Origin of the sequence: Frigoribacterium sp. UYMn621 (assembly GCF_040549525.1) — a bacterium.
In the GTDB taxonomy this organism is placed as follows: domain Bacteria; phylum Actinomycetota; class Actinomycetes; order Actinomycetales; family Microbacteriaceae; genus Lacisediminihabitans.
Genome location: NZ_JBEPTM010000001.1, coordinates 165,679 through 221,769 on the forward strand (window position 1 = coordinate 165,679; position 56,091 = coordinate 221,769).

Consider the following 56,091-nt stretch of genomic DNA (forward strand, 5'->3'; position numbering starts at 1 on the left):
TCGATGAGTCCGACATCCTTGGACACCACCTGGTTGATGAAGAGACTGCGGCAGTTCTTCGCGGTGTCGGAGTCGAAGGTGATGATCTTCGCCCCGCCGGCCTTGGCCTGGTTGAGTGCCGAGCAGACGGCGTTCGGGTCGTTGGCGGCGATGGCGATCACGTTGATCTTCTTCTGGGTGAGGGTGTTGATGTAGCTCACCTGGGAGGAGGCACTCGCGGTGTTCGGGCCGACGACCGAGTAGTCGACCCCACTGAGCGCGGCGGCGGCCTTTTTGCCCCCGCCGAGTTCGACGTCGGTGTACGGGTTGTTGAGCTGCTTTGGAACGAAGGCGATGCTGAATCCCTTGGAGCTTCCGCCGGACGAGGCCGGGGTGCCGCCGGCAGCACAGCCTGCGAGCGCCATGACAGCGGCCGTGGTGAGAGCGGAGACTGCCAGGACCCGGCGAGCCGTCACTGATCGGCCCCTCTTCAGATGAAATAACTTCATTGTTTTCCCTTTCCTATGGAATCGTCGCCGGGTGCTCGGCGGACGAATTTTCTATGCCGCTGACGTCTCCGTAAGGAGCGCGCGGCTGCGGCGTCTTTCGCCGGAGAGTTTCAGTCGGGCGCTCACGCTCGGCGCGATCACCGAGAGCACGAGTAGCGACCCGGTGACGATGGTGAGCACCGTGTCGGGCAGGCCAGCGAGCTGCAGCGAGTAGTTGACGGTGCGGATGATGAGCACGCCGGCGACCACCCCGACGATGCCTCCCGATCCGCCGAAGATGGATACCCCGCCGAGCAGTACTGCCGCTACGACGCTCAGCTCCAGGCCCGTGACGCTGTCGCTCTGTGCGCTCGAGTAGCGGAGCACCCAGAAGATGCCGGCGAAGGCTGAGATGCCACCGCTCGCGACGTAGAGCCAGAACTTGGAGCGGTTCACGCGGATGCCCACGAACCGTGCGGCCTCCTTGCTGAAGCCGAGGGCGAAGAGGGCCCGGCCGAACGGGGTGAAGTGCAGCAGCACGGCGAACACGATCACCACGATCGCAACGAAGATCATGAAGGTCGGGATGCCGGTGCCGCCGATCGTCGATGTGGCGAAGGCCGTGAGGTCCACCGGGAAGTCTGCGACCGCGTTATCGCCGATCACCACGAGCGCGAGGCCGCGGAAGAGGGCGAGCGTTCCGATCGTCACGGCAAGGGACGGCAGCCCGATCGCCGTGATCAGGATGCCGTTGAACGCACCGCACAGCAGTCCCACGATGATGCAGGCAACGAACACCCACCAGATGTTCCAGTGGGCGTCGTGGAAGAGCACGCCCATCATGGCGGCAGACAGGCCGGCCGTGCTCGCGACGGAGAGGTCGATCTCACCGGTGATGATGATCAGGGCCATCGGCATGGCCATGAGCAGGATCGGCACGGCGTCGATGAGCAGGAAGCTCACCGTGGCCACCCCGGCGAAGTAGGGCACGAAGATACTCGCGATGACCACGATCAGCAGCAGGGCGTAGACGGTGTTGGCATTGCGGCCGAGGAACAGCCTGCGTGTGGCGCCCCGGGCTTTCACCGGCCGGTCCACGGTGGTCCTTTGTCGCGCGTCAGACATTTCGGGCCTCACTCACTCGCAGCTTGCGGGCGGTTCGAACGGACAGGATGCGGTCGAGCAGGATCGCGGCGATGATCAGCACGCCGACGATCGCCTGTTGCCAGAACTTGCTCACATTGAGGGCGGCAAGGGCACCGGTCATCGTGGTGAGGAGCACGGCCCCGATGGCGGCTCCGGTGACGGTGCCACTGCCTCCGAAGATCGCGACGCCACCGACGACGACCGCGGCGACGATTTGCAACTCGAATCCGGTGCCCGTGTCGGCCCCGACCGAGTTGAAGCGGGAGGCGTAGAGCACTCCGGCCAGCCCGGTGAGGGCGCCGCTGGCGACGAATGCTCCGACGACGCGCCCCGTGACGTTGATGCCGAACAGGCGGGCGGCCTCGGTGTCGGATCCGATCGCGTAGAGGTCTCGTCCGGCTCGCGTGCCGAACATGAAGATCGCGGCGAGGATCACAACGATGAGCGCCGCGATGGCGAACAGAGGGATGCCCCAGAGGGTCTGAACCGACAGGTTGCCGAAGGCCTTCGGTTCATTGCCGATGAAGTACTGGGTGCTTCCGGCCCAGGCGTTGTTGATGCCTCGGAAGATATAGAGGGTGCCGAGGGTGATGACCAGCGATGGCACTCCGGCTATCGTCACCACCAACCCGTTGATCGCCCCGAGCAGCGCTCCGAGCACGATGCCGATCACGAAGACGAGCGGTATGGGGATGCTGGGGAAGGCATGAAACAGCGAGCCGGTGCCGAAGGCCGAGAGGCCGAGAATCGACCCGATCGATAGGTCGACGTTGTTGGTGATCACGACGACGGCGAGACCGACGGCCATGATCACGAAGATGGTCGAGTTGAGCAGCAGGTCCTTGACCCCCTGAGCAGCAAGGAACCGGGGATTGACGACCGCCGTGACGATGATGAGCACCGCGAGGGCGGCGAACACCGAGAACTCCCGGGAGACGAAGATGCGGCCGAGAGCGCGCCCAGCGGCAGGCCTCTCGATCGCAGGGGACAGGATCTGGCTCATGCGGCACTCTCCGGTGATGCGCTTGCGGCGTGCAGGACTGCTTCGGCGGTGGCTTCGTCGCGGGAGAGGCGGGCCGAGATGCGCCCTTCGTGCATGACGAGGATGGTGTCGGCCATTCCGAGCACCTCCGGCAGTTCCGACGAGATCATCAGCACGGCGATGCCCTGCACGGCGAGTTCGGAGATCAGGCGGTGGACCTCTGCCTTGGTGCCGACGTCGATCCCGCGGGTGGGTTCGTCCACGATGAGGAGGCGGGGAGCGGTGGCAAGCCACTTCGCGATCACGACCTTCTGCTGGTTGCCACCCGAGAGGGTGGCGACCGAGAGATCCTGGGATCCGGTCTTCACCTGCAGACGTGCGCTCCACTCCTCGGCGACCCGACGCTCATCCTTCGCGTTGATCAGACCGAACCGGGCGAGCGTCCTCCGCAGCGTGAGGGTGGCGTTTCGCGCGACGGACAGGTCCATGACGAGGCCCTGCTTGCGACGATCCTCTGGAACGAAACCCATGCCCGCGTCGATGGCGGACTGCGGAGAGTGGGCGCGGATGGGCTTTCCCGACAGCAGAACCGTGCCGGTGTCGTAGCGGTCGATGCCGAATACGGCCCTGGCGACCTCCGTACGTCCCGCGCCGACGAGGCCGGCAAGGGCGACGATCTCGCCGGCGCGAACGTCGAAGCTGATGTCCCTGAAGACACCCGCCCGGGTCAGGTTCGTGACCGAGAGAACGGCCTCGCCGATGAGGGCATCCTGCTTGGGGAAGAGCGTCGCGATGTCACGCCCCACCATCTCCCGCACGAGGCCGTCGACGGTGATGTCTGGGGTGTCGTGGGTGGCGATGAATGCTCCGTCGCGCATCACGGTGATGCGATCGCAGAGGTCGAAGACCTCGTCGAAGCGGTGTGAAATGAAGAGAATGCCCGTGCCGCGGTCACGCAGGCTCCGGGCGACGGCGAACAGACGCTCCACCTCGACGCCGCTCAGGGCCGCGGTCGGTTCATCCATCACCAGGATGCGAGCGTCGAGGGAGATCGCCTTCGCGATCTCGATGATCTGCTGGTCGGCGATGGAGAGGCCCTCGGCGACCCGGTCGGGGTCTACGGGCACGCCGAGGCGCGCGAAGAGCTCTCTGGCCTGGGAGCGCATGCTCGCCCGGTCGATGAGGCCGAGACGACCGCGCGGCTGGCGGCCGATGAAGATGTTCTCGGCGACGGTGAGGTCGGGGAAGAGCGTCGGCTCCTGGTAGATCACGGAGATGCCGGCCGCCTTGCTGTCCGCGGGGGATTTGAAGCTGACATCCACCCCGTTGACCCGGAAACGCCCGGAGTCGGGTTGGTGCACGCCCGCGAGGATCTTCACCAGGGTGGACTTGCCCGCGCCGTTCTCGCCGACGAGTGCGTGGATCTCTCCGTTGCGGATCTCGATGGTTCCGTCGCTGAGTGCGACCACGGCGCCGAAGGACTTCGTCGCGGAGGCGAGGGAGAGGGCGGGTGCGGCGCTATCGGGGCTCATCGTCATTGACGGCTGATCCTCCACGGTGAGGTTTATTGAATCGTTTTAAGATCGGGACGGAATGCACTCTATGGGCCCCGGTTCCCCCGAGTCAAGCCCGATGGTGAATCGTTCCAAAAACGTACCGACGCGACGCGGAATGCATGGCATCATGCAATGAGCGGTGCACCGGAGCGCCGCACGGGAAAAGCGGAGAATCACATGGCGGCCAGCGTGAAGGATGTCGCGGCGCTCGCCGGCGTCTCGGTGGGCACCGTCTCCAACGTGATGAACCGACCCGAGAAGGTCTCCCCCGCGGTGGCGGTGCGCGTGCAGGCCGCGATCGATCAGCTCGGCTTCGTGCGCAACGATGCCGCCCGGCAGCTGCGCGCCGGGCGAAGCAGCACCATCGGGCTCGTCGTACTCGATGTTCGCAACCCCTTCTTCACCGATCTCGCTCGTGGCGCCGAGGACCGGGCGGCCGCGGACGGATTCTCCGTGATCCTCGGCAACAGCGACGAGAAGGCGGATCGGGAGGCCACCTATCTCGACCTCTTCGAGGTGCAGCGCATGCACGGCGTGCTCATCTCCCCGTTCGGCGACATCACTGGGCGCCTGCGCCAGTTGCGCGATCGGGGCATCCCCGCGGTGCTCGTGGACCGCACGAGCGCGGATGCCTCGTTCAGCTCGGTCTCCGTCGACGACATCGCCGGCGGCTCGCTCGCCGTCACGCACCTGCTCGCCCAGGGCCGCCGCCGCATCGCCTTCATCGGCGGACCCCTCGAGATCCAGCAGGTCACCGACCGGCTCGATGGCGCGCGTACGGCCATCGCCACGCAGCCGGATGCCACTCTCGAGGTCATCCTGATCGATGCGCTCACCGTCATCGCGGGCCGGGCCGCCGGGCGTGAGCTCGTGGCGCGGGATCCCGCGGAGCGACCCGACGCGGTGTTCGCGGCGAACGACCTCGTGGCGATGGGCGTTCTCCAGGCCCTCATGATGCAGGGGGCGGATGTTCGCGTGCCAGAACAGATCGCCCTGGTCGGATACGACGACATCGACTTCGCCAGCGCCGCGGTGGTTCCGCTCTCCTCCATCCGCCAGCCGAGCGCTCTCATCGGCCAGACGGCGGTCGAGATCCTGCTCGAAGAGGCCGCGGACCCCGCGCTGGCGCCCCGTCAGGTGGTATTCCAACCCGAACTGGTGGTGCGAGAGAGTAGTTTGTAGGGATCATGTCGACGAAGATTCCCGCCGATGCTCCCGCACTGATCGTGCCAGAGTTCGGCCGTATTGAACTTGGCCGCCGGCCCGTGCCGCATCCCGGACCCGGGAAGGTGCTCATCCGCACCGACTTCACCGGCGTCAGCGTCGGTACCGAGATGCTGGCCGCCACCGGGGAACGGCCGTCCTGGGGCCCCGTACCCTTCACCCCGGGCTACCAGGGCGTCGGCCACATCGTCGCCTTCGGCGAGGGGGAGGAGCGGCACGGTCTCACGCTCGGCGAAGCGGTCGCGTGCTTCGGCGATGGCACCCACGGTGCATACTTCATCGCCGATCTCGAGCTGACCTATCCGATCGAAGAGACCGATTCGTATCACATGGCCGCGCTGTTCGTGCCGGCAGCGGTCGGTCTCAACGCCATCGACAAGGCCGGGCTGGAGAGCGGTGACACCGTGCTCGTGCTCGGCCAGGGGCTCATCGGCCAGGCCACCGCGATGCTCGCGCGCGACCGCGGCGCCTACGTCGTGGTGTCAGAGGTGTCTCCCGAGCGGCGTGCCATCTCCGATGCCCATTGCGCCGACCGGGTGATCGACGGCTCTGCCGGGTCTCCCTGGTCACAGCTGCAATCCGACTTCCCCGACGGTTTCGACATGGTGATCGAGTCGACCGGTGTCGCCGCTCTCATCGACAGCGCGCTGGAATGCCTGCGCTTCGAGGGCACGATGGTCTTCGAGGGCGTGTATCCCGACCAGGTCTCGTTCACCTATGAGCTCGCGCACGAACGGCAGATCAACGCGGTGTTCCCGTGGTTCATCGGCACCTCGGAGGTGCGCCGCACCGTGTTGCGCCGCATCGTCTCCGGCGAGCTGGACATGGATCCGCTCATCACCAACCAGGTCAACTGGACCGAGGCGGATGCCACCTACCGACGCCTCTTCACCTCGGAGCGCGACCATCTCAACGGAATCGTCATCGACTGGCGGGGAGCGGAATAGACATGCCTCTGAACGGGGAGTACGCACCGAGCACCTCGGACTGGGCGCGCGAGCAGGCCGAGCTGTTCGAGGCAACGGATGGTGCGCAGGGCGCAGACCTCCGCGGAATGCCTGTCATCGTGCTGACGTCGGTGGGAGCCAAGTCCGGAATGCTGCGCAAGACGGCACTCATGCGAGTCGAACACGACGGCGAGTATGCGGTGGTGGCCTCGCTCGGCGGCGCCCCGAAGCATCCGGTCTGGTATTTCAATCTTGTGAAGAATCCGCACGTCGAGCTGCAGGATGGCGCGGAGAAGGCCGACTATGTCGCCCGGGAGATCACCGGCGAGGAGAAGGCTGTCTGGTGGAAACGAGCCGTCGCGGCCTACCCGCCGTACGCCGACTACCAGGAGAAGACCGACCGGCAGATCCCGGTCTTCGTGCTCAGCCGGGTCGATTCCGATGACTGAGCCCGTGGCCGTCACCAAGCGCCCACTGCTCGTCTGGGACATCGTCGTCTCGGCAGCCGTGCTCCTCATCGGCGTGGGATTCCTGGTGGTCTCGGCCGTGATCGACCTGTTCTCCGCGGCGCTCGTTGGCAATTGCCCCGCCCGCACCTGCTCGGCCGGTGCTGCGGTGGCGTCCCTCGGCATCTCGTGGTTCGTGATGTTCCTGTTGCTGGTCATCGGGGCCGTGCTCACCATCGTCACCCTCGCGCGGCGTCGCCAGGCCTGGTGGATCGCGCTCCTCGCGATCGTGCTCGTCGTCGCGGTCTGGATCACCGGGTTCGTGCTCTATTCGCAGGCGGTCAGCCACGAGCGGGTGGTGATCGACGGGGTCGTCGCGCTGGGATCCTCGCTTCTCGGGTAGCGCCCCACCCAAGCGGTCTCCTGCCCGCGAGTTGCACTCTTGTGCGACCTCAGCGAGCGGCCGGGTCGCACAAGAGTGCAACTCGCCGGTTGACCATGAAGCGTCTGAACGCCGAAACGAAGGGTGCGGCGTGCGGAAACAACGCCGCAACATGCGAGGCCTAAGGTAAAGCCATGGATGGCCTGTTCGAGGGATACGGCACCCAGGCGGTGAAGGGTCGCAAGACCGGAGCGACGCCGTGGGATGAGATGTTCGACGAGCCGTCAACGGTGCGCACGGCCTATCGAGAGATCCATTCGGCGCTCGCGCAGATGACCCAGGATGAGTTGCGCGGCCGCACCGACGCCCTCGCCAGCTCCTACCTCGCCCAGGGCGTCACCTTCGACTTCGCCGGGGAGGAACGCCCCTTTCCGCTGGATGCCGTTCCGCGGGTGATCGAGCTCGCCGAGTGGGTCACGGTCGAAGCGGGCATCAAGCAGCGCGTGCTCGCTCTCGAGGCCTTCCTCGCCGACATCTACGGCGCCCAGAACGCCGTGAAAGACGGGGTGATCCCCGCCTCACTGATCAGCTCCTCGAGTCACTTCCACCGCGAGGCCGCGGGCATCCACCCGGCCAACGGCGTGCGGATCCAGGTGTCCGGCATCGATCTCATCCGCGACGAGCAGGGTGGATGGCGCGTGCTCGAGGACAACGTGCGCGTGCCCTCCGGCGTGAGCTACGTGATCTCGAACCGCCGGGTCATGGCTCAGACGCTGCCGGAGCTGTTCGTCTCCATGCGCGTGCGACCCGTCGGGGACTATCCGCACAAGCTGCTGCAGGCTCTGCGCGCGAGCGCGCCCGAGGGCGTGGACGACCCCACCATCGTGGTGCTCACCCCCGGTGTCTACAACTCCGCCTACTTCGAGCACACCCTGCTCGCCCGCCTGATGGGCGTCGAGCTGGTGGAGGGCCGCGACCTGTTCTGCTCGGGCGGTCGCGTGTGGATGCGCACGACATCCGGTCCCACCCGGGTCGATGTGATCTACCGCCGGGTCGACGACGAGTTCCTCGATCCGCTGCAGTTTCGCGCCGACTCGATGCTCGGGAGCCCCGGCCTGCTGCTCGCCGCCCGACTCGGCAACGTGACCATTGCCAACGCCATCGGCAACGGGGTCGCCGACGACAAGCTGGTGTACACCTACCTGCCGGAGCTCATCAGGTACTACCTGAGCGAGGAGGCGATCATCCCCAACGTCGATACCTGGCGCCTCGAGGATCCGGCCTCCCTCGAGGAGGTGCTCGACCGCCTGGACGAGCTCGTCGTCAAGCCGGTGGACGGATCGGGCGGCAAGGGTCTCGTCGTCGGCCCGGCCGCCAGCCCCGCCGAGCTCGAGAAGCTGCGCAAGACGCTGCTCGCCGATCCGCGCGGCTGGATCGCGCAGCCGGTGGTGCAACTCTCCACGATCCCCACGCTCGTCGAGGACGGCATGCGACCGCGGCACGCCGACCTTCGTCCGTTCGCGGTGAACGACGGCAAGGACGTCTGGGTGCTTCCCGGTGGCCTCACCAGGGTCGCGCTTCCCGAGGGCGAGCTCGTCGTGAACTCCTCGCAGGGCGGCGGATCGAAAGACACCTGGGTCGTCGGCGAAGTGCCGCTGCAGGTCTCGCGGCACTCGATCCAGGGCCTCGTCGCCGACCAGGCGACCTCCACGGAGGCGATCCCGATCATCAACTCCGAGGTGCACCACATCGACCAGGCGCCCCGCGACCGCACGCTCGGGCAGGGCCAGCAGGAGCAGCAGCAGCAGACTGCTGGTCGAGTAGCGAGCGCCCGCGAGCGTGTCGAGACACGTCAGAAGGGGGAATCGCAATGCTGAGCCGCATCGCCGAGAGCCTGTTCTGGATCGGGCGCTACATCGAGCGCTCCGACGGCACCGCGCGAATCCTCGACGTGCACCTCCAACTGCTTCTCGAAGACCCGTGGATCGAGGAGGACCTGGCCTGCCGGTCCCTCCTCAGCGTGATGGGGAGTGACGTGCCGGAGGACCGGGTGCTCACCCGGCAGAGCGTGCTCGAGATCCTTGCGGTTGACCGCTCGGAGCCGGCATCCATCGCCTATTCGCTCGGCGCGGCGCGGGAGAACGCCCGCCGCGCCCGCGAGATCGTGTCGAGCGAGCTGTGGGAGTGCCTCAACACGACCCGTGCCCGGATGCCGCGCAAGATCGCCACCGACAAGGTGCACGAGTTCTTCGGTTGGGTCCGAGAGCGTTCGGCGCTCGCCGTCGGCATCATCGAGTCGGCGACGAGCCGCGACGAGGCCTGGCAGTTCTTCACCCTCGGCCGCTCGATCGAGCGCGCCGACATGACCGCCCGACTGCTGGCCACCCGCAGTCTCACCGAGGCGAGCGGACCGTCGTGGACCACCATCCTGCGATCCTGCGGCGCCTACGAGGCCTACCTGCGCACCTACCGCGGGGTTCCGAGCGCGCGCAATGCGGCCGAGTTCCTGCTGCTCGACCGGCTGTTCCCCCGCAGCATCCTCTTCTCGGTGCGCCGAGCGGAGATGTGCATGCGTGACATCGAGCCGCGCAACGACCGAGTGGGAGTCTCCGACCAGGCACAGCGCCTGCTCGGACAGATTCGCAGCGAGCTCGAGTACCGTCCCATCGCCGAGATCCTCGAGGATCTCACCCTGCACATGGACAACGTGCAGGCCGCGACGAGTGCGGCCTCTGAGGCGATCCGCCAGCGCTACTTCCCCACGAACGCCGCGCCGAGCTGGGTCGGTGAGAATACGTGAACCGGCTTCGCATCAAGCACATGACCGGGTTCCACTACGGCGGCGAGGTCACCGCGAGCTACAACGAGGCGCGGATGCTTCCCACCAGTGGCGACGGCCAGTTGGTGCTCTACTCCAACCTCGAGATCCTGCCGCTTTCCTCGCACCACGGCTATGTGGATTACTGGGGCAGCCGGGTCTCGTCGTTCGAGATCCTCACCCCGCACAAGGAGCTTTCGCTGACGGCCACGAGCCTCGTCGAGGTGCGGCCACGCGATCATTCCGAGCATTCGCTCACGTGGGCAGATCTCGCCGAGGCCGCGGAACGCGCCACGGAGTACGTGGAGCAGCGCAAGCAGACCAAGCGCACCGATCCGCCGGCCGATGTGGTCGCCATCGCGAAGGAGATCGCCGACGGCACCGATGATCCGTGTGCCGCGGCCCTCGCGATCTGCGTGAAGATCGGCGAGAGCGTCGAGTACATGCAGGGTGTCACCGGCGTACACACGACTGCCACCGAGGCGTGGGCCCATCGCAAGGGGGTCTGCCAGGACATCGCGCACCTCGCACTCGGCGCGCTCCGGGCGGTCGGCATTCCGGCCCGCTACGTCTCCGGCTACTTGCATCCGAAGCCCAACGCCGCGATCGGCGAGACAGTCGCGGGGGAATCCCATGCCTGGGTCGAGTGGTTCTGCGGTGACGAGTGGCGAGGATTCGACCCCACCAACCAGATCGATATCGGGGACCGTCACGTGACCGTCGGCCGTGGTCGCGACTACAACGACGTGCCCCCGTTGCGCGGCGTCTATGCCGGCCCGTTCAAGTCCGTGCTGTTCGTGAAGGTCGAGATCACCCGCGAGAGCTGATCCGTGCCTCGGCTGTGGCGGCCGGCCGAGACCACTCGGAGGCGGCGTCAGCCCTTCTGAGAGGTGACCTCGGCGGTGACGATCTCTGTCGCTGCGAGATCCTCCGCGACGAGGTCTGCGGCGCGGCGGCGTCCGTCATGGGAGAGGCTCAGGCGCCTGTCCGCGTAGTGCATGCGCAGGTGGCGATACTTCACGAGCCACAACAGGCCGACGAGCGTTGCCGCGATTCCGGATGCCGCACCGACGCCGAGCGCCCAGCGCGGCCCGAATTCGTTCGCGACCCAGCCGACGATCGGGGCGCCGATCGGGGTGCCGCCCATGAAGATCGCCATGTAGATGGCCATGACCCTGCCGCGCAGGCGTTCCGGGGTGGAGAGCTGCACCGCCCCGTTGGCGGTCGTCATCATGGTCTGCGCGGCGAGACCGACGGCGGCGAGGGCGACGGCGAATCCCCAGTAGGTCGGCATCAGGGCGGCGACGGTCGCCGCACCGCCGAACACGGCGGATGCCGCGAACAGGAAGCGCAGCCGTGGCTTGTCCCGGCGCGCCGAGAGCAGCGCGCCGACCACGGATCCGATTGCCATCACCGAGGAGAGCACCCCGAATTCCGCGGCCCCCTTGTGGAAGACGGTCGTCGCCATGGTCGAGATGAAGATGGGGAAGTTGAGCCCGAAGGTGCCGATGAGGAAGACCATCACCAGGATCACCATGATGTCGGGCCGGGACCGCACGTAGCGGAAGCCCTCGAGCAGGTTCCCCTTCTTCGACGACGCCCGGGCCGAGCGCTGAAGTTCGCCGACCCTCAGGAACAACAAAGAGAACAGCACCGCGCCGAAGGACGCGCCGTTGATCAGGAAGACCCAGCCCGCGCCGACTGCCGCGGTGAGCAGTCCAGCGACGGCGGGTCCGATCATCCGCGCCGCACTGAAGGATGCCGAGTTGAGTGCGACGGCGTTCGAGAGGTTGGCTCCGCCGACCAGCTGGGAGACGAAGGTCTGCCGCGCCGGAGCGTCGAATGCCGCGACGATGCCGAGGAGCGCAGCGAAGACGTAGACGTGCCAGAGCTGCACCGCGCCGGTGACGGTGAGGATGCCGAGCCCGAGCCCCAGCACTCCTCCGGCCGCCTGGGTGACCATGAGGATCTTGCGCTGGTCGAAGCGGTCGGCAACGAGTCCGGTGAGCGGCAGCAGCAGCAGCTGGGGTCCGAACTGCAGGGCCATCACGAATCCCACCGCGGCCGCATCGTGATCGGTGAGCTGGGTCAGCACGATCCAGTCCTGGGCCGTGCGCTGCATCCAGGTGCCCACATTGGAGACCAGCGCACCGGCCGCCCAGACGCGGTAATTGAAGCCGCTCAGCGAGCGGAACATCGCGCTCACTTGTCGGCCAGGTCCCGCAGGATCGGGGCGACCTGCCTCAACATTCGCCGCTCTTCGGAGGGCAGGGCATCGAGCCGGGTCGTGAACCAGGCGTCCCGGCGCCGCCGGGTCTCGCTGACGAAGGCCTCCCCGGCCGGCGAGAGGTCCAGGCACACCTTGCGCGCGTCATCCGGTGCCGTTTGCCGCGTCACCAGGCCGAGCTCGACCAGCGCATTGATGGTGCGATTCATGCTCGGGGGCGTGACGCGCTCGTGCTCGCTCAGCGAGCCGAGGCTCTGCGTTCCGGACTTTGCCAGCGCGAACAGCACCGCACGCTGGCCCTCGGTCACCTCGTCGTCGGCCTGCATGGAACGGATGCGGCGGGCGAGTCGCTGGATGGCGAGCCGGAGGTCTTGGTCGTCGCTGGTTTCGTCAGGCATATTTACTTAGCATAGCTTATTAGCCATGCTAAGTAGTGGGCGGCTCGAGGTGGTCGGCGGGCCGGTGCAGCATCCGCGGGTCGGCGAAGAGTCGCCGCACCGCCTCCGGGTCGTTCTCCTGGGTGAGAAAGGTCGTCCAGGTCATGAACCACGCCCACCGGGGCTGGCTGTCCAGGATTTCGGGGGTGGGAAGCACGCCGACCTCGCCGAGGGCTATCGGCCGCCCCGCCGCGAGATCCAGCAACTCGTCGTGATGGGACTGGCGATAGTCGTTCGCGTACACATCGGCGGCGAGGATGTCGACGACATCGTGTCCCGGATAGAACCCCGCGTAGGGCGCCGCATCGCCGCGCGGAGCATTGGTGTTCCACACCCAGACCAGGTTGTCCAGGTGATGCACCGAGACGAAGCGCTCGTAGAGCTGCCGGTACAGCGCCGCGTACCCCCGCGGACCCGGGCGGCCTCCCCACCAGAACCAGTCGCCGTTGAGCTCGTGGTACGGACGCCAGAGCACCGGCACGTTCGCGTCCCGCAACTGGGCGAGGAATTCCGCGATGACGTCCACCTGGCGGACCCAGCGGTCGTGCACCTCTGTGCCCTCCCGCAGCAGATCATCCCAGTCGGACGCGTCGAGCATTCCGTTGCAGATGCTGTCGAGGAACGTGACAGGTTCCTCCTCGGTCGGACGCACCGCGTGCCACATCAGCGTGATGATCGATCCAGAGGCGTGCTGCTTCTTCGCCTCGTCGATCACGGCCTGGCGGAAGTTGACACCGTCCATGTCGCCGTCTTCGGAGAAACCGAAGTCCTGGCCCCAGATGGCCGGATACGAGCCGGTGATCTCGTGCGCCTGGTCGCTGTAGAACGAGAGCTCCCGGGGAGTGTTGTGCTGCCCGCTCAGGATGCGATTGCCGCCGACCGCGGAGATCCGCTCGAGCAACCGCCGGGCGGCCGGCGACGCGTTCGGATTGACCGGAGGGATCGTCATTCCGCGTCCTGCCGATCGAGCACGGCCTCCGACACCGCGGAGAGGCCGCCCCGGGCGGAGCCCCAGCCGACGAGCGCCGCCAAGACATCCGCTCGCCTCTCCGCACCCATCGCGTCGCGGTAGGCGTCTTCGAGGAGCGCATCGAGGAAGACGCGTTCGCCCCGCTGGGCCGAGAGCACCGAGGCCTCCACCATCGCCAGGCTGAGGATGTTGGAATGCACTTCGCCCGACGGCAGCCGACCGGTGCGGATCGAATCGATGAACTCGGCGAGGGATCCGGCGATGGTCTCGAGGCCGCGGCGAGCCTCCGCGAGGTGAGGACTGTCTTCCGAAGTGTCGCCTTCCACGGTCAGACTCGTTTCGCCGTCCCAGGTCGCGGAACCCCGTGACCCGCTCACTCGCCACGAGCCGTTCCACGAGGTTTCGAGTCCCGGGCTGCACCAGCTGCCGACGAAGCTGTACCTCACGCCTCCCTCGAACTCGAAGATCGCGGTCGTCGCGGCATCCCCGGAGTACCAGCTCCAGGCGGGGTTGTAGCTGTCGCAATAGACGGAGACCGGATCGGCATCCAGCAGGTAGCGGGCGACATCGAAGGCATGGATCGACATGTCGACGAGCAGGGGGTGATCCATCGAATCGCGGAATCCGCCGAAATGCGGCGCCCTGAAGAATTCCGTGGTCGCGATGCCCACGTCGCCGAGCGTCGCCAGCGAGTCCTTGAACTCCGCGAGCACGGGATAGTAGCGCCGGGACTGGCTCGTCATCAGCAGTTGACCCGAGACCTCGGATGCCGCGGCGAGGGAGAGCGCCTGGCTCACCGTCGGGGCGATCGGCTTCTCGCACAGCACGGGCAGTCCGGCGAACATCGCCTCGATGTTCACCGGGTGGTGAGCGACCGGCACGGTCACATTGACGACGGCCTGCGCGCGGGTCGACCCGGCGATCTCCGACAGGCTGGCCGCCACCGCGACATCCGGCCGACCGAGCTCGGCTAAGGCACGACGTGCGGCCTCGGTATCGAGGTCGACGAGTCCGACCAGGTCGACATCCGGCGTATCGATCAGCAGCTGCAGCCAGACTCGGCCCATTCCGCCGGCTCCGACCTGGATGATGCGCACCGGCTCGAGTGCATCGGCGAGGGTGGCGAAGGCCCTCACGTCGCCACCGATCCCTTGATCGCGTTGCCGTCGGCACCGTACTCCGGGAAGAACTCACCGCTGTAGACGCGGCTGAGCCGGGGCGGTGTGCGATCCGGCCTGTCGGTGCGCGCCCATTCGACGCCGTTGGCGATCACCCGACGCACGTCCTCGTGGAAGTACACGGGGTATTCCTGGTCACCGGGGCTGAAGAAGAAGATCTTTCCGTGGCCGCGTTTCCACGTGCATCCGCTGCGGAACACCTCGCCGCCGCTGAAGGACGAGATGAAGACCAGTTCGTCGGGAGCGGGGATGTCGAAGAACTCCCCGTACATCTCCTGCTGCTCGATGATGAGCGGGTGCGGCACGCCCTGGGAGATCGGATGCGTCGGGTCGACGGTCCACACCAGCTCCCGGTCGATCTCTCCCCGCCACCGGAGCGAGCACGAGGTGCCCATGAGCTTCTGGAAGATCTTCGAGAAGTGACCGGAGTGCAGCACCACCAGGCCGAGTCCGGCGAGGACGTGCCGATGGACGCGCTCGACGATCTCGTCGGCGACCTCGCCGTGCGCCGCGTGTCCCCACCACACCAACACGTCGGTGGCGGCGAGCCGCTCCTCGGTCAGGCCGTGCTCCGGGTCGTCGAGGGTGACCGTCGTGACGAAAGCGCGCTCGCCGAGGTTCTCTTCGATCCCCTCCCGGATGGCCCCGTGCATGCCGTTCGGATAGCGCAGGGCGACCGAGGGTTCGGTCTGCTCATGACGATTCTCACCCCAGACGAGCACGGAGAGCGGTGCGGCTTCGCGGTAGACGGGCATGCGTGAACGGTCCTTTCGGCGGTGACGGGATGCTGTCAGTCGAGCGGAACGACGAGTTCGCCCGATCCACGCTGGATGAGCCGCGTAGGGATCTCGATCTGCTGAGGCGGACCGATCGGGTCGTCGAGGCGGGCGACGACGAGACGAGCGGCCTGGCGCCCGAGTTCGGCGGGGTCGTAGGCGATGACGCTGATGCCCGCGGCATCCGCGAGCTCGAAGTCGTCGAAGCCGATGAAGGCGACCTTCTCGAACTGGTTACCGAGCGCACGGACCACCCCAGAGCTGGCACGGTTGTTGCCGGCGACGATCGCGGTGGGCGGCTCGGACATCGCGAGCAGGTCACGAACCGAGTCCTCGGCGGTCGGCCCGTCGGCATCCTCCAGCCGTTCCCAGGGGGATGGATCGAGGATTCCCGCTTCGCGAAGCGCCTGCCGGTATCCCCTCAGCCGCTCCTGGTGGGTATAGAGGGATGCGGGGCTGCAGACGAACGCGATGCGCCGGTGGCCGGCGCGGATGAGCCCGCGCACCGCCTCGGCGGTGCCCTCGAAGTTCTCGAGCACCACGGAGTCGGCAATGAGATTGTGGGCCGGCCGGTCGATGCAGACCACGGGGGTGCCGAGCTGCCTCTCCCCTTCGAGGTAGGCCTGGTCGGAGGCGATCGGCACCATGAGCAGAGCCCGCACCCGCTGCTTGAGCAGGGTCTCCACCACGCGCTCTTCGCTGGCCGGATCATCGTCGGTCGCGGCGAGGATCATCATGAGTCCGTGTTGGGCGAGCTCTCGTTCGATGCCGGCGGCGACGAGAAAGTAGAACGGGTTCGTGAGGTCACCGATCACGAATGCGACGGTGTTGGTCACGCTGCCGTGGCGCAGGTTTCTGGCGAGGTGATTCGGCCGGAAGCGCAGGGCGCGTGCCGCCGCCAGCACCTTCTCCCGGGTCTCCTGGGTCACGTTGCTGCTGCCGAGCACCACCCGCGAGACGGTCTTCGGGCTCACGCCCGCGAGCCGGCCGACATCGGCGAGGGTGGCGCGGGACTGGGCCTGCGCTGTCGGGATCGGCCGAGCGGTGGCGTCGGGCACCGCCTCAGCCGCACTGCTCACCAACGGGTCGATCATGCAGCAACAGTAACACCGCCCGGCGGCGGCACCGCAAGATGACAGCGTGGACACTTCTACGAGCCGAACGACTTCCCCCGGCCGATTTGATCCACGCGGGGGCCCGGGAATTCCGTAATTTAGGCCGGAAAGCGCGCCTCGACGCCCCAACACGAGTCGGGACACAATTCATGTCAACGCTGACATTGAGTATTGACGACCGGCGATTACTGGCTTAGCGTCATCGAGGACGGCGTGCACCACAAACCCGCAGCTCAACTTGGCGATGACGCTGTCTCGTCAAGGGCGACATAGATCTGGAGACCAAGAGATGGCAAAGAAGCACATCGTGATCGCGGCAGTGGCGGCATCCGCCCTACTGCTCGCGGGATGCTCGACCGGGGGCGGTGGATCGACCGACGGAACTCCGTCCGGCGAGATCACGGTTCTCACCAACCGCACCGACCTCATCAAAGACAAGACCTACGCCGGTTACACCGCGGCATTCGAGAAGATCTATCCCAAGGTCACCGTCAAGGTGCAGGGCATCACCGACTACGAGGGCCAGGTGACCACGCGCCTCAGCACCAAGAACTACGGCGACGTGCTCGGCATCCCGTCATCGGTCACCCCCAACCAGCTTCCGCAGTTCTTCGAGCCGCTCGGAGACACGGCGAAGCTGAAGGACACGTACCGGTTCCTCAATGACAAGTCGTACAAGGGCAAGCAGTACGGTCTTCCGACCTTCGGCAACGCGAACGGAATCCTCTACAACAAGCGGATCTGGAAAGAGGCCGGCGTCACCAGCCTGCCGAAGACCCCGGACGAGTTCATCGCCGACCTCAAGCTGATCAAGAGCAAGACAGACGCGATTCCGTACTACACCAACTACAAGGACGGCTGGCCGCTGAGCAGCTGGCAGGGCCAGCAGGGCTTCTCTGGCAACGCGAATGTCGTGGCCGACCGCGACAAGGACAAGGCGCCCTGGACTCCCGGCACCGAGCAGTACACCACCGACGCGCTGCTCTACAACGTCGTGCACGATGGGCTGAGCGAAGCCGACCCGACCACGACAGCGTGGGAGGGCTCAAAGGGCTTGCTCGCGACCGGAAAGGCTGCGACCGCCGTTCTCGGCTCCTGGGCGATCGTGCAGTTCCAGCAGGCTGCCAAGGACGCCGGAGCCGACCCGGCCGACATCGGATTCATGCCGATGCCGTTCCAGACCGATGGCAAGTTCCATTCGAACATCGGCGGTGACGTCAACCTCGCGGTGAACGTGAACTCCAAGAACAAGCCGGCCGCCCGGGCCTGGGTCGACTGGTTCACCACCAAGTCAACCTTCGCAGCGGACTCCGGAGCGCTCTCGCCGTTGGTCGGGTCGAAGAACCCCGCCACGCTGCAGGACTTCACCGATGCCGACGTGCAGTACGTCGAGCTCAACGCGGCCAAGAATCCGACCCTCGACTCTGACATCTACAACAAGGCGCAGATCGACCTGTTCGGCATGCTCTACCGCCAGAAGCTGGTCGATATCGCCCGCGGTGCCGCCCCGGGGGATATGAAGTCCTATTTCTCGGACCTCAACAAGCAGTGGGCGGATGCCCTCGCTAGCGTGAAGTCGTAACGACCGACCGCCCGCAGTAAAGAATTCGACCGACCAACAGAGCAGTTGTGGGGGATTCCCCCGGAAGGACAGGCACGATGTCACCAGTGACTGGCACTACCGGGGGAGTCCTCCCCACTGCCGTCGCCCCTCTTGAGGCGGTGGAGAAGAAGACCACTCCACCCCGCAAGGGCGTGCGACAGCGCAGGAGCACCCCCTACCTCTTCCTCCTCGTCCCCCTCGCGTTCCTGCTCGTGTTCACCTACGTCCCTGCGGTGAACCTGTTCTGGTACAGCGTCACGGACTGGGATGGCATCGACCTCACCAAGAACTTCATCGGATTCCAGAACTACATCGACATCTTCACGAAGCCGGAATTCCTCCGGGTCTTCGTCGTCAGCCTCTACTACATCGTGGCGTCCTTCCTGCAGATGGGATTCGCTCTCTACTTCGCGACCGTGCTGAGTTTCAGCACGCGGTTCCGCAACCTGTTCAAGGGCATCCTGTTCTTCCCGACGCTGCTCAACGGCGTAGCCATCGGCCTGATGTTCCTGTACTTCTTCCAGCCGAACGGCACCCTCGACAGCGTGCTCAAGATCGTCGGCCTGCAGCAGCTCACCGTGCAGTGGCTCGGTAATCCCGACGTGGTGAACATCTCGCTCGCATCGACGTCGATCTGGCGGTACACCGGCCTCAGCTTCATCCTGTTCCTCGGGGCGATCCAATCCATCCCGGCGTCGCTCTACGAGGCCGCCGACCTGGACGGTGCGAACAAGGTTCAGCAGTTCCGGTTCATCATCCTTCCCGGCATCAAACGCATCATCAGCCTCTCCTTCATCCTTGCGATCTCGGGCAGCCTCTCAGTGTTCGAGATCCCGTTCATCATCACCGGGGGCACGAACGGCAGCAGTACCTTCGTGATCAAGACCATCCAGCAGGCCTTCACCTACCGCCAGGTGGGACTCGCCTCCGCCATGGCCGTCGTGCTGCTGATCATCGTGCTGATCGTGACCTACATCCAACGAAAACTGGTTCCTGACGACGAGGTGAACCTCACATGACGACAACTACACGCACCGACGCCCGAGGGCGGGCAGAAGCGCCTCCCCGGTCACGGCAGGGGCACGCCGGAATGGTGGGCGGGGCGGTATCGAAATACGTCATCCTCACCGTGGCGAGCGCGATCACCCTGCTCCCCCTTGTCGTGTTGGTGATCACCGCCTTCAAAACCAAGAGGGAATTCGCCACGACCGGCCCCCTGCAGCTGCCGAAGGACTGGTTCAATTTCAGCAACTTCGTCACGGCCTTCACCGACGGCAACATGGCGGTCGGCTTCCGGAACACGACCTTCGTGCTCATCGTCTCCCTGTTCGGCACGATCGTGATCGGGTCCATGACGGCCTACGCCGTGGACCGCTTCGAGTTCCGCTTCAAGAAGGTGGTGATCGGGCTCTTCCTGGTCGCGACTCTCGTTCCGAGCGTCACGACCCAGGTCGCGACGTTCCAGATCGTCAACGGTCTCGGCCTGTACGACAGCCTGTGGTCACTGATCGCGCTGAATCTCGGCACCGACATCATTTCGATCTACATCTTCGTGCAGTTCATGCAGTCGATTCCTAAGGATGTCGATGAGGCGGCCATGCTCGACGGCGCAAACAAGTTCACCATCTACTGGCGCGTCATCCTCCCGCTGCTGAAGCCGGCCATCGCCACCGTGGTGATCATCAAGGGCATCGCCATCTACAACGAGTTCTACCAGGCGTTCCTCTACGCCCCGTCGCAGGAGAACGCGATGATCTCCACGGCGCTGTTCGCCTTCAAGGGGCCGTACGGCTCGCAGTGGCAGATCATCTCGGCCGGGGCCTTGCTCGTGATCATCCCGACGCTCGTCATCTTCCTCGTACTCCAACGTTTCATTTACAACGGGTTCACCCAGGGGGCAACCAAATGAGCAGCACCACCACGAGCGTGGCGACGACCACCGGCACGGGATCGAAGGCCACCCGGCAGCTTCATGACGGCTGGACCGTGCGCGTCGTCGCGGGTCCGGCGCCCGAGCAGATCGCGGGCCAGACCGTCGCGGCATCCGTGCCCGGCAGCATCCACACCGACCTGCTCGCGGCCGGTCTCATCGCCGACCCCTACCTCGACGACCACGAGCGGCTGCAGGCGTGGATCGGAGCCTGCGACTGGGAGTACCGCACCACCTTCGACTGGAGTGACGAGGGTTTCGATCATGCGGAGCTGGTGTTCGAGGGGATCGACACCGTCGCCCGGGTCGAGCTCAACGGTTCGGTCATCGCAGAGACGCGAAACATGCACCGCACCTACCGCGAGGACGTGCGCTCCCTGCTGCGCGAGGGGGAGAACGAGCTCACGGTGACCTTCGCCTCTCCCGTGAGGTATGCCGATCGCGAGAGCCTCGAGCAGGGTTACCGCCCGCACGTCAACCACCACCCGTACAACTCGATCCGCAAGATGGCCTGCAGCTTCGGCTGGGACTGGGGACCGGACACCGCGACGGTCGGTCTCTGGCGTGCGGTCACCCTGCAGAGCTGGTCGTACGCCCGGCTCGACTCGGTGCGCCCCACCGTCTCGATGGACGGAACCGACGGTGTCGCCACAGTTCGACTGGAGATCGCCGGAGCCGCGGCGTCAGCGTGCTCCGCGCGCGTGAGTGTGGGCACCGTGTCCGCCACGGTCCGGTTCGAGCCGGGAGAGAACGTCGTCGAGGCCCGGATCGTGGTGCCGGATGCCGAGCGCTGGTGGCCGATCGGCCATGGTGAGCATCCGCTCTATGACCTCGACGTCGTGCTCGAGCACGACGAGGGGGAACTCGACTCGTGGCACGGCCGCCTCGGATTCCGCACGGTGCGCATCGACACGACCCCCGATGAATCGGGCACCCCCTTCACGATCCTGGTGAACGATCGACCGATCTACATCAAGGGAGCCAACTGGATCCCTGACGATGCCTTCGTGCACCGGGTGGACCGCGCGCGCTACGAGGAGCGCATCCTGCAGGCCGCGAGCGCGAACATCAACCTGCTGCGAGTCTGGGGAGGCGGCATCTACGAGAGTGACGACTTCTACGACGTCTGCGACGAGCAGGGCATGCTCTCCTGGCAGGACTTCCTGTTCGCCTGCGCGGCCTACTCCGAGGAGGAACCGATGCGTTCCGAGGTCGAGGCCGAGGCGAGGGACAACATCGTGCGACTGATGCCCCACCCGAGCCTGGTGATCTGGAACGGCAGCAACGAGAACATCTGGGGTTACCAGGAGTGGGGCTGGGAGAAGCGGCTCGGCGATCGCAGCTGGGGGCTCGGCTACTATCTCGACCTCTTGCCCTCGCTGCTCGCCGAACTGGACCCCTCCCGCGCGTACACGCCGAGCAGCCCGTTCTCTCCGACCGACGAGCACTACCCGAACGACCCGGCACACGGCTCCGTGCACCTCTGGGAGCTCTGGAATCGGCAGGACTACCCCCACTACCGTGACCACAATCCGCGTTTCGTCGGGGAGTTCGGCTGGCAGGGACCGCCGACGTGGTCGACGATGACCCGGTCGCTCTCGGACTCCCCGCTGACCCCGGAGTCTCCCGGGATGCTGGTTCACCAGAAGGCACAGGACGGCAACGTCAAGCTCATCGATGGACTGGTCGCCCACCTTCCGCTGCCCGACGACATCGACGATTGGCACTGGGCCATGTCGCTCAACCAGGCCGTGGCGGTGCAGACCGGAATCGAGCACTTCCGCTCCCTCGCGCCGACCTGTATGGGCTCTATCGTCTGGCAGCTCAACGACTGCTGGCCCGTGACCTCGTGGGCGGCCGTCGACGGGGATGGTCGCCCGAAGCCATTGCTCTACGCGATCAAGCACGCGTACGAGGACCGGATGCTCAGCTTCCAGCCCCGCGGCGAAGCGATCATCGCCAGCGCGTCCAACGACACCGACGAGCCCTGGTCGGGCAGCGCGGTCGTTCGCCGCCTGCAGTTCGACGGCACAGAGCTCGCCTCGACCGCCGTCGCTGTCGACGCCCCGCCGCGCACCACAGCGACGATTCACGTGGATCTCGGCGTGACGACTCCCGGCGACGTGGCAGCCGAACTGCTCGAGGTGACGCTCGGTGACCGACGGGCCCTCTGGTTCTTCGCCGAATACCGTGATTCCCGTCTCGAGGCACCGCAGCTCACCGTCGCCGCGACCTCCGTCGCGGGTGGATACGCGGTCACCGTGACCGCCGCGAACCTCGTGCGCGACCTGGCGCTGCTCGTCGACAAGCTCGATGGTGACGCCCGCGTGGACGACCAACTGATCACCCTGCTGCCCGGAGAGAGCGTGACCGTGGCCGTGACATCCGAAGCCCGGATCGAGGATTCCGCCTGGTCCCAGCCGACGGTGCTGCGCAGTGCGAACCAGCTCGTAGCCACCTCATGACGGCAGAGCTGAAGGCGGAACAGTTCTGCGGCATGACCTGGGGATGGACCGGTGTGCGTGGCACCTGGGCGACTCCCGAGGCGGAGGACTCGCTGTCCAAGCTGGTCGACCTCAACGTCAACTGGGTCGGGATCGCGTTCGGTGCGCTGCAGGCGACGGCTCAGTCCACCGACATCCGCTTCGGTGACGAGCCGACGGTCACCGATGACGAGGTGCGCTGGGCCATCCGCGAGTCGAAAGCCCGCGGTCTCAAGGTCTGCCTGAAGCCCGTGGTCAATGTCGCCGACGGCACCTGGCGTGCCTTCATCGGCTTCTTCGATGAGGAAGTGCCGGGCGAGCCGAGCTGGGCCGAGTGGTTCGCCTCCTTCACCCGGTTCGTGGTGCACTACGCCCGCATCGCCGAAGAGGAGGGCTGCGAGATGCTCTGCGTCGGCTGCGAGATGGTGCAGACCGATAAGAGGGAATCCGAATGGCGTGCCCTCATCGCGGCGGTGCGCGCCGTCTACGGCGGACTCGTCACCTACAACTGCGACAAGTACCAGGAAGACAGGGTCACCTGGTGGGACGCCGTCGACATCATCTCGTCGAGTGGCTACTACCCGCTGGGCGATTGGGATGCCCAGCTCGACCGCATCGCGCCCGTCGTGGAGCGCGCGGGGAAGCCGTTCTTCTTCATGGAATCCGGATGCCCGAGCAGGCTCGGATCCGCCGCCCGGCCGAACGACTGGACGCTCGAGGGCGCCGTCTCGGGTGCGGAGCAGGCCGAGTGGTACCGGGACGCCTTCGACACCTGCGCGAGGCGCCCCTGGGTGCAGGGCTTCATGCTCTGGGACTGGCCACCCCGCCTCTATGCTCTCGAAGCCGCGGCGAACGACGACGACTACTGCGTCTACGGCAAGCCGGCGGAAGACATCGTGCGCGAGCACTACGCGCTGCGGCGCGGGTGACTGTGCCGAAGGAGACGTTCGAGGCGCGTTGGGCTTCGCTCGAGCAACATGCCGTGCCGGACTGGTTTCGAGACGCGAAATTCGGGATCTTCCTCCACTGGGGCATTCACTCTGCGACGGAGCATCACGCCTGGTACGGGCGGAAGATGTATCTCCAACACGCAGACGAGGATCCAGAAGGGGCGGAGGTGTACGACTTCCATGCACGGGAGCACGGGCACCCGAGCGTGTTCGGATTCAAGGATTTCCTGCCGCAATGGACTGCAGAGCACTGGGATCCGGAGGAGCTTGTCGAGCTGTTCGCGTCGGTCGGCGCGCGGTATGTGACCCCGGTTGCTCTCTATCACGACAATTTCGACAACTTCGATAGTCACTTCCAGCCGTGGAACTCAGTGAACCTGGGGCCGCGGCGTGACGTGCTTGGCGAGTGGAAGCGCGCCTGCGAGGCGCGCGGCGTGCGGCTTGGTGCATCCGATCATGCCTCTCGGGCGTGGCAATGGATGGCACCCGCGCACCTGGCAGACAGCTCCGGCCCACTCGCGGGAGTCACCTACGATGGCAGGCTGACCGCGGCGGATGGGGCAGGAACCTGGTGGGAAGGGTACGACCCGCAACACCTCTACCTGCCGCCGCGCCTCGAAAGCGACCCGGAGCCGCAGTGGTGGAAAGAACAGTGGACCAAACGCGTGCAGCAGATGCTGCGCGATTACCAGCCAGACCTGCTCTATTTCGACTGGGATACCCTGCCGCACGGTGACTTCGGCCTGCAGATTGCGGCAGAGTTCTACGAGGCGAACCCGGACGCGGTGATCACGGTTAAGAATCCGCCGTCGACCGACGCGGTGGTCTGCGATACCGAGAAGGGCCGGTTCGCCGATCTCAAGGACTTCGTCTGGCAGTGCGACACCACCCTCAACCACGACTGGTTCTACATCAGCGACCAGCCGTTGCGGATGACGGCCACGCAGGTCATTCAGACCCTCATCGACATCGTCAGCAAGAACGGCAATCTCATGCTCAACGTTGGCCTGCGACCTGACGGCACGCTGCCGGAGGACCAGCGCGATGCCCTGCTCGCGGTGGGCGAGTGGCTCGCGGTCAATGGTGAGGCGATCTTCGACACTCGACCCTGGTCACTCTTCGGAGAGGGGCCGACGAACGTCCACGAGGTGGATAACCCGCTCGGGGAGGGGCACTTCAATGAAACGACCCTCGACTACACCGAACATGACTTCCGCTTCACCACGAAAGGCGATCTGCTGTTCGCCGTGTGCCTGGGGGTAGCGCGTTCGAACCTCGAACTGCGCTCTCTCGCCCGGGGAAATGTTCATGATCCGCGGCCGGTCGCCGGAGTGCGGTCGTTGGCCGATGGCGCGGAGCTTGAATTTGAGCAGTCATCGAAGGCGCTGGTCATCCACCTGCCCTCGCAGGAGAGGTCTCCCGCGGCTGTCGCGGTCGAGATCCGCTTCAGCAGCTCCCCATGATCGCGCCTCGATTTCCCGGGGCGGATGCCACACGCCCGGGCCGCACGCTCATCGGATGGTTGCGGCCGTTCCGGCTGCGCATCCTGCTGTCGATGCTCGTCTTCGGCGTCAAGGACAGTCCGCAGTGGGTGCTTCCCGTGATCACCGCCTCGGTGATCGACATCGTGGTGTCTCACGGCCGCCCGCAACAGTTGTTCTGGCTGCTGGGGGCTGCGCTGGTGATCCTCGTGCAGAACTTCCCGACCAATATCGTCTTCGTGACGCTCTACATGGGCAGCGTTCGACAGCTCGCCGTGGACATCCGCAACAGCCTGACCCACCAGTTGCAGGAGCTCACGATCGGCTACCACGCCCGCGCGAGCTCGTCGATCATCCAGACCAAGATCATCCGGGATGTCGAGAACATCGAGTTGATGATGCAGCAGACCGCACAGACGGGGTTCTCGGCGTTCTTCGTGCTCGCCGGTGCGATCGTGGTCACTGCCCTGCGGGTGCCGGCCTTCGTGCCCGTCTTCTTCATCGCGGTGCCGGTCGCGGCGCTGCTCGTGAGGGGGTTGCGACGCCGGTCGAACGCGCGGAACGAGCAGTTCCGCCACACGGTCGAACACCTCTCGGCCCGCGTCGGGGAGATGTCGACCCTGATGCCCATCACCCGCGCACACGGTCTCGAATCGGATGCCGCGGATCGCGTCGGTCGCAGTGCGGAGGGCGTGCGCGATGCCGGCCTGAAGCTCGACAGGCTGAACGGGTCGTTCGGTGCCCTCAGCTGGATCTCGTACCAGTCGCTCGGCGTGCTGTGCCTCACCGGCGCCGCGCTCGCCTCCCTCACCGGTTTCATCCCGATCACGCCGGGCGAGGTGGTGCTGCTCAGCACCTACTTCACGATCCTCACCGGCAGTATCGTCGCGCTGTTGTCGCTGGCCCCGATCATCACACGAGGGATCGAGTCGGTGAAGTCCATCTGCGAGGTGCTCGAGGAGCCGGACGTCGAGGCGAACAACGGCAAGGCGGCGGTGTCGTCTCTCGACGGGGACCTCCGCCTGGAGAACGTGGGGTTCGAGCATTCGGACGGCGTTCGACCGGTGCTCTCCGGCATCGATCTCCACATCCGACGGGGGGAGACCATCGCCTTCGTGGGTCCGTCCGGTTCGGGCAAGTCGACGCTGCTGAACCTCGTACTGGGCTTTTTGCGCCCGACCGAGGGCCGCATCCTCTTCGACGGCCGTGACATGGCCGAAATCGACATGCGCACCCTGCGCGCTTTCGTGGCGGTGGTGCCCCAGGAATCGGTGCTCTTCGAGGGCTCCGTGCGCGAGAACATCACCCACGGACTGGTGGGCGCCAGCGACGAGGAGGTGCGCCAGGCTCTCGCCGACGCGAATGCCACCGAGATCGTGGCGGACATGGCCGAGGGATGGGACACGATCGTCGGGGAACGCGGGTCACGACTGTCGGGCGGCCAACGCCAACGCTTCGCGATCGCGCGTGCGCTCATCCGTGACCCGCGCATCCTGCTGCTGGATGAGGCGACCTCCGCCCTCGACGGCGAGTCGGAGCGGCTCGTGCAGCAGGCGCTGCAGCGGCTGATCGGGGGCCGGACCACCCTCATCGTCGCGCATCGGCTGTCGACCATCCGATCGGCCGATCGCATCGTGGTGCTCGACCACGGCCACATCGCCGAGGTCGGCTCGCACGACGAACTGTTGGCACTGGGTGGCCGGTATCGGCAACTGGTCGAGGCGCAGTCCCCGTAGGTTTCCGCACGCCGGGTGACCCTGCGCTCTACACTGGAGCACCCGAGAATCGCTCGCTGCAAGGAGTTCAGATGGTCCAGTTCACCGCCACGCGACACGAGCGCACGTTCGTCGACTCGGACGGCGTGACGATCCACTTCTTCCACTGGAAGGCGGGCAAAGCGATCGGCGTCGTACAGATCGCGCATGGGCTCGGGGAGTACGCGGCGCGATACGAGGAGCTCGCACAGCGGCTCGTCGCTGCCGGCTACTCCGTCTACGCTGACGACCACCGCGGACACGGTCAGACCGGCCTCGAGCAGTGGGGCGGGGATCACTCTCAGCTCGGCAAGCTCGGACCGGGGGGCATCCGCTCCACGATCCGTTCGGTACGGGAGCTGCTTCCGATCATCAGGCACGAGAACGAGGGACTACCGCTCGCGCTGCTCGGGCACAGCTGGGGCTCGCTCATCGCGCAGTCGATTGTCAACGAGCACGCGGATGACTACGAGGCCCTGATTCTCACGGGCACCGCCTACCGCACCCTCATCCACATGAACGGCGGCGACCTGGCGAAGAGGCACGCCCATCTCGGCAGCACCGGTTACGAGTGGCTGAGCCGGGATCAGGCGGTCGGACAGGCCTTCCTCGACGATCCCCTCACCTTCAAGGCCAACGGCATGAAACTCTTCGGAGTGATGGACAGCCTTCGCCTGCTCGGCCGCCCGGCGAAGAATCTGGCCAGGGACATCCCGGTGCTCATCATGATCGGCAGCGAAGACACCCTCGGCGGAGCGAAGAGCGTCGAGTTGCTCGCTCACGAATACCTCACCAGGTCGAAGCTCAGCGACGTGAAGCTGATCATCTACACGGATGCCCGACACGAGGTCTTCAACGAGATCAACCGGGAAGAGGTCTTCGCCGACACCATCGAGTGGCTCTCGACCCACCTGGCACCGGCGGTCGAGTAGCGCCTTCCAGGGCACGTAGCGAGACCCGCTGACACGGGCCCCGATACGCCCAATCGCGGGTTCACTTGCCCAGGAACCCCGGTGGGGCGGCGTTCACTTCTGCTTAGTGCGACCGCAGCATCCCGTGCGGCGCGCCCTCGATCTCCCCGTAATCAGCCGACGAGCGGATGGCCGATCGTTCTCTTCCCTCCCCGCCTAGAGAACGTACGTTCTCAAGGCGCCTAGAGTGGATGTGTGGTCGATGAACAGGTGAGAGAGCGGGTGCTGGAAGCAGCCGACCGCCTGTATTACACACGGGGCATCCAGTCCGTGGGGATGGACGAGCTGAGGCTCGCTTCCGGCGTCTCGTTGAAGAGCCTCTACCGGACCTTCCCCTCCAAGGCCGCAATCGTGCTCGAGGTGCTCGACCGGCGCCATGCCCTGTGGACGGATGGCGTCACCGAGCGGGTCGCGGCGGCCACGACGCCACGCGACAAACTCCTCGCCATCTACGACTATCTCGCGGACTGGTTCTTGGACGACACCTTCCGCGGCTGCGGGTTCATCAACGCGTTCGCGGAGCTCGGTTCGATCTCCCCGGAGGTCGCCCGGCGCGCGCGGGAGCACAAGGCGGGATTCCAGGAGTACGTCGCCCGGCTGGTGGCCGGTGCGGGCGCGGATGCGTCCCTCGCTCCGCAACTCTCCATCCTGGCCGAGGGTGCCCAGACCACCGCGGCCATCGCGGGCACCGGCGAAGCGGCCGGTCACGCCCGACGCGCGGCGGGCATCCTCATCGATGCCGCCATGCCCGCAGCCCTAGGCTGGAATCCGCGCGACGAAAGGCACAACAATGCACGGTGAGTACAAGGTCCCCGGCGGAAAGCTCGTGGTCGTCGACCTCGACGTGATCGACCACCGCATCGCCAACTTCCGGCTCGCCGGCGACTTCTTCCTCGAGCCGGACGACGCGCTCGCGCTGATCAACGACGCCGTCAACGGTCTCGCCGAAGACAGCGACGCCTCCACGATCTCGTTCGCGGTGCAGGGTGCCCTGCCCGACGACGCGATGATGCTCGGATTCTCGCCGGATGCGGTGGCGGTGGCCGTGCGCCGTTCGCTCGCCCGGGCCACCAGCTGGACCGACTACGACTGGCAGCTCATCCACGGAGCCGCCTATCCGCCCGTGCTGCAGATGGCGATCGACCAGGTGCTCTCGGAGGAGGTCGGCGCCGGTCGCCGCAAGCCGACTCTGCGCATCTGGGAGTGGAACGAGCCCGGTGTGGTCATCGGCAGCTTCCAGTCGGTGAAGAACGAGGTCGATCTCGACAACGCCGCGAAGTATGGCTTCCAGGTGGTGCGTCGGGTGAGCGGCGGCGGCGCCATGTTCATGGAGGCCGGATCGGTCATCACCTATTCGATCTACGCACCGACGGACCTCGTGCACGGCATGACCTTCGCCGACTCCTATGCCTTTCTCGACGAGTGGGTCATCACCGCGCTCAAATCGCTGGGGATCGATGCCTCCTACCAGCCGCTCAACGACATCACGAGCCCGAGTGGAAAGATCGGCGGAGCCGCCCAGAAACGACTCGGCACCGGAGCGGTGCTCCACCACGTGACCATGAGCTACGACATGGATGGCGACCGCATGGTGGAGGTGCTGCGCATCGGCCGCGAGAAGATGAGCGACAAGGGCACGAAGAGCGCCAACAAGCGCGTCGATCCGCTGCGCAGCCAGACCGGACTGAGCCGTGCCGAGATCATCGAGCGCATGGAGCAGACCTTCACGAGGCTGTACGGCGCGACCGCGGATGACGTCACAGCCGACGAGCTTGCCCGCGCGAAGCAGCTCGTGGAGGAGAAGTTCGCAACAGAAGACTGGCTCTACCGGGTGCCGTGATTCGGCGATATCCGCCGAAAGGATGACCCCATCCGCCGGAGCGTCCCGTAACCTTGACGGGTGAACTGGTGGATCTTCGGGGGTGTGGTCGTCGGCCTTGTGCTGTTCGGCATCCTCGGCCAGCGGTTCGGGCTCATCGACATCGTCGGAAAGAGCAAGGCGCGCAGCGCCGGAAACGGTGCCGGACTGATGGGCATCGGGGACGAGATCTTTGCACCGGCCCGACACGAGGCGGCGATCGAAATGGATCGCCAGACCATCCTGCCCGCCCCCGCTCCGGTTGCCGGCGATCCGGCGCGCCCCTCGGAGGAGGCCGGAATCTACCGCGGGCGCGTCACGATCGACCTCGGCCGCGCTCCGCGCGAGTAGCGCGCGGAGCGCACTTCAGCCCGCCTCGGAACGCGAATCCCCTGCGTCAGCGAGTGGCCGAGGGCGGATGACACCGCCGACACGCTCGTCGCAGGGAGCGACGCGCCGGCTCCCCGGCCAAAAATCCGCCCTCAGCAAGCCGTTCGCCGAGAACCGCCTATCGGGCGAACTGCCCCGGGCTGCCGCCAGACCCTCAGGCGCGTTGCTCGAGCTCCTGGTATTCCGGATGACGACTCAACCAGGTCACGACGTACGGGCATTCGGCCACCACGCGGTAGTCCGTGTCGGTGCGGATGTGATCGAGCACCGATTGCACCATCTCCGAGGCGAGACCGGCACCGCGCATCGACGGATCGATCTCGGTGTGGGTGATGTGGATGTCACGGTCCACGAGCTGATAGTCGGTGAGTCCGACCTCGACGCCGTCTTTGTTGAAGACGTAACGGTTCTGGGCTGGCAGGTGCTGCAGGGCAGTGGACATCACTCGAGACTACGGTCGACGGCGGGGCAGCGCAAAGGGATTGACTTGGGGGTGCGGGAGAATAGGAGGATGCCCGCCGCCTGGACGCCCGAATCGCCCGATCGCGTGATCCACGGCGACAATCTCGAGGCCGTTGCCGCGCTGCCCGACGGGGCATTCACCGTGGTCTACCTCGACCCGCCGTTCAATACCGGGCGCTCGCAGGCCCGGCAGTCCACGACGAGCGTGCGTAGCGCATCCGGTCCGATCCGCGGGTTCAAGGGGCAGCAGTACGAGCGCATCCGCGGTGACCTGATGAGCTACGACGACCACTTCGAGGACTACTGGACCTTTCTCGAGCCGCGGCTCGCCGAGGCCTGGCGGTTGCTCGCCGACGATGGGACGCTCTACCTCCACCTCGACTATCGCGAGGCCCACTACGCCAAGGTGTTGCTCGACGCGCTCTTCGGGCGGGAGAGCTTTCTCAACGAGATCATCTGGGCCTACGACTACGGCGCCAAGTCGAAGAATCGCTGGCCGACGAAGCACGACACGATCCTGGTCTATGTGAAGAATCCGAAGGGGTACTACTTCGACTCGACCACCGTCGACCGCGAGCCCTACATGGCACCGGGGCTCGTCACACCGGAGAAGGTCGCGCTCGGCAAGCTGCCGACCGACGTCTGGTGGCACACCATCGTGTCGCCGACCGGTCGGGAGAAGACCGGCTATCCCACACAGAAGCCGGAGGGCATCCTGCGCCGCATCATTCAGGCCTCCACCCGCGAGGGTGACTGGGTGCTGGACTTCTTCGCCGGCTCCGGCACGACCGGCGCGGTCGCCGCATCCCTGGGCCGCCGTTTCGTGCTCGTCGACGAAAGTGCGGATGCGCTCGCCGTGATCCGCGCGCGGCTCACGAAGGCAGGCGTCGCGTTCGAGTAACGCCGAACTCTCAGTCGACGCTCACCCAGACCAGCTGTCGTGGCTCGTCCTGGCCGGCCCAGATGCCGGAGAGCGAGTGCTGCGCGCCAGCGGCCGGAGTGACGGCCGGGTCGAGCACACGAGCCACGACGACCCGCAGACCACCGGACTCGACCTCGGTGGTGCCGATTCCGTGCCGGGGCGAGGTCACGTCGACGAGTTCGGGAACGTCCGTCCCGGCGCGCCCGCTGCCGACCACGCGAGCCGAGGATTCCCGCCCGACCCTCTCGCCGTCCACCTCGAAGTACTCGTCGGCCTGCACGCCGCCGGTGATCGCCGCCGCGGCCACTGCCGCGAGGTAGACGGGATCCCCGGTGCCGTCGTAGACCCACCGTCGACCGAGCACCGAATGCTCCGTGGTGCCGATCAGTGATTCGGCAGCCTCGGCCAGCGGAGCTGCCCGGTAGGTGAGGGGAATCTGCAGCACGCTTCCGTCGTCGACACCGACGAGGATGGTCTCGATCCCGACCTCGCCGGCCGGATCGTCGAATCGGAACGACGCCAGGTTCGTGAGCGCCGCGGTCGTTCCGGCGGCGAACCACGGCTGGGTCGGCGCCCAGGCGGCGATGAGCTCGAGTTTGGATGGGCGCAGTTCGGCGCGGTGCAGGAGGGCCATGGTCTCGATTGTAGGCAGTTCGAACCGGTGAGGTCCGGTGCGAGAGCCCGGTCACCCGCCGCGACCCTGCGGAATCACGGCGGGCTTTTCATCGTCGTCACCTCGAGCTAGGCCGGAACATCGGTGCCGGTCAGCGCTTCGGGCTCACCGCCGCCGCAGCGCCGAGGTTCGCGCCCCACTCGCGCGCCCGGGCCAGTTCCCCTTCCTCGAGCACGGTCTCCTTCGAGACGAGGAAGCTGGCGGCGGGAATCACCGCTCGCGCGCCGCGCTTCGTGAGCTCACGCTCGACGTGGCCGGATGCGGCTCCGGAGAGGATGCGCGCGACATCCATCCGGGTGTCGAACGCGGCGCACAGGGCGGGAACGGTGTCGAGCCCGTCGATCCACTCGCGCACGCCGGTGCCCGGGGCCGTCGGTTCCAGGGTGACCGACTTGAGCGGGTCGGCGGCCCAGTTGCGGGCCTCCTCGCGCGAGACCGGCCGGCTCATGCCGTGCACGTGGGTCGGGCCGCCCACCACCAGGAGTGACGCGGACTGCGCGGCATCCTTCGCCCCGGGTTCGTTGACCGTGAAGGTCGTCACTTCTCCGAACGGGGCGAGCCCATCCGCTATCGCCTCGGCGACCTGACGGGTGTTGCCGAACATGGATTCGAAGACGACGACGATGCTCATGACTCTGCTCTCTTCTGGAGGGTGGTGACTCCCACCCTGAGCCGTTCGAGGGGCGGCGGCAGGGTCGAAAGTCCCCGAGTCGAGATCGCTGGCCCGGAGGAGAATCGAAGGCAGCCACGCGGAAGGATGCGACGTGCCCCGCCAGACCGACACCGATGTCCTGGTCATCGGTGCGGGTCCGACCGGGCTGCTTCTCGCCATCGTGCTGGCGACTCGCGGCGTCAGGGTGCGGCTCGTGGACCGCAAGGCGGGCCCGACGAGGGAGTCGCGCGCCGTGGTGCTGCAGGCGCGAACCCTCGAGATCTACGACCAACTCGGGCTGGCGGAGCGGATGATCGCGGCGAGCACCGCCACCCGACTGGTGGCGCCGGGGTATGGTCGCCGTCGGTTCGGGGTGCTGGCCATCGGAGCGCTGGGGCGCGGGCTCACCCCGTTCCCCCGGCTCACCGTGCTCGAGCAGAGCAAGACTGAGTCGATCCTCGGCGAACGCCTCGCCGAGCTCTCCGTCCCCATCGAGTGGAATACCGAAGTCGAACCGGCGAAGGACATCGCGGACTCCGGGTCGGTCACCGTCCGGTCGTCGGCGGGGAGGCGGGTCATCCGGGCGAGGTATGTCGTGGCTGCCGACGGGAGCAATTCGCTGGTGCGACGCTCCCTCGGCATCGACTTCGATGGCTCGACCAATCCCCACAGCTTCTTCGTCTGCGACACCGATCACACGAGGGGACTGACCGCGGGCGCCGTGAACCTGCGCCTCGGCGACGCGGAGTTCCTGCTCTCCTTCCCTCTCGGCGCTGACGAGGCGGCAGGGCACCACCGCATCATCGGCCTGCTCCCCGTGCGAGATGGCGGGATAGACGAGGCATCGGCGCGCGCGACCGTCGACGAGGTCTTCGGGGTGAGTTGGAGTGACTCGCACTGGTTCTCCACCTACCGGGTGCAGCACCGGGTGGCATCCTCCTTTCGTCTGGGCCGTGTCTTCCTGGCCGGGGATGCCGCCCACGTGCACTCTCCGGTGGGCGCGCAGGGCATGAACACCGGGCTGCAGGATGCCCATAACCTGGCCCTCAAGTTCGCCGAGGTGATCCGGGGCACCGCCACCGAGGAGTACCTCGATCGCTACGAGGCCGAACGCCGCCCGGTCGCGGTGCGTCTCATCGCCGCGACGGATCGGGTGTTCGGACTCGCGACCTCGAGCACGCGGCGCGCCCGGTTGGTGCGCCGGAGGGTGGCACCGCTGCTCGCACCCCTGGTCATCCGGGTGCTGTCGCGCGTGAGGGGTGCCTCCCGGATCTTCGGCTACCTGTCGCAGACCCGCATCCACTATTGGATGGATGCCGAAGACAAGCAGCGCTCCGGCGGACGCCGAGACCGGGTGGTCGGCCGCCGGCTGCCGTGGACCGGATCCAACTACGACGTGCTTCGCTCCTTCGAGTGGCAGGTCCACGGGTACGGGGGAGCGGATGCCGCCCCGGTCGGTGCCGCGCTGGGAATCGCATTCCCCTCCCCGGGTACGACCGGGCTCACCTCGCACCTTCTCTACCTGGTGCGTCCGGACGGCTTCGTCGCGGCGGCTGCGGCTCCCGCGGAGGCCGCCCGCGCATTCGCGGCGGCGATGCCGACCGCGTAACCGCGGGGCTAGGCGCTGTCGCGCTCCACGATGTGCGTCTCCATGATGCACTGGTGTTCCACGGGTTCGCCGCGCAGCAGGCTGAGCATCATCTGCGCCATCTTCGCACCCATCGCCTCTGCGGGCTGGTGGACAGTCGTGAGCTGGATGGCACCGCTGGACGCCGCCGGGGAATCGTCGAAGCCCACCACCGCGACATCCTCCGGCACGCTGCGACCGCGCTCGCTCAGCACGGAGACGGCACCCGTGGCCATCAGGTCGCTCGCCACGAACACAGAGTCGGTGTCGGGAAAGCGGTCGAGGAGCTCACGCATGGCGCGGGCGCCACTCAGCTGGGTGAAGTCGCCATAGGCGACTCGGTCGACGGCGAGCCCCGCCGCCGCGAGCGCCCGAAGGGAGCCCGCAGCCCGGTCCGCCCCGGCCGGCATGTCGGGCGGACCGGCGATGATGCCGATGTGCTGTCGCCCGCGATCGATCAGGTACTGGGTGCCCCTGGCCGCGGCGGTGGCGTTGTCGACATCCACGAAATATGCCGGCGGATCGTCGAACCGCATCGGACGTCCGTTGTAGACCACCGGAATCGTGTCTTGCAGCGTCGCGAGAAACTCGTTGCCGGAGTGGTGGGACACCACGAAAGCCCCGTCGACGTTGCCACCGGTGAGGTAGCGGATGGTCTTCTCACTCGGTCGGGACTGGGCGAGCTGCAGGGTGAGAACGTAGTCGCTCCGGTCGAGCTCGCGAGTGATTCCCTGCACGATCGCCGCGAAGTAGGGGTCTCCGAAGAAGCGGCTGGTCTCCTCGGGGATCACCAGCGCGATCGCGAGAGTACGGCTGTTGGCGAGCGAGCGTGCCGCCCGGTTGGGACTGTAGTTGAGGGCGCGGATCGCCTCCTGCACCGCCTCGAGCACCTCGGGGCTCACCTGGCTCGACCCGTTCACCACCCGCGACACCGTGGATCGAGACACGCCGGCGGCCGCCGCCACGGCCTCAAGGGTCGGCACGACTCGTCTTGCCGACGGCGCGATACTCATCTGCCCGAAGTCTAACCAGAGCAGGCAGGCCCTCGGGTTGCGCTACAGCGCGCGTTCGCCGATGATCCGCGAGTACTCGATGGCGCTGGCCTTCGGAGTGCGGGCCTGGGTCTCGTAGTCCACTCTCACGATCCCGAACCGCTTGTCGTATCCCCAGGCCCACTCGAAGTTGTCGAGCAGCGACCAGTAGAAGTAGCCCGTCACCGGCACGCCGTCGTCGACGGCATCGAGGATCGCACCAAGGTGCGCGGTGAGGAAGCTTCGACGGTCGACATCGTCGACCGAACCATCCGCCAGCACGACGTCATCGTAGGCGGCGCCGTTCTCGGTGACTGCGATGGCGACGCCGGCCGGGCCGCTGTACTCGTCGTGCACACGACGAAGGAGGCGAGTGAGTCCCTCCGGCTGCACGTCCCAGTCCATGGCGGTCTGCGGAAGGCCGCGCGAGTGCCAGTACACGCCGTCGGCGGCGGGGAATGGTGACCGTTTGGGACGCTCGGATGGTGCGGCGGTGGTGGTCTCCTGCAGTCCCGGCTTCGCGCTCACGAATTCGCCGTGGTAGTAGTTGACGCCGAGGGCATCGATCGGCGTCGAGATGATGCCGAGGTCCCCGGGCTGCACGACGGTCTCGAAGCCGTTGCCCGCGACATCCCGGAGCACGTCTTCTGGATACCGGCCCCGGAAGATCGGATCGAGGAAGAACCGGTTGAACTGGCCGTCGATGCGCCGGGCGGCATCGAGATCTCCGGCGTCGTCGGGGTTGACCGGGTCGGCCACGGTGAGGTTGAGCGTGATGCCGAGCTGCAGCGCGGGGTCGCGCTTGCGGAGTTCCTGCACGACGAGGCCGTGGCCGAGCAGCAGGTGGTGAGCCGCAGCGAGGCCGGCGGGCACGTCCTGCCGGCCCGGGGCGTGCTCTCCGCCGATGTAGCTGAGGAAGGAGGCGCACCACGGTTCATTGAGGGTGGTCCAGGCATCCACCCGGTCCCCGAGCACATCGTGCACCGTCGCCGCGTATTCGGCGAACCGGTAGGCGGTGTCGCGATTCGCCCAGCCGCCCTTCTCCTCGAGGGCCTGCGGCAGATCCCAGTGGTACAGGGTGAGCCACGGCTTGATGTTCTTCTCGAGCAACTGGTCGACCAGCTTGGAGTAGAACGCGAGACCCTGCTTGTTGACCTGCCCGCCGTCCGGGCGCACGCGCGACCAGGAGGTGGAGAAGCGGTAGGTCTGCAGTCCGAGGTCGGCCATGAGCGCGACGTCGTCCGCATAGCGGTGGTAGTGATCGCAGGCGACTTCGCCGTTGTCGGCGTGCACGACGGCACCGGGAACCCGGCAGAAGACGTCCCAGATGGAGTCGGTGCGGCCGTCTTCGTGGGCCGCTCCCTCGATCTGGTACGCCGCGGTCGCGGCTCCGAAGAGGAAGTCCTGCGGAAATGTGCGCGCGGCTCTTGGCTCTGCAGCGGGGGTGATGGTCACGGGGGCCATCCTTTCGGTGATCGTCGTTTCGAAGCTCGTCATCCCTTTACGGCTCCCTGCATTATGCCCGCGACCAGTTGCTTTCCGGCGATCAGGAAGAGGGCGATGAGGGGGAGTGTCGCCAGCAGCACGCCGGCGAGCACGATGGAGTAGTCGATGAAGTAGTTGGCCTGAAGCGTCGCGAGCGACACCGGCAGGGTCGGATTGTCCGCGTTCAGCACGATGAATGGCCAGAAGAAATTGGTCCAGGTGGTGATGAAGGTGAAGAGCGCGAGCATCGCCGCGGCCGGTCGGGCGGAGGGCAGGCCGATGTACCAGAAGGTCTGGAACATGCTGGCGCCGTCGATCCGCCCCGCCTCCACCAGCTCGTCGGGGAGTGCCTGTCCGATGTACTGCGTCATCCAGAACACGCCGAATGCGCTCACCAAAGCCGGCACGATCACCGCGCCGAGGGTGCCGGTCCAGCCGAAGGCCGACATGGCGATGAACAGAGGCACGACGCCGAGCTGAGTCGGCACGGCGGTGGTGGCGATCACGAACACCAGCAGGCCCTTCTTGGCGCGAAACCGCAGCTTCGCAAAGGAATAGCCGGCGAGCGTGGAGAAGAAGACGACGGATGCCGAGACGACAGTGGAGACGATCACGCTGTTGCCGAGCGACTTCCAGAAGTTGACGCTCTGATTTTCGATCACCGATGCGGCGTTGGCGAAGAAGTTGCCGCCCGGCCACCACGACATGTTCGGGTCGTTGATGGTGGACGAGTCCCCGCTTCCGATGAGAAACGACCAGTAGAGCGGAAAGACGGATGCGACCATCACGGCCGCGAGGAACGCATAGACGATCGGGCTCGGGCGTCCGATCGCGATCGGGCGAACGCGGCGGCGGAGGGGGGAGATGGTCACGAGTTGCGTCCTTCGTTGCTGGCGATCCGGCGGGTGATTGCGAGGTTGATGAGCCCGATCAGCACGATCACCAGGAACAGGAGCCAGGCAACCGCGGCGGCTCGGCCGAAGTTGAGCTGGCCCCAGCCCAGGTTGTAGAGGTAGATGGTGAGGGTGAGCCACTGGCTGTTGGCACCCCCGGTGCCGTACTGGTCGAAGAGCCGGGGCTCGTCGAAGATCTGGAGACCGCCGATCGTCGCGGTGATGATCACGAAGATGAGCGTCGGCCGCAACTGCGGGATGGTGATCGAGAAGAACCGCCGCAGTGCGCCGGCCCCGTCGATGGTCGCCGCTTCGTAGTAGTCGCGCGGGATGGCCTGCATGCCGGCGAGCAGGATCAGGGCGTTGTAGCCGGTCCAGCGGAAGTTCACCATGGAGGCGATGGCGAACTGGCTGGCGAGCGGGTTCGAATGCCACTGGATGCCCGGGATTCCGAGGTGCGAGAGCAGGGTGTTGACGAGGCCGTACTTGTCGCCGTACAGGTTGCTGAAGATGAGGGAGACGGCCACCGGCATCACGACGTAGGGCAGCAGCACCCCCATCCGCCAGAAGGTCTTGCCGCGCAGGTTGGTGTCGAGCACCGCGGCGATCACGAGAGCGACCACGATCTGCGGCACCGATGACAGCAGGAAGATGCTGAAGGTGTTGCGAAGGGCGATCCAGAATTTCTGCTGCTGGAGCACCCAGAGGAAGTTGTCACCGCCCACGAAATCGCCCTGGCCCCCGATGAGATCCCAGGCGTGAAGCGACACCCAACCGGTGTAGAGCAGCGGGAACAGACCGACCACGGAGAACAGCAGGAAAAAGGGCGAGATGTAGAGATAGGGCGAGAAGCGGATGTCCCAGCGGCCGAGCTTCTGGCTGAAGGCGATCCTGCGGGGGGTGCGTTGCGCCGCCCGGAGTGTCGAGGTTGTCATGGAGCGAGTCCTAGCTGGATTTGCGGTGGCGAACGAGGGCCGGGTCGCCCGCGAAGGCGAGCGACCCGGGTGATGCTCGACGGACTAGCCGAGAGCCTTGATGTCGGTGACGACCTGGTTCCAGGAGTCATCGATGGACTGGGTGCCGGTCTCGACCCGGGTGAGGCCGTTCTGCACGGCGGTCATGATCGACCCGTACTGTGCACCCTTGAACGGGGTCACTTTCACCGCGTTGGCGCGATCGATGTAGATCTTGCCGATCTCCGCGTCGTTGAAGAAGGTGTTCGTGGCTCCCGTGAGGGTCGGGTCGGTGTAGGCGGCGACCTGGCTCGGGAACGTGCCGGCGACCTTGAACGCCTTGATCTGCTGGGCGGGAGCGGTGATCCAGTCGGCGAGGGCCTTGGCCTCTGCGGTGTGCTTTCCCTGCGTCGGAACGAGCAGGTACGAGCCGCCCCAGTTTCCTCCGCCGTTCGGGAACACGTTGGCGATCTTCCAGTCGGTGAGCTTCGGGGTGTCGCCCTGGATCACTCCGAGCATCCATGCCGGGCAGAGCATCGTCGCGTAGGCGCCGTTGGCCATGCCGGCCGTCCAGTCGGCGCTCCACTGGGTGAGGTGCGATGACTCGGTCGAGCTCGCCTTCAGCACCGACTCGAAGGCCGTCTTGACGTCGGGGTTGGTGGCGGCGATGACCGTGCCGTCGTTCTTCTCGTAGAAATTCTTGTACTGGTTGGCGAGACCCTGGAAGGTGGCTCCGGCCGAGTCGAACCAGGCGGCACCGGTCTTGGCATCGGCGAAGGTCTTGCCGACCGAGTAATAGGTGTCCCAGCCGCCGGTGAGGAGCTTGGAGACGGCGGCTGGATCGGTCGGCAGGCCGGCCTTCGCGAAGAGGTCCGAGCGGTAGCAGATTGCCTCCGGGCCGATGTCTGTGCCGAGTCCGATCTGCTTTCCGCCGGCGACGCCGCCGGCGGTCTTCCAGCTCGAGTAGCGGTCCTTGTTGTCGCTCGAGGCGAGGTCGACGAACTTGTTGGCGTACTTGCGTACCTTGGGCATCCAGTCGCCGTCGACGGCCTCCACGTCACCGAGGCCGGAGCCGGCGGCGAGCTTGGTGAAGAGGTTGGTCTGCGCCGCATCCGATGTCGCCGCCTTGTTCTGCACGACCGTGATGTTCGGGTGGAGCTTGTGGTATTCGGCGAGGAGCGCGTCGTCGTAGCCGAAGTTGTTGAAGGTGGCGAGGGTCAGCGTGATCGGCTTGCTCGAGTCGGCTGCCGGGGTGCCGCCGGCCGAGCATCCGGTGGCGATGAGGGCGAATGCTGCTGCGCCAGCGATGGCGGCAACGGCTGTTGTGCGTCGTGAGAGTTTCACGGTCACTCCTTTGTGTGCGTGGGAAGGGGTTGCTGGAGAAGCGTGGGAGCGCTCCCAAATCAGATTATGGGAGCGCTCCCACGCGAACGCGCTAACCCTACGCAGTAAGTCGGTGGGCTGTCAACAGCGGAAATGCGGCTCGGTGAAAATGCTGGTGAACCGGCCGTGCGCGCCGGGTCCCGGTGGCGGCCCCCGAAGCGCGCACGACGAAGGGGCGGTATCCAGCGAGTGCTGGATACCACCCCTTCGTGGGAAGCGAGGATTAGACCTTCGGAGCGGATCCGACTCTGTCTTCGGCCGATCCGTCACCCGCGCGACCGCTGTCGCTGTCGCTGGCGCTGTCGCTGGCACTGTCGCTGTCGCGCGAGCTGGTGTCGGGCTCGAGCGGCGCGCCCATCATCTCGGCAGCCTGGGTGGCGAGGATCGCGGCGTCCTGATCGGCGACCTCCTGGATGGCCGACTTCTGACGAAGCGGTGTGGCCTTGAGGAAGAAGCTGAGGATGAACGCGGCGAGAACGACCACAAGGCTCACCCAGAAGCCGCGGACCATCGCGTCGGAGAAGCCGTTGAGGAACGGTGCCGCGAGCGCGTGGTTGGCGTTGTTGAGGAACGAGGTGTTGCCGTCGAGAGACGTGGTGGCGCCTCCGCCACCGGCGCTGCCCGGCGTGAACTTCGTCAGCACACTGTCAACGATCTGGTGACGCTGGGTCGCGTTCGACAGGTCGACCTGAGCGGGCAGGTTCTGCGTGATCGGACCGACGATCGAGTCGTAGATCTTCGACATGATGCCCTTGTTGGCCGGTGCGTTGGCGATAGCCGGGTTGAGGGCTGCATCCAGAGCGGAGCGCAGGATACCCTTATCGCTGAAGTTGGCTTTGATCGCCCCACCGACGACGCTGAAGACCACCGAGAAGATCACGGCGACACCGAGCGTTCCGCCGACCTGGCGGAAGAAGGTGGACGACGAGGTCGCCACACCGATATCGCGCGGTCCCACCGAGTTCTGGCTTGCGATGGTGAGCGTCTGCATCAGCTGGCCGAGGCCGAGACCCACCAGCAGCATCGCGCCGGCCAGCACGAGATAGTTCGTGTCGGCCTTGATGGTGGTGAAGAGCAGGAAGCCGAGCACCATGAATCCGGTGCCGATGATCGGGAAGATCTTGTAGCGGCCCGTGCGGGAGATGAGCTGGCCGCTCACGATCGAGGAGATCATCAGACCGAGGATCATCGGAAGCAGCTGGAAGCCACTCTCGGTCGGGGTCGAGCCCTTCACGAGCTGGAGGTAGAGCGGCACCGTGGAGATCGCGCCGAACATACCGAAACCGACGAGCACACCCAGGATCGTGGCGACCGAGAAGGTCGGCGACCTGAACAGCTTGAGCGGGATGAGGGCGTCATCCCCCATCATGCGCTCGGCAACGATAAAGGAGATGATTCCGAGCCCGCCGACGATGTAGCAGGCGATCGCCCCGCCGGAAGCCCAGCCCCAGTCGCGGCCCTGCTCGGCGACGAGCAGCAGGGGAGCGACGGCCATGATCACGGTTGTGGCGCCCCACCAGTCGATGCGCACGCGGCGATTGATGCTGCGCTTCGGCAGGTGAAGGAACCGCAGCACCATTCCGAGGGCGATGATGCCGATCGGGATGTTGATCAGGAAGACCCAGCGCCATCCGTCGATGAAGAGGATGAAGGGAGCCCCGGCGAACAGTCCGCCGATGAGCGGGCCGATGACGCTCGAGATGCCGAACACGGCGAGGAAGTAGCCCTGGTACTTTGCTCGCTCGCGGGGGGCGAGCATGTCGCCCATGATGGCGAGCGGCAGCGCCATGAGGCCACCGGCACCGATACCCTGGATCGCCCGGAATCCGGCGAGCTCGAGGATCGAGGTCGAGAAGCCAGAGGCAACGGAGCCGACGATGAACACAGAGATCGCGAAGATGAAAAGGGGGCGGCGCCCGAAGATGTCGGAGAGCTTGCCGTAGATCGGGGTCGCGATCGTCGAGACGATCAGGTAGGCGGTGGTCACCCACGCCTGCTGGCTCAGGCCATCGAGGTCATCCGCGATGGTGCGGATGGAGGTGCCGACCACGGTCTGGTCGAGGGCGGACAAGAACATGCCGGCCATGAGGCCGTAGAGCACGAAGAGGATCTGGCGGTGAGTCATGATCCCCCCAGACTCGTGGACCTCTTTGGCCCGGGTTGCTGCGTCGACGCGTGACATGGTTCCTCGATCTTTAAGGCGGTGGGTGAGTTAACGAAAATGGCCACTGAGGAACACGCGTCCGACAGTGGCAGAAAATCTTGCGTGGTCTGCAAAGTTACACCCACGGCAAGCCTCATGCAAGTCACGGGGCACCCAGAAACATCGCGGCTACTATCGGGGGAATGTCGCGCCGCTCTTTCCACAGCTCTCTTGTCGCGGTCGTCGCGCTCACTGCCCTGATGAGCCTGGCTTCCTGCGTGGCCGCGCCGGGGAACATCCCCACCCACAGCACGTCGCCGCGGCCCATGTCCAGCACGGTTCCGGGGCCCACCCCGACCCCGATTCCCACCTTCGACAGTCGGGCGTTGTCGATCGACGACGCGACGAGCCTCTGGGTTGTCGTGGACAAAGTGCGGTCGCTTCAACCCGCGTCGTTTGTTCCTCCGGACCTGGTGCTTCCGTCGGTTCCGCATATCTCGAGCAGCGCGTCCTCCGTGATGCGGGCCGAAGCGGCCACGGCACTCCAGTCGATGTTCGCCGCGGCCGCGGCCGAGGGTTCCGGTGCCATGCAGATCCAGAACGCCTACCGCTCCTTCGTCGTGCAGACGAACACCCACAATTCGTTGGTGCGCAGCCTCGGAGAGGCCACGGCCGATGCCCAGAGTGCGCGTCCGGGGTACAGCGAGCACCAGACCGGTCTCGCCGTCGACATTGCGGCGTCCCCGAGCCGATGCGACATCCAGGCCTGTTTCGGCGAGACGCCCCAGGGAATCTGGCTAGCCGCAAACGCTTACCGCTTCGGGTTCGTGCTGCGCTATCCGCCGGACAAGAGCGCGGTCACGGGCTATGTCTATGAACCGTGGCACTACCGGTATGTCGGGGCCGCGCTCGCCACAGAGCTGCATGAATCTGGTCCGACTACTCTCGAGGAGTTCTTCGAACTTCCGGGGGCGCCAGACTACGACGACGAGTGAGGTGCCCAGAGCGGCCCGCGCCCGGGCCAAGCGTGACCGGTCAGCCTCGAACAGTGACGAGCGTGCCGACTGGCGCCCAGCCGAACAGCGCGGTGATAACGGCGAGCGGAACATGGACGCAACCGTGGGAGCCCTGGGTCTTATAGAGGTCACTGCCGTAGGGGAATGTCTGCCACGAGGCGTCGTGGAACCCGATACCCCCATCGAAGGGCATCCAGTACTTCACCGGATCGTTCCATGGGCCGTTCACGTCGTGGCCGGCGAGCACGGTGTTGCGGCTCTTGCCGGTGATGTGGGAAGTGCCGAGCGGGGTCGCGTAGTGCACGTTCGTTATCGCCGATGCGCCGGTCGTGATGGGGCTGTCGGTGAGAAGAGCCTCACCGGTGCACGCCCAGAGGTGCTGCTGTCCGATGCTGATGTAGATGTGCTTGATGCCTGCCGGCGTTCCGGCACAGGGCGCGGGAGCCGGAGGCGCGGCAACCACTGCTTTGGCGACCGGAGCGGGAGTCGACGACGGCGCGGGGGCAGCGTGCGTTGCAGACGTCGTGGGGGCTGGCGTGGTCGATGCCGCGTTGTGCGTGGCGCTGCTGCAGCCCACGAGGGCGATCGCGACGCTCACCGTTCCGGCGATCGCGGCGATGTTTCGCAGGTTGATCAATTTTTTCATCAGCAGTCCTTGCACTCACCCGTGATGTGCCCATCACCTCGGCATCACATAACATAACTCCTCGAAGCTGGTCGTTGGCAGACCTTCTCGCTTGTCGCCCACGATGTGCCCTCTCCCCGGGAGCCTGTTTCCGGGAGGGCATCGGTTCGTCAGGCGCCCAGAGCCGCATCCACGATGGTCTTCGCCTCGGCCTGCACGCGCTTGAGGTGCTCCGCTCCGAGGAACGACTCGGCATAGATCTTGTACACGTCTTCCGTGCCGCTCGGCCGGGCGGCGAACCACGCGTGCTCCGTCACGACCTTGACCCCCCCGATCGCGGCCCCGTTGCCCGGAGCCTCGCTGAGCTTCGCGATGATCGGCTCGCCGGCGAGTTCCGTCGCCTCGATCGCAGAGCCGTTCAGCTTGCCGAGCGCGGCCTTCTGCGCCTTGCTTGCCACGGCATCCACCCGCTCATAGGCGGGAGAACCGTACTTCTCGGTGAGCTCGGTATAGAGCTGGCTCGGGGACTTGCCGGTGACGGCGATGATCTCGCTCGCGAGAAGCGCGAGCAGGATGCCGTCCTTGTCGGTGGTCCAGACGGTGCCGTCCTTGCGCAGGAAGCTCGCCCCCGCCGACTCCTCGCCGCCGAAGGCGACGGATCCGTCGACGAGTCCGGGCACGAACCACTTGAAGCCCACCGGCACCTCCCAGAGGCGACGACCGATCGAGTCGGCGACGAGGTCGATCATCGAGCTCGAGACCAGGGTCTTGCCGATCGCGGCATCCGCACTCCACTGTGGCCGGTGGCTGTAGAGGTACTGGATGGCGACGGCCAGGTAGTGGTTGGGGTTCATGAGACCGCCATCCGGGGTCACGATTCCGTGCCGGTCGGCATCCGCGTCGTTGCCGGTGACCACGTCGTAGTCGTCCTTGTGCACGAGCACGCTCGCCATGACGGATGCCGAGGACGGGTCCATGCGGATCTTGCCATCCCAGTCCAGGGTCATGAATCCCCACTGCGGGTCGACCCCGGGATTGACCACCGTGAGGTCGAGTCCGTAGCGTTCGGCGATCGCGCTCCAGTAATGCACGCTCGCACCCCCGAGCGGATCCGCGCCGATGTGCACCCCCGCTTTCTTGATCGCTTCGACATCGATGATGTTCTCGAGGTCGTTCACGTAGTTGCCGCGGTAGTCGTAGGTGCCGACGCCGGAGGGCTCGGCTCGCTTCACGGCGTGGCTGCCCTCGGCGATGATCTCGTTGGCGCGGTTCGCGATCCAGTTGGTGGCGTCGCTGTCGGCGGGTCCGCCGTGGGGCGGGTTGTATTTGAAGCCGCCGTCGCGGGGCGGGTTGTGACTGGGTGTCACGACGATGCCATCGGCCTGTGCCGCAGGCCCGGAGGCGTTGTACTTGATGATCGCGTGGCTGAGCGCAGGGGTCGGTACGAAGTCGTCGAACTCGTCGACGAGCGCGTCGATGCCGTTGGCGACCAGCACCTCGAGGGCGGTCGTCTGTGCCGGGCGGCTGAGCGCGTGGGTGTCCCCGCCGATGAAGAGCGGCCCGGTGATGCCCTGGCCGGCGCGGTACTCCACGATCGCCTGGGTGATCGCGGCGATGTGCGTCTCGTTGAACGCACTGTCGAGGCTGGAGCCGCGATGCCCGGAGGTGCCGAACACCACCTTCTGCTCGGCGATGCTCACATTCGGCACGAGTTCGTAATACGCCGCGTGAAGCGCGGTGAGGTCGACGAGATCGGATTCCTTGGCGGGCTGGCCGGCGCGTGCGTTCATGCGCCAAGTCTGTCATCCGGTGGCCTTCTGGTCAGAGTCTCTTCGCATAACTCCGGCAATATTTGTGGCGCCCGGCGGCTCGCCCCCCACCACAAGGCTGACTCGCCGCCATCCCTCACGCCGCAGGAGTTATGCCCGGGGGTGAGCCAATAAGCTCGGCGCTATGCCGCATCCGACGAACGCCGACGACACCTACTCGTACCTTGGCCCCGCTGGCACCTTCACCGAGGCCGCGCTCGCCCAGGTTGCGGATGCCGCGGGCAAGACCTGGCAGCCGGTCAACAACGTCGGCCAGGCCCTCGACGACGTCGTCTCTGGGCGCAGCACAGCGGCGATGATCGCGATCGAGAACTCGATCGAAGGCGGGGTGAGTGCGAGCCAGGATGCGCTCGCCAGCATCCCGAACCTGCGCATCATCGGCGAGTACCTCGTTCCGGTGAATTTCGTGCTCGTGGCGCGTCCCGGCACGCGCTTGCAGGATGTGCGGGTCGTCAACGCGCACCCGGTCGCCTATGCGCAGTGCCACCTCTGGCTCGACGCGACCCTGCCGGAGCACGGCCACCTCCCGGCCACCTCCAACGTCGCCGCAGCGGCCTCCCTGCTGTCGGACACGACGGCGGATGCCGCGATCGCCCCTCCCGGAATCACCGACCACTACCCGCTCGACGTGCTCGCCCGCGAGATCGGCGACAACCCCCATGCCGTCACCCGCTTCGTGCTGGTGAGCCGCACGACCCGACTGCCGGTGCCGACCGGGTCGGACAAGACCAGCGTGATCGTGGAGTTGCCGGATGACACGGCCGGGCGGCTGCTCGAGATGCTCGAGCAGTTCGCCACCCGCGGGGTCAACATGAGCCTGCTCGCCTCCCGCCCGATCGGCGACGCCCTCGGGCGCTACCGTTTCGTGATCGACCTCGACGGCCACCTCCATGACGAGCGGGTGGCGGATGCCCTGCTCGGGCTCAAACGATTCAGTCCGAACGTGACCTTCCTCGGGTCGTATCCTCGCGCCGACAAACTGGCCATCACGGTGACTCCGCGCTACGACGATCGGGCCTTCACCGCCGCCCGCGAGTGGCTCGAGTCGCTCGAGTCCTAAGCGGTCCGGGTATCACGGGCGGCACTGCTCTGGCGGCTCGGCGTAGTGACGATCGCTCGAGAATCGAGCATGATGGGGGCATGGAGAGCGAATCACCGTCGATCGACCCTCGCTACCGGCCGGAGTTCCAGCGGGGGTATCGAGGGTCAGTGGCGCCGGTCCCTCTCGTCGCGACACCGCGAGGGGAAGAGCCGGCCAAGGTCGGGATGCCGCCGATAGCGCCAGTGGCTTTCGAATCCGCGGTCGACCCGACGGTGGTCGACCCGGAGGTCGGCGAGCCGGAGCCGTTCCTGCGGAGTCGAAACCCCTACGTTTTCGCGATCCCGATCGTTGCGATCGTGTTCGTCATCTTCGGCACCGGGCTGCTGGTCTCCCAGTTCGTCTGGTCGTACTCCGGCGCCTTCGGGTCCGACAATTCCATCGAGAGGCGATTCAGCGGTGTGCTCTCATACGTCTTCGCGGCCCCGCTCGTCACCGTTGGCTTGGGCTCCCTGGTCGGATACGGATTCTGGCTCGCGGTGCGAAGGGGCCAGCGCCCATGAGAGCCGCGGAACGCGTGCTCATCGCGAGCGTCGGGATCCTTCTCGTGGGCGCAATGGCACTCTCTTGGTACAACGCGAATTCTCCGCAGAGGTTCAGCAACACCGACTCCGAGGTGCCTTGGCCGCTGGTCTGGGCGCAGATCGCGTCATCGGCGGCGTCGATCTTCGCCCTCGTCGGCCTCGCCTCGGCCGCCGGGATCCTCTTCCTGCGCGCCGTCCGATGGACCGTCGGGAGCCCCGACGAGGCTGACCCTACGCCGGAACCTTCACCGTGAGCGCCCCGGGGTCCACCCAGGCGTGCACGGACTTGGCCTCACCGAACTCGTCGCCGTCGAGCTGGAACTCCTGGGGCTGCTCCACCGTCATACGCAGGTCTGTGCCGGTCGCGTAGAGCACGTCCTTCACGTCGGAGGTCAGGTCGATGATCGACCGGCCGAGCGTGCTCTTGCGCAGCACGCCGTTCTCCCAGGCCACCTTGTTCCACACCTTCACCCAGCCGAACGGCCCGCTCGGCTTGAGCGCGGCGATGTCGAGCACGCCGTCGTCGGGCTTCGCGTCCGGCATCAGCAGGATGCCTCCGGGCAGGGCCCCGCAGTTGCCGACGATGATCGTGTGAACGCTCGTCGTGCGCTCCGGCGCCCCGTCGATGCTGAAGCGCAATTTCACGGGCTTGAGGTCGGGCAGGGCACGCACTCCGGCATCGATGTAGGCGAGCCATCCGACCGCCTTCTTGAGCTTGGGGTTCGTGAGCGCGATCATCTTCGCATCGAGGCCGAGGCCCGCCATCACGAGGAAGGCGTGCTCTTCCGAAGTGCCGTCGGCCCGTTCGATCTCGGCTATCCCCACGTCGATGTGGCGGTCGACCCCGGTGAACGCAGCACCGATCGACGCGACCTGGTCGGTGAGCGGCAGCTCGAGGTTGCGGGCGAGCAGGTTGCCGGTGCCGGAGGGGATGAGAGCGATCGGCACCCCGGAGTCACGCAAGGCCTCGGCCACCCCGCGGACGGTGCCGTCCCCGCCGGCGGCGAGCACGACTGCGGCGCCCTGGTCGAGCGCCGTCTTCGTCACGCTCTGCCCGGCATCCTCCACCGAAGTGGGATACCACTGGGTCGTGCCCCAGCCGGCAGCCGCCTCGGCCTCGGCGACATCCGCCTCCAGCCTCGCCAGGTCCACCTTGATCGGGTTGTAGATGACGGCGGCATGGTGGTCTTCGGGCTGCGGGGCGGCGGTCACGTGCTCTACGGTACGGCATTGCTCAATAGACTGGAGGGGTGATTGATCCGCAGCTTCTCCGTGACAATCCCGAGGTTTTCAAGGCATCGCAACGGGCGCGAGGTGAGTCCGACGGGCTCGTCGACGTGGCCGTGGACGCCGATGTGAAGCGACGGTCCGCCATCTCCGAGTCGGAGAGCCTCCGGGCGACTCAGAAGACCCTGGGCAAGCAGGTCGCCCAGGCGACAGGGGAGGAGAAGACCCGGCTGCTCGGGGAAGCCCAGGGGCTCGCCGCCCGCGTCAAGGAACTCGCCCAGGTGGCGGCGGATGCCGAAGCGGAATTCACCCGTTCGGTTCGCGGCATCGCCAACCCCATCATCGACGGCGTACCGGCCGGTGGCGAAGAGAACTTCGTCACCCTTCGGGAGGTCGGCGACAAGCCGGTGTTCGACTTCGAGCCGCGGGATCACCTCGAGCTCGGTGAGAAGCTCCGTGCCATCGACATGACTCGCGGCGCCAAGGTCTCGGGCAGCCGCTTCTACTTTCTGCGCGGCATCGGCGCGCGCCTCGAGATCGCGCTGATGAACCTGGCCCTCGACAAGGCACTCTCCGAGGGCTTCGAGCCTCTCATCACCCCGACTCTGGTGCGGCCGGAGATCATGGACGGCACCGGCTTCCTCGGCGCCCACTCCGACGAGATCTACTATCTCCCCGCCGACGACCTCTATCTCACCGGCACCAGCGAGGTGGCGCTCGCCGGATTCCATTCCGATGAGATCCTCGACCTGTCCGCCGGTCCCGCTCGCTACGCCGGCTGGTCCACCTGTTATCGCCGCGAGGCCGGGTCGGGCGGCCGCGATACCCGCGGCATCCTGCGGGTTCACCAGTTCAACAAGCTCGAGATGTTCAGTTACGTGCTGCCGGAGGATGCCGAAGCCGAGCACGAAAGGCTCGTCTCGTTCCAGGAATCGATGCTTCAGGCGTGCGGCCTCAGCTACCGCGTGATCGATGTCGCCGCCGGGGATCTCGGATCCAGCGCCGCCCGCAAGTTCGACATCGAAGCCTGGGTGCCCACTCAGGGCGAGTATCGGGAGCTCACGTCCACGAGCAACTGCACTACCTTCCAGGCCCGGCGCCTCGACATCCGTTACCGCCTCGAATCGGGCAAGACCACGCCGGTCGCCACCCTCAATGGCACGCTGGCCACCACCCGCTGGCTCGTCGCCATTCTCGAGAGCCACCAGCAGTCGGATGGCTCGGTGCGCGTGCCGCCCGCCCTCCAGCCGTACCTCGGCGGCCTCGAAGTGATGGAGCCGGTCGCGTGACGGAACCCTGGCTGGTCGCGCTCGACATCGACGGCACCCTGATGCGCGAGGACGGCGTCGTCTCTGAGGAGGTGATCGCCGAGGTTCAGCGCGTGCGCGATGCCGGCCACGAGGTGATGCTCGCCACCGGACGCTCGGTCTCGATGACCCTTCCGGTGCTGGAGAAGTTCCAGCTGACCCCGCAGTACGTGGTCTGCTCCAACGGCGCAATCACGCTCGGGCGCGATGCCGAGGCCTCCAGCGGCTATTCCCGCATCGCCGTCGACGCGTTCGATCCGACCGAGGTGCTTGCCACCATCCGCGAGAGCCTCGGCGGTGCGAGCTACGCGGTGGAAGACGAAGAGGGCTTCTACCGTTACACGGGCTCTTTCCCGGACTCGACCCTCGGGGCCACGAGCGAGCGGGTGCCGTTCGAGCAGCTCGGCACGCACCTGGCGACGCGCGTCGTCGTCATCTCCCCCGAGCACCAGATCGAGGACTTCCTCTCCATCGTGGAGAAGATGGGGCTGCACAAGGTCACCTACAACGTGGGCTGGACGGCCTGGCTCGACATCGCTCCGGATGGCGTCAACAAGGCGACCGCCCTCGAGCGGGTGCGCGAGTGGCTCGACATCCCGCGCTCGCGAGTGATCGCGGTGGGCGATGGACGCAACGACATCGACATGCTGCGCTGGGCATCCGACGAGGGTCGCGGGGTCGCGATGGGCCAGGCCCCGGATGAGGTGCTCGCCGTCGCGAACGAGGTCACGCTCTCGGATCTCGACGACGGCATCGCGGAGCTGTTCCGGTCGTTCTGAGCGGGTGCCCCGGGTGGGCGTGGGTGCGTGTGTGTGCGGGTGCGCGCGGGTGCGTGAGTGGTGCGTGCGGGTGCGCGCGGGTGCGTGCGTGAGCGCGTGCTGGTGCGCGCGGGTGCGTGCTGCGTGCTTCTTTGCGCGATCTTTCGTAATCGACTCGGGAGTAGTTGCGGCCTGCACGCCTCAGAACCCGCATCGTCTCCCGACTCGATCTACGCGGGGGTGTCTCTCGATTTCGACTCGGGAGTAGTTGGGGCCTGGGTGCCTCAGAAGTCGCATCGTCTCCCGACTCGATCCGGCGCGCGGGTGTCCCTCGATATCCACTCGGGAGTAGTTGCGGCCTGGGTGCCTCAGAAGTCGCATCGTCTCCCGACTCGATCTACGCGGGGATGTCTCCCGATATCGACTCGGGAGTAGTTGCGGCCTGCGCGTCCCAGAACCCGCATCGTCTCCCGACTCGATTGGCCGATGGATGCTGAGCTGAGCCGCGCCGCGCTGAGCCGCGCCGCGCCGAGCCGCGCCGCACCGTGCTGAGCCGCGCCGCGCCGCGCCGGTCGGCGTGTCGGCTAAGCTCGATCCGTACTTCAGGAGGGCTGTCCGAGCGGCCGATGGAGCCAGTCTTGAAAACTGGTGGGCAGAAATGTCTCTAGGGTTCGAATCCCTAGCCCTCCGCATCACGAGTGCCCCGAAACGCTTATGTTTCGGGGCTTTTTCGTGCTTTCAGGCCTCCAAACCCCACGAAAACCCCACAACTGATTCGGCCCGAACGGCGTCGAGCCGCTCGGAAACGGCATCGAGGTCGTCTTCGAAGAGGTCGGCATACGTGTCGAGAGTCATTGCGGCGGACGCGTGACCGAGCATCCGCTGGACCGCCTTCGGGTTCGCCCCGGCACTGATGGCCATGCTCGCCGCGGTGTGTCGCAGATCGTGCGGGGTGATGTCGGGGAAGGTGTCGTCTCGTGCCTGCGCTGCGCGGACGGCCCTCGCGAACCATCCGGTCTCGCTCGACGGGCGGATCATGTGTGCGTCACCCTTCCCGAACACAAGCTGACCGCGCGACTTGCCCTCGCACTCGCGCGCCAACGGCTCGGTGAGGAACTTGGGGAAAGGGACGCTGCGCTGCTCGTGCGTCTTCGGGGTGCCGACGACGTATGCCGATCGGATGAGGACAGCGTTCTCCTGGATGAGCATCCGCCGGCGCAGCATGTCCAGCGACGACAGCCGCAGGCCGAGCGCCTCACCCCATCGGATGCCGGTATAGGCGAGCGTGTAGACCAGCGTCGAGTGGTCCCCACAGAGCTTCGCCAGGAGCTCGACCTGTCGCACGGTGAGGTAGGCGCGCTTCTTGCGCCCCTTGCGCGGGAGCTTCACTCCTCGAGCCGGGTTAGATGAGATGCGGCGGTCGCGCACGGCGACGTCGAGGATTGCGGCGAGCACTCCGAACGCTCTGATCACGACGGTGGCTGATCGGGGTTTCCCGTCGATGCCGGCCCCGAACTTGGTGACCCATGCCTGCACCTCGGAGAACCGGATCTCACCGAGTCGACGGGCGCCCCAAGCGGGCTCGACGTGGAGACGCCATGCTGTCTCGACGACGCTGAACGAGGAGGCTTTCAGGTGGCTCTGGTTGGTGATCCATTCCGTGCCGACCTCGCGGACGGTGGTCTTCGCGGTCTTGGGGTCGACGTACTCACCTCGGAGCGCTGAGACGGTGATGTTGGCGAGGTAGTCATCGGCGTCCTTTTTGCGGACGAAGCCGTTCTTCTCGCGCGATGCTCGGTCGGGGTCACGGTACCGAACTCGATAGCGCTTCCCGTCTCCGGTCTCGTAGCTGCTGACACTGCCCATGTGGTTCTCCGATTCGTTTCGGCCGAGAGGCCGTCACTAAGTAGCTATGCGGCGAATTCCGCTGGGGTGGCATCTGACCGGCTCGCGAGGTTCGCCGCATGTCTTCCCAGTAGTGCCGCTTCTCGGCGCTCAGCCCGCGGCACACGCTGCGGCGGACCGCTTCGAACGAAAGACACCCCATGCCCGTTTACCTCACTCCGGACCAGGTCATCCTGATGCTGCCTGGGATCTCGCGCGGCCAGCTCGCGCAACTCCGCTTCGCCGGGAAAGGACCTGCGTACCGGAAGCCCACTCCGAAGACTGTGCTCTACGTTCAGGCGGAAGTCATCTCTTGGGTGGAGGGCACTGTCCGTGGGTCGGCCGCACGCTAGTTGCTCGGTTATGTTCATCGCAACAGGAGACGATCTTGAGCCGATGTGTCGGCGAACGTTCGAGTGAACCATCGGATCGCTTCGTCCGTCATCTCTCCGTTCATGCGCCAGTTCTCGGCGTCGAGCTTCCCAGCGTCGATTCGATCGAATCCGTAGTCTTCGGAATTCATGGTGACGTCGACACGATGAGGACTATCTCCGCCGTCGAGTCGAACTTCGCCCTTCGTGAGCCACGGCATCTTGCTCAGAATGGGCCACTCGACCGTCCTCAATTTAGCAACGAAGTCTTCGTGGAGGCTAAATGATGCCGCGGCTGCGTAGTGCTCTCGTGCCGTGTAGTTCGTGCCCCCTGACGTGATCGTGAAGCCCTTCTCGTCATAGGCCGCGATCGCCCGCAGCATGACCTGGTGAGTTCGCAGCGTCTCGAGCGCGGCTCGGTCTGTCTTCACGATTGACCGCACGAACTCGTCGCTGGCAGTCATGAGGCGACCGTTGATGGCAGCGAAGGAATCGCTCTCGCTATCGAGGAACTGATCGAGGCTCGCGAATCCGAGAACTTCGGCGATTGCCTTGGCCTCCCCAATGCTGACCCGGCGCTTGCTCATTTCGACTTTGTAGACGGTCGCCTGGTGAAACTCGAATCCTCGGTCAGACATCTCCGAGGCGAGCCAAGCCTGTGTCATTCCGTTTTGCTCCCGAACGCGTCGCACCGCCTGAGCGAACGCCTCATCCCACTGGCTCGCGCCTTCGTTGTTGACCATCTTCAAACTCTAATGCTTTTTCAGTGTGTTTAGATACTCTGAAATAGCTCACACTGCATTAGAGTTATGCAATACGACGAATTGGAGTTGAAATGGAAACTTACCTGTCTCCCGAGCAGGTGGCCGAAATGGTCCCAGGAATGACGAAAGGCATGCTTGCCCAGCTGCGCTTTACGGGCAAAGGACCGCGATACCGCAAGCCGACCCCTCGCAAGGTGATCTATGCGGAGAGCGACGTTCGCGCCTGGGTGGAGGGATCCGCCCAGACCCAGACGGGCTCGCCGGCGTCTGCCTGATGCCTTGGTACAAGGTCGACGATGGCTTGTCGATGAAGGCAGAGACGACCCGAATTCCTCGCGCCGCTCGGACCTCGGCGATCGGACTACTCGCGCTTGCTGGTTCCTGGTCCGCGCGCGAACTCACCGATGGCCACATTCCGACGCACATGCTCGAAGAGCTCGCCGGCTCGGAGGCAGACGCCAGCTGGCTCGTCACGGCTGGGTTCTGGATCGCGGTCGTCGACGGCTGGCGGTTCACAGAATGGGAACCCGACCAACCTCTTCGAGAGGTGGTTCTTGCCGATCGAGCAAAACGAGCGGAGAAAATGCGCGGCTGGCGGTCCCGTAACCAAGCAAGTAGCACCCCTAGTAACCCTGCTACTAACTCTGCTACTAACGCGGATTCTGACGCGACAGTGCCGGAACCCCAGCCCGTCCCGACCCGTCCCGACCCAGACCTATCTAAGAAAAAAGAGCACGTGCAGAAACCTGCACACGACTATTCGAAGGAATTCGACGAGTTCTGGAGTCTGTACCCGCGAAAGCAAGGAAAGGCGGATGCCGTCAAGGCCTATGCCCGCGCTCGAAAGACCACAGAGGCAAAGACTCTTCGGGATGGTGCTCAGGCTTACAGCCTGATGAGCATCGGGGCGAACAAGAACCACATCAAGCTCCCGGGCGGATGGATTCGTGAAGAGCGTTGGAACGATGAGCCGATCGCAGCCATACCGTCGCCGCTTGCCAAGGACGAACGGATCATCGACGTGCTCGAGCAGGGCCGACGATTCCAAGGCGATGTGCGGCTGGCACCTGAGGCGAGAATGCGGCAAACGCTCGCCCTGGGGAGCTCGCTCACGATGCTCACGCCGAACTCGTTCTGTGAGATCCACCCTGATTACCCATTCGAGATCGATGGATCCTGTACCGCCTGCGCGCGTTCCGTAGGGCTTGCTCCGAGGGTGGCGTTCTAGATGCTGCCGATCGTGCTCCTAGCCGAACTGCTGGCCAACGGCTTCGATATCGAGATCCGAGACAACGTCCTTGTCTATGTCGGCGACTACGAACAGATGCCACCCACCCTGCTCATGGATCTCGACGCGAACTGGAGCGATCTGAGCGTGTTCATCCTCGAGCGACTGGGGGAGCGATCATGACAGACGGACTCACTCTCTTCGACAACCTGAACGACATCCCTGTGCGGGCGCCCGCGATCATCACTAACGACGACAGTGCTCGAGCTCGGTACTTCGATCCTTTGCCGTCACACCAGGCGGCCGATTCGAACACGAACCGCACCGAGGTTGAGGCGAAGGTGTACAGCCTGCTGTCCGTCCGGCCGATGACCGATGCGGAACTCACCACCGCATATTTCGCCGCCCCGGGTGCCCCGGCCGCGCATTACGACAGCCCGCGGAAGCGCCGTAGTGACCTCACAGGCAAGGGAATCGTCGTCGCCACCAATCTGACCCGCCCGTCCCCGTCAGGCCGTCACGCGACCGTGTGGGGCCTCGCACCATCGAACGGAGAAACCCGATGATCAACCGGTCCGAACTAGATCACGGTATCCGCTGTGACCGGCATGTGGGCGAAGTGTTTCCGCCCCGGTGCAGCGAATGCACGAAGGCCGCCCGCGAACGCGACGAAGAGACCGCGCCCGTCCGGTTCAGCCGATACCTGCTCGACGTGCAATGCCCTGTACACCGGGGCTGGCCTGTCACTGCTGCGACTGGTCTGTGCGATCGATGCGCGGAGGCCTGCTGATGCCGCTGACGACGGAAGCTGAAGCGCAAGCGATCATCATGTCGCTGCTCACCGACGAGCTGACCGGGAAACCGGACCGTGATCGCTACGCGGCACTGCAGGGACATTGCGCCGGCGACGACTCTGAAGAGACACTCCGCAACGTCTCATTGGTTCTCGCCGGGGCGATCAGTCACATCGCGTGGTTGCTCACCGTCGCTGGGGGGCAGACGACGGCGGGGGCGTTGAACATCATCCTGCAGGCGCCCCTCTGGGAACAGATCGACGAGATCGGTCGGAACGTCGACCTCACGAACGGTAGTGAACTGTGAGCCCAGTCGGCGCGGCACGACCGCCTGAAGAGATCCGCCGGCA

General features: G+C 66.0%; 56 protein-coding genes and 1 tRNA gene (1 of these 57 only partly in view). 33 read left to right on the forward strand and 24 right to left on the reverse strand.

All coding sequences use genetic code 11. The annotated features are described in order from the left end of the window. The 4 genes in view from rhaS to ABIB54_RS00875 are tightly spaced (at most 51 nt apart) and all read right to left on the reverse strand, a layout consistent with a single transcriptional unit that may run on beyond the window. Positions 1–488, reverse strand: the start of a protein-coding gene (rhaS, locus tag ABIB54_RS00860; protein ID WP_354573638.1) for a rhamnose ABC transporter substrate-binding protein. The gene continues 577 nt to the left of window position 1, outside the view; only the first 488 of its 1,065 coding nucleotides appear in the window; the start codon lies at positions 486–488; its stop codon lies off the left edge, out of view. 51 nt (positions 489–539) lie between these two features. After that, a complete protein-coding gene (locus ABIB54_RS00865; protein WP_354573639.1) occupies positions 540–1,592 on the reverse strand; it encodes an ABC transporter permease in 1,053 nt (350 codons plus the stop codon). Beyond that, positions 1,585–2,616, reverse strand: coding sequence for an ABC transporter permease (locus ABIB54_RS00870; protein WP_354573640.1), 1,032 nt, complete (start codon positions 2,614–2,616; stop codon positions 1,585–1,587). The genes ABIB54_RS00865 and ABIB54_RS00870 overlap by 8 nt, the downstream gene beginning before the upstream one ends. Continuing rightward, positions 2,613–4,133, reverse strand: a complete 1,521-nt coding sequence (locus tag ABIB54_RS00875) for a sugar ABC transporter ATP-binding protein (RefSeq protein ID WP_502917026.1) — start codon at positions 4,131–4,133, stop codon at positions 2,613–2,615. Before ABIB54_RS00875 ends, ABIB54_RS00870 begins: the two co-directional genes overlap by 4 nt. Positions 4,134–4,328: 195 nt before the next feature. On the opposite strand from ABIB54_RS00875, the gene ABIB54_RS00880 reads away from it, so the two are divergent. From ABIB54_RS00880 to ABIB54_RS00910, 7 genes are all read left to right on the forward strand, one after another. After that, the gene (locus tag ABIB54_RS00880; RefSeq protein WP_354574227.1) at positions 4,329–5,333 is read left to right on the forward strand and encodes a LacI family DNA-binding transcriptional regulator; all 1,005 of its coding nucleotides are present in this window, start codon (positions 4,329–4,331) and stop codon (positions 5,331–5,333) included. Positions 5,334–5,338: 5 nt separating this feature from the next. Then, positions 5,339–6,322, forward strand: a complete 984-nt coding sequence (locus tag ABIB54_RS00885; protein ID WP_354573641.1) for a zinc-dependent alcohol dehydrogenase — start codon at positions 5,339–5,341, stop codon at positions 6,320–6,322. Positions 6,323–6,324: 2 nt separating this feature from the next. Next, positions 6,325–6,771 carry a nitroreductase family deazaflavin-dependent oxidoreductase gene (locus ABIB54_RS00890; RefSeq protein WP_354573642.1) on the forward strand — a complete coding sequence of 149 codons (447 nt, stop codon included), beginning with the start codon at positions 6,325–6,327 and terminating at the stop codon, positions 6,769–6,771. Further along, the gene (locus ABIB54_RS00895) at positions 6,764–7,171 is read left to right on the forward strand and encodes a hypothetical protein (protein WP_354573643.1); all 408 of its coding nucleotides are present in this window, start codon (positions 6,764–6,766) and stop codon (positions 7,169–7,171) included. Before ABIB54_RS00890 ends, ABIB54_RS00895 begins: the two co-directional genes overlap by 8 nt. 173 nt (positions 7,172–7,344) lie before the next feature. Next, positions 7,345–9,027 carry a circularly permuted type 2 ATP-grasp protein gene (locus tag ABIB54_RS00900; protein ID WP_354573644.1) on the forward strand — a complete coding sequence of 561 codons (1,683 nt, stop codon included), beginning with the start codon at positions 7,345–7,347 and terminating at the stop codon, positions 9,025–9,027. Beyond that, a complete protein-coding gene (locus tag ABIB54_RS00905; RefSeq protein WP_354573645.1) occupies positions 9,021–9,950 on the forward strand; it encodes an alpha-E domain-containing protein in 930 nt (309 codons plus the stop codon). Before ABIB54_RS00900 ends, ABIB54_RS00905 begins: the two co-directional genes overlap by 7 nt. Further along, positions 9,947–10,795 carry a transglutaminase family protein gene (locus ABIB54_RS00910; RefSeq protein ID WP_354573646.1) on the forward strand — a complete coding sequence of 283 codons (849 nt, stop codon included), beginning with the start codon at positions 9,947–9,949 and terminating at the stop codon, positions 10,793–10,795. The genes ABIB54_RS00905 and ABIB54_RS00910 overlap by 4 nt, the downstream gene beginning before the upstream one ends. Before the next feature lie 47 nt (positions 10,796–10,842). Here the strand turns inward: ABIB54_RS00910 and ABIB54_RS00915 are convergent, their stop codons facing one another. The 6 genes from ABIB54_RS00915 to ABIB54_RS00940 are packed head-to-tail and all read right to left on the reverse strand — an operon-like array spanning position 10,843 to position 16,650. Next, on the reverse strand, positions 10,843–12,165 hold the full coding sequence (locus tag ABIB54_RS00915; RefSeq protein WP_354573647.1) for an MFS transporter: 1,323 nt from the start codon (positions 12,163–12,165) through the stop codon (positions 10,843–10,845). Positions 12,166–12,170: 5 nt separating this feature from the next. Next, positions 12,171–12,593, reverse strand: a complete 423-nt coding sequence (locus ABIB54_RS00920) for a MarR family winged helix-turn-helix transcriptional regulator (RefSeq protein ID WP_354573648.1) — start codon at positions 12,591–12,593, stop codon at positions 12,171–12,173. Positions 12,594–12,621: 28 nt separating this feature from the next. After that, positions 12,622–13,581, reverse strand: a complete 960-nt coding sequence (locus ABIB54_RS00925; protein WP_354573649.1) for a glycoside hydrolase family 26 protein — start codon at positions 13,579–13,581, stop codon at positions 12,622–12,624. Continuing rightward, positions 13,578–14,738: a Gfo/Idh/MocA family protein gene (locus ABIB54_RS00930; protein WP_354573650.1), complete on the reverse strand. Its 1,161-nt coding sequence runs from the start codon at positions 14,736–14,738 to the stop codon at positions 13,578–13,580. The genes ABIB54_RS00925 and ABIB54_RS00930 overlap by 4 nt, the downstream gene beginning before the upstream one ends. After that, positions 14,735–15,535, reverse strand: a complete 801-nt coding sequence (locus ABIB54_RS00935; RefSeq protein ID WP_354573651.1) for a ThuA domain-containing protein — start codon at positions 15,533–15,535, stop codon at positions 14,735–14,737. Before ABIB54_RS00935 ends, ABIB54_RS00930 begins: the two co-directional genes overlap by 4 nt. Before the next feature lie 35 nt (positions 15,536–15,570). Beyond that, complete coding sequence (locus tag ABIB54_RS00940; protein WP_354573652.1) at positions 15,571–16,650, reverse strand: LacI family DNA-binding transcriptional regulator; 1,080 nt, start codon at positions 16,648–16,650, stop codon at positions 15,571–15,573. 310 nt (positions 16,651–16,960) lie between these two features. Here ABIB54_RS00940 and ABIB54_RS00945 point away from each other — a divergent pair, with 310 nt between their 5' ends. The 11 genes from ABIB54_RS00945 (at position 16,961) to ABIB54_RS00995 (ending at position 30,052) form a co-directional block, all read left to right on the forward strand. Beyond that, positions 16,961–18,253 carry an ABC transporter substrate-binding protein gene (locus ABIB54_RS00945; RefSeq protein ID WP_354573653.1) on the forward strand — a complete coding sequence of 431 codons (1,293 nt, stop codon included), beginning with the start codon at positions 16,961–16,963 and terminating at the stop codon, positions 18,251–18,253. A gap of 77 nt (positions 18,254–18,330) precedes the next feature. Further along, entirely contained in the window at positions 18,331–19,293 is a 963-nt protein-coding gene (locus ABIB54_RS00950; RefSeq protein ID WP_354573654.1) for a carbohydrate ABC transporter permease, read from the forward strand. Further along, a complete protein-coding gene (locus ABIB54_RS00955) occupies positions 19,290–20,183 on the forward strand; it encodes a carbohydrate ABC transporter permease (protein ID WP_502917028.1) in 894 nt (297 codons plus the stop codon). The genes ABIB54_RS00950 and ABIB54_RS00955 overlap by 4 nt, the downstream gene beginning before the upstream one ends. Next, complete coding sequence (locus tag ABIB54_RS00960; RefSeq protein WP_354573655.1) at positions 20,180–22,669, forward strand: glycoside hydrolase family 2 protein; 2,490 nt, start codon at positions 20,180–20,182, stop codon at positions 22,667–22,669. The genes ABIB54_RS00955 and ABIB54_RS00960 overlap by 4 nt, the downstream gene beginning before the upstream one ends. Then, on the forward strand, positions 22,666–23,616 hold the full coding sequence (locus ABIB54_RS00965) for a glycoside hydrolase family 113 (RefSeq protein WP_354573656.1): 951 nt from the start codon (positions 22,666–22,668) through the stop codon (positions 23,614–23,616). The genes ABIB54_RS00960 and ABIB54_RS00965 overlap by 4 nt, the downstream gene beginning before the upstream one ends. Beyond that, positions 23,613–25,100, forward strand: a complete 1,488-nt coding sequence (locus ABIB54_RS00970; protein ID WP_354573657.1) for an alpha-L-fucosidase — start codon at positions 23,613–23,615, stop codon at positions 25,098–25,100. The genes ABIB54_RS00965 and ABIB54_RS00970 overlap by 4 nt, the downstream gene beginning before the upstream one ends. Further along, complete coding sequence (locus ABIB54_RS00975; protein ID WP_354573658.1) at positions 25,097–26,854, forward strand: ABC transporter ATP-binding protein; 1,758 nt, start codon at positions 25,097–25,099, stop codon at positions 26,852–26,854. Before ABIB54_RS00970 ends, ABIB54_RS00975 begins: the two co-directional genes overlap by 4 nt. A gap of 71 nt (positions 26,855–26,925) precedes the next feature. Then, positions 26,926–27,804, forward strand: coding sequence for an alpha/beta hydrolase (locus ABIB54_RS00980; RefSeq protein ID WP_354573659.1), 879 nt, complete (start codon positions 26,926–26,928; stop codon positions 27,802–27,804). Positions 27,805–28,038: 234 nt separating this feature from the next. After that, a complete protein-coding gene (locus ABIB54_RS00985; RefSeq protein WP_354573660.1) occupies positions 28,039–28,644 on the forward strand; it encodes a TetR/AcrR family transcriptional regulator in 606 nt (201 codons plus the stop codon). Then, on the forward strand, positions 28,634–29,683 hold the full coding sequence (lplAB, locus tag ABIB54_RS00990; RefSeq protein ID WP_354573661.1) for a lipoate-protein ligase LplAB: 1,050 nt from the start codon (positions 28,634–28,636) through the stop codon (positions 29,681–29,683). Before ABIB54_RS00985 ends, lplAB begins: the two co-directional genes overlap by 11 nt. A gap of 60 nt (positions 29,684–29,743) precedes the next feature. Then, positions 29,744–30,052, forward strand: a complete 309-nt coding sequence (locus ABIB54_RS00995) for a hypothetical protein (RefSeq protein WP_354573662.1) — start codon at positions 29,744–29,746, stop codon at positions 30,050–30,052. A gap of 193 nt (positions 30,053–30,245) precedes the next feature. On the opposite strand, the gene ABIB54_RS01000 is transcribed toward ABIB54_RS00995, so the two are convergent. Next, entirely contained in the window at positions 30,246–30,533 is a 288-nt protein-coding gene (locus ABIB54_RS01000; protein WP_354573663.1) for a GNAT family N-acetyltransferase, read from the reverse strand. Between the two features lie 69 nt (positions 30,534–30,602). Here ABIB54_RS01000 and ABIB54_RS01005 point away from each other — a divergent pair, with 69 nt between their 5' ends. Continuing rightward, positions 30,603–31,454 carry a DNA-methyltransferase gene (locus ABIB54_RS01005; protein WP_354573664.1) on the forward strand — a complete coding sequence of 284 codons (852 nt, stop codon included), beginning with the start codon at positions 30,603–30,605 and terminating at the stop codon, positions 31,452–31,454. 10 nt (positions 31,455–31,464) lie between these two features. On the opposite strand, the gene ABIB54_RS01010 is transcribed toward ABIB54_RS01005, so the two are convergent. Beyond that, positions 31,465–32,109, reverse strand: coding sequence for a CG0192-related protein (locus ABIB54_RS01010; protein WP_354573665.1), 645 nt, complete (start codon positions 32,107–32,109; stop codon positions 31,465–31,467). Between the two features lie 130 nt (positions 32,110–32,239). Further along, on the reverse strand, positions 32,240–32,779 hold the full coding sequence (locus ABIB54_RS01015; protein WP_354573666.1) for a flavodoxin family protein: 540 nt from the start codon (positions 32,777–32,779) through the stop codon (positions 32,240–32,242). A gap of 133 nt (positions 32,780–32,912) precedes the next feature. Between ABIB54_RS01015 and ABIB54_RS01020 the strand changes: the two genes are divergently transcribed. Then, complete coding sequence (locus ABIB54_RS01020; protein WP_354573667.1) at positions 32,913–34,409, forward strand: FAD-dependent monooxygenase; 1,497 nt, start codon at positions 32,913–32,915, stop codon at positions 34,407–34,409. 8 nt (positions 34,410–34,417) lie between these two features. Here ABIB54_RS01020 and ABIB54_RS01025 read toward each other — a convergent pair whose 3' ends face one another. The 6 genes from ABIB54_RS01025 to ABIB54_RS01050 all read right to left on the reverse strand — a co-directional run bounded on the left by ABIB54_RS01025 (position 34,418) and on the right by ABIB54_RS01050 (position 42,354). After that, on the reverse strand, positions 34,418–35,440 hold the full coding sequence (locus tag ABIB54_RS01025; protein ID WP_354573668.1) for a LacI family DNA-binding transcriptional regulator: 1,023 nt from the start codon (positions 35,438–35,440) through the stop codon (positions 34,418–34,420). A 42-nt stretch (positions 35,441–35,482) separates the two neighbouring features. Beyond that, positions 35,483–36,922: a GH1 family beta-glucosidase gene (locus ABIB54_RS01030; protein WP_502917056.1), complete on the reverse strand. Its 1,440-nt coding sequence runs from the start codon at positions 36,920–36,922 to the stop codon at positions 35,483–35,485. Positions 36,923–36,951: 29 nt separating this feature from the next. Beyond that, positions 36,952–37,815, reverse strand: a complete 864-nt coding sequence (locus tag ABIB54_RS01035) for a carbohydrate ABC transporter permease (RefSeq protein WP_502917029.1) — start codon at positions 37,813–37,815, stop codon at positions 36,952–36,954. Then, positions 37,812–38,771 (reverse strand): carbohydrate ABC transporter permease, encoded by a 960-nt coding sequence (locus ABIB54_RS01040; protein ID WP_354573670.1) that lies wholly within the window; start codon positions 38,769–38,771, stop codon positions 37,812–37,814. The genes ABIB54_RS01035 and ABIB54_RS01040 overlap by 4 nt, the downstream gene beginning before the upstream one ends. An 84-nt stretch (positions 38,772–38,855) precedes the next feature. Further along, positions 38,856–40,133: an ABC transporter substrate-binding protein gene (locus ABIB54_RS01045; RefSeq protein ID WP_354573671.1), complete on the reverse strand. Its 1,278-nt coding sequence runs from the start codon at positions 40,131–40,133 to the stop codon at positions 38,856–38,858. A 262-nt stretch (positions 40,134–40,395) separates the two neighbouring features. Continuing rightward, entirely contained in the window at positions 40,396–42,354 is a 1,959-nt protein-coding gene (locus ABIB54_RS01050) for an MDR family MFS transporter (protein WP_354573672.1), read from the reverse strand. Between the two features lie 164 nt (positions 42,355–42,518). Between ABIB54_RS01050 and ABIB54_RS01055 the strand changes: the two genes are divergently transcribed. Continuing rightward, positions 42,519–43,310 carry a M15 family metallopeptidase gene (locus ABIB54_RS01055; protein WP_354573673.1) on the forward strand — a complete coding sequence of 264 codons (792 nt, stop codon included), beginning with the start codon at positions 42,519–42,521 and terminating at the stop codon, positions 43,308–43,310. A gap of 40 nt (positions 43,311–43,350) precedes the next feature. On the opposite strand, the gene ABIB54_RS01060 is transcribed toward ABIB54_RS01055, so the two are convergent. Both ABIB54_RS01060 and pgm read right to left on the reverse strand, forming a co-directional pair. Continuing rightward, on the reverse strand, positions 43,351–43,977 hold the full coding sequence (locus ABIB54_RS01060; RefSeq protein WP_354573674.1) for a L,D-transpeptidase: 627 nt from the start codon (positions 43,975–43,977) through the stop codon (positions 43,351–43,353). A gap of 149 nt (positions 43,978–44,126) precedes the next feature. Further along, complete coding sequence (gene pgm / locus ABIB54_RS01065; protein ID WP_354573675.1) at positions 44,127–45,746, reverse strand: phosphoglucomutase (alpha-D-glucose-1,6-bisphosphate-dependent); 1,620 nt, start codon at positions 45,744–45,746, stop codon at positions 44,127–44,129. Positions 45,747–45,909: 163 nt separating this feature from the next. On the opposite strand from pgm, the gene pheA reads away from it, so the two are divergent. From pheA to ABIB54_RS01080, 3 genes are all read left to right on the forward strand, one after another. Further along, positions 45,910–46,845 carry a prephenate dehydratase gene (pheA, locus tag ABIB54_RS01070; protein WP_354573676.1) on the forward strand — a complete coding sequence of 312 codons (936 nt, stop codon included), beginning with the start codon at positions 45,910–45,912 and terminating at the stop codon, positions 46,843–46,845. Positions 46,846–46,925: 80 nt separating this feature from the next. Next, the gene (locus ABIB54_RS01075) at positions 46,926–47,387 is read left to right on the forward strand and encodes a hypothetical protein (protein ID WP_354573677.1); all 462 of its coding nucleotides are present in this window, start codon (positions 46,926–46,928) and stop codon (positions 47,385–47,387) included. After that, positions 47,384–47,662 carry a hypothetical protein gene (locus tag ABIB54_RS01080; protein ID WP_354573678.1) on the forward strand — a complete coding sequence of 93 codons (279 nt, stop codon included), beginning with the start codon at positions 47,384–47,386 and terminating at the stop codon, positions 47,660–47,662. Before ABIB54_RS01075 ends, ABIB54_RS01080 begins: the two co-directional genes overlap by 4 nt. Here ABIB54_RS01080 and ABIB54_RS01085 read toward each other — a convergent pair. Then, a complete protein-coding gene (locus ABIB54_RS01085; RefSeq protein ID WP_354573679.1) occupies positions 47,640–48,620 on the reverse strand; it encodes a diacylglycerol/lipid kinase family protein in 981 nt (326 codons plus the stop codon). The two genes, ABIB54_RS01080 and ABIB54_RS01085, sit on opposite strands and share 23 nt — an antisense overlap. Before the next feature lie 38 nt (positions 48,621–48,658). Between ABIB54_RS01085 and serS the strand changes: the two genes are divergently transcribed. The 3 genes from serS to ABIB54_RS01100 all read left to right on the forward strand — a co-directional run bounded on the left by serS (position 48,659) and on the right by ABIB54_RS01100 (position 51,390). Further along, a complete protein-coding gene (serS, locus tag ABIB54_RS01090) occupies positions 48,659–49,924 on the forward strand; it encodes a serine--tRNA ligase (RefSeq protein WP_354573680.1) in 1,266 nt (421 codons plus the stop codon). After that, complete coding sequence (locus ABIB54_RS01095; protein ID WP_354573681.1) at positions 49,921–50,721, forward strand: HAD family hydrolase; 801 nt, start codon at positions 49,921–49,923, stop codon at positions 50,719–50,721. The genes serS and ABIB54_RS01095 overlap by 4 nt, the downstream gene beginning before the upstream one ends. A 584-nt stretch (positions 50,722–51,305) precedes the next feature. Beyond that, positions 51,306–51,390, forward strand: a tRNA-Ser gene (locus ABIB54_RS01100). 48 nt (positions 51,391–51,438) lie between these two features. On the opposite strand, the gene ABIB54_RS01105 is transcribed toward ABIB54_RS01100, so the two are convergent. Further along, complete coding sequence (locus tag ABIB54_RS01105) at positions 51,439–52,566, reverse strand: tyrosine-type recombinase/integrase (RefSeq protein ID WP_354573682.1); 1,128 nt, start codon at positions 52,564–52,566, stop codon at positions 51,439–51,441. 179 nt (positions 52,567–52,745) lie between these two features. Here ABIB54_RS01105 and ABIB54_RS01110 point away from each other — a divergent pair, with 179 nt between their 5' ends. Beyond that, on the forward strand, positions 52,746–52,937 hold the full coding sequence (locus ABIB54_RS01110; protein ID WP_354573683.1) for a helix-turn-helix transcriptional regulator: 192 nt from the start codon (positions 52,746–52,748) through the stop codon (positions 52,935–52,937). 14 nt (positions 52,938–52,951) lie between these two features. On the opposite strand, the gene ABIB54_RS01115 is transcribed toward ABIB54_RS01110, so the two are convergent. Further along, positions 52,952–53,698: a helix-turn-helix domain-containing protein gene (locus ABIB54_RS01115; protein ID WP_354573684.1), complete on the reverse strand. Its 747-nt coding sequence runs from the start codon at positions 53,696–53,698 to the stop codon at positions 52,952–52,954. Between the two features lie 92 nt (positions 53,699–53,790). Here ABIB54_RS01115 and ABIB54_RS01120 point away from each other — a divergent pair, with 92 nt between their 5' ends. The 5 genes from ABIB54_RS01120 to ABIB54_RS01140 all read left to right on the forward strand — a co-directional run bounded on the left by ABIB54_RS01120 (position 53,791) and on the right by ABIB54_RS01140 (position 56,048). Beyond that, on the forward strand, positions 53,791–53,994 hold the full coding sequence (locus ABIB54_RS01120) for a helix-turn-helix transcriptional regulator (protein WP_354573685.1): 204 nt from the start codon (positions 53,791–53,793) through the stop codon (positions 53,992–53,994). Between the two features lie 149 nt (positions 53,995–54,143). After that, on the forward strand, positions 54,144–54,947 hold the full coding sequence (locus ABIB54_RS01125; protein ID WP_354573686.1) for an LvrA C-terminal domain-related protein: 804 nt from the start codon (positions 54,144–54,146) through the stop codon (positions 54,945–54,947). A gap of 12 nt (positions 54,948–54,959) precedes the next feature. Next, entirely contained in the window at positions 54,960–55,130 is a 171-nt protein-coding gene (locus ABIB54_RS01130) for a hypothetical protein (RefSeq protein WP_354573687.1), read from the forward strand. Next, the gene (locus ABIB54_RS01135; RefSeq protein WP_354573688.1) at positions 55,127–55,513 is read left to right on the forward strand and encodes a hypothetical protein; all 387 of its coding nucleotides are present in this window, start codon (positions 55,127–55,129) and stop codon (positions 55,511–55,513) included. The genes ABIB54_RS01130 and ABIB54_RS01135 overlap by 4 nt, the downstream gene beginning before the upstream one ends. Before the next feature lie 223 nt (positions 55,514–55,736). Then, positions 55,737–56,048 carry a hypothetical protein gene (locus tag ABIB54_RS01140; protein ID WP_354573689.1) on the forward strand — a complete coding sequence of 104 codons (312 nt, stop codon included), beginning with the start codon at positions 55,737–55,739 and terminating at the stop codon, positions 56,046–56,048. Positions 56,049–56,091 lie beyond the last annotated feature (43 nt).

Bases quoted from the DNA above. Each gene is read 5' to 3' on its own strand.
- ABIB54_RS00865 (WP_354573639.1), bottom strand. From the start codon at position 1,592: ATGTCTGACGCGCGACAAAGGACCACCGTGGACCGGCCGGTGAAAGCC.
- ABIB54_RS00870 (WP_354573640.1), bottom strand. From the start codon at position 2,616: ATGAGCCAGATCCTGTCCCCTGCGATCGAGAGGCCTGCCGCTGGGCGC.
- ABIB54_RS00875 (WP_502917026.1), bottom strand. From the start codon at position 4,133: ATGACGATGAGCCCCGATAGCGCCGCACCCGCCCTCTCCCTCGCCTCC.
- ABIB54_RS00880 (WP_354574227.1), top strand. From the start codon at position 4,329: ATGGCGGCCAGCGTGAAGGATGTCGCGGCGCTCGCCGGCGTCTCGGTG.
- ABIB54_RS00885 (WP_354573641.1), top strand. From the start codon at position 5,339: ATGTCGACGAAGATTCCCGCCGATGCTCCCGCACTGATCGTGCCAGAG.
- ABIB54_RS00890 (WP_354573642.1), top strand. From the start codon at position 6,325: ATGCCTCTGAACGGGGAGTACGCACCGAGCACCTCGGACTGGGCGCGC.
- ABIB54_RS00895 (WP_354573643.1), top strand. From the start codon at position 6,764: ATGACTGAGCCCGTGGCCGTCACCAAGCGCCCACTGCTCGTCTGGGAC.
- ABIB54_RS00900 (WP_354573644.1), top strand. From the start codon at position 7,345: ATGGATGGCCTGTTCGAGGGATACGGCACCCAGGCGGTGAAGGGTCGC.
- ABIB54_RS00905 (WP_354573645.1), top strand. From the start codon at position 9,021: ATGCTGAGCCGCATCGCCGAGAGCCTGTTCTGGATCGGGCGCTACATC.
- ABIB54_RS00915 (WP_354573647.1), bottom strand. From the start codon at position 12,165: ATGTTCCGCTCGCTGAGCGGCTTCAATTACCGCGTCTGGGCGGCCGGT.
- ABIB54_RS00920 (WP_354573648.1), bottom strand. From the start codon at position 12,593: ATGCCTGACGAAACCAGCGACGACCAAGACCTCCGGCTCGCCATCCAG.
- ABIB54_RS00925 (WP_354573649.1), bottom strand. From the start codon at position 13,581: ATGACGATCCCTCCGGTCAATCCGAACGCGTCGCCGGCCGCCCGGCGG.
- ABIB54_RS00935 (WP_354573651.1), bottom strand. From the start codon at position 15,535: ATGCCCGTCTACCGCGAAGCCGCACCGCTCTCCGTGCTCGTCTGGGGT.
- ABIB54_RS00940 (WP_354573652.1), bottom strand. From the start codon at position 16,650: ATGATCGACCCGTTGGTGAGCAGTGCGGCTGAGGCGGTGCCCGACGCC.
- ABIB54_RS00945 (WP_354573653.1), top strand. From the start codon at position 16,961: ATGGCAAAGAAGCACATCGTGATCGCGGCAGTGGCGGCATCCGCCCTA.
- ABIB54_RS00950 (WP_354573654.1), top strand. From the start codon at position 18,331: ATGTCACCAGTGACTGGCACTACCGGGGGAGTCCTCCCCACTGCCGTC.
- ABIB54_RS00955 (WP_502917028.1), top strand. From the start codon at position 19,290: ATGACGACAACTACACGCACCGACGCCCGAGGGCGGGCAGAAGCGCCT.
- ABIB54_RS00960 (WP_354573655.1), top strand. From the start codon at position 20,180: ATGAGCAGCACCACCACGAGCGTGGCGACGACCACCGGCACGGGATCG.
- ABIB54_RS00965 (WP_354573656.1), top strand. From the start codon at position 22,666: ATGACGGCAGAGCTGAAGGCGGAACAGTTCTGCGGCATGACCTGGGGA.
- ABIB54_RS00975 (WP_354573658.1), top strand. From the start codon at position 25,097: ATGATCGCGCCTCGATTTCCCGGGGCGGATGCCACACGCCCGGGCCGC.
- ABIB54_RS00980 (WP_354573659.1), top strand. From the start codon at position 26,926: ATGGTCCAGTTCACCGCCACGCGACACGAGCGCACGTTCGTCGACTCG.
- lplAB (WP_354573661.1), top strand. From the start codon at position 28,634: ATGCACGGTGAGTACAAGGTCCCCGGCGGAAAGCTCGTGGTCGTCGAC.
- ABIB54_RS01000 (WP_354573663.1), bottom strand. From the start codon at position 30,533: ATGTCCACTGCCCTGCAGCACCTGCCAGCCCAGAACCGTTACGTCTTC.
- ABIB54_RS01005 (WP_354573664.1), top strand. From the start codon at position 30,603: ATGCCCGCCGCCTGGACGCCCGAATCGCCCGATCGCGTGATCCACGGC.
- ABIB54_RS01010 (WP_354573665.1), bottom strand. From the start codon at position 32,109: ATGGCCCTCCTGCACCGCGCCGAACTGCGCCCATCCAAACTCGAGCTC.
- ABIB54_RS01015 (WP_354573666.1), bottom strand. From the start codon at position 32,779: ATGAGCATCGTCGTCGTCTTCGAATCCATGTTCGGCAACACCCGTCAG.
- ABIB54_RS01025 (WP_354573668.1), bottom strand. From the start codon at position 35,440: ATGAGTATCGCGCCGTCGGCAAGACGAGTCGTGCCGACCCTTGAGGCC.
- ABIB54_RS01030 (WP_502917056.1), bottom strand. From the start codon at position 36,922: ATGGCCCCCGTGACCATCACCCCCGCTGCAGAGCCAAGAGCCGCGCGC.
- ABIB54_RS01040 (WP_354573670.1), bottom strand. From the start codon at position 38,771: ATGACAACCTCGACACTCCGGGCGGCGCAACGCACCCCCCGCAGGATC.
- ABIB54_RS01050 (WP_354573672.1), bottom strand. From the start codon at position 42,354: ATGTCACGCGTCGACGCAGCAACCCGGGCCAAAGAGGTCCACGAGTCT.
- ABIB54_RS01055 (WP_354573673.1), top strand. From the start codon at position 42,519: ATGTCGCGCCGCTCTTTCCACAGCTCTCTTGTCGCGGTCGTCGCGCTC.
- ABIB54_RS01060 (WP_354573674.1), bottom strand. From the start codon at position 43,977: ATGAAAAAATTGATCAACCTGCGAAACATCGCCGCGATCGCCGGAACG.
- pgm (WP_354573675.1), bottom strand. From the start codon at position 45,746: ATGAACGCACGCGCCGGCCAGCCCGCCAAGGAATCCGATCTCGTCGAC.
- pheA (WP_354573676.1), top strand. From the start codon at position 45,910: ATGCCGCATCCGACGAACGCCGACGACACCTACTCGTACCTTGGCCCC.
- ABIB54_RS01075 (WP_354573677.1), top strand. From the start codon at position 46,926: ATGGAGAGCGAATCACCGTCGATCGACCCTCGCTACCGGCCGGAGTTC.
- ABIB54_RS01080 (WP_354573678.1), top strand. From the start codon at position 47,384: ATGAGAGCCGCGGAACGCGTGCTCATCGCGAGCGTCGGGATCCTTCTC.
- ABIB54_RS01105 (WP_354573682.1), bottom strand. From the start codon at position 52,566: ATGGGCAGTGTCAGCAGCTACGAGACCGGAGACGGGAAGCGCTATCGA.
- ABIB54_RS01110 (WP_354573683.1), top strand. From the start codon at position 52,746: ATGCCCGTTTACCTCACTCCGGACCAGGTCATCCTGATGCTGCCTGGG.
- ABIB54_RS01115 (WP_354573684.1), bottom strand. From the start codon at position 53,698: ATGGTCAACAACGAAGGCGCGAGCCAGTGGGATGAGGCGTTCGCTCAG.
- ABIB54_RS01120 (WP_354573685.1), top strand. From the start codon at position 53,791: ATGGAAACTTACCTGTCTCCCGAGCAGGTGGCCGAAATGGTCCCAGGA.
- ABIB54_RS01125 (WP_354573686.1), top strand. From the start codon at position 54,144: ATGCTCGAAGAGCTCGCCGGCTCGGAGGCAGACGCCAGCTGGCTCGTC.
- ABIB54_RS01135 (WP_354573688.1), top strand. From the start codon at position 55,127: ATGACAGACGGACTCACTCTCTTCGACAACCTGAACGACATCCCTGTG.
- ABIB54_RS01140 (WP_354573689.1), top strand. From the start codon at position 55,737: ATGCCGCTGACGACGGAAGCTGAAGCGCAAGCGATCATCATGTCGCTG.